This window comes from Oceanobacillus luteolus (assembly GCF_023715655.1).
GTDB classification, from domain to species: domain Bacteria; phylum Bacillota; class Bacilli; order Bacillales; family Amphibacillaceae; genus Oceanobacillus; species Oceanobacillus luteolus.
The window spans coordinates 1-57,671 of sequence record NZ_JAMBON010000013.1; the positions used below are offsets into that span (position 1 = coordinate 1).

Annotated in this window: 47 protein-coding genes and 2 riboswitches (1 of these 49 running past the window's edge); of the genes, 8 read left to right on the plus strand and 39 right to left on the minus strand. The window is 39.6% G+C overall.

The genetic code is table 11. The features are described from left to right. The first annotated feature begins 441 nt into the window (after positions 1–441). The 6 genes from M3210_RS09720 to solA all read left to right on the plus strand — a co-directional run bounded on the left by M3210_RS09720 (position 442) and on the right by solA (position 7,077). On the plus strand, positions 442–1,713 hold the full coding sequence (locus M3210_RS09720; protein ID WP_251513905.1) for an L-lactate MFS transporter: 1,272 nt from the start codon (positions 442–444) through the stop codon (positions 1,711–1,713). 189 nt (positions 1,714–1,902) lie between these two features. Then, positions 1,903–2,008, plus strand: a riboswitch (TPP riboswitch). Between the two features lie 125 nt (positions 2,009–2,133). Continuing rightward, a complete protein-coding gene (locus M3210_RS09725) occupies positions 2,134–2,748 on the plus strand; it encodes a YkoF family thiamine/hydroxymethylpyrimidine-binding protein (protein ID WP_251513907.1) in 615 nt (204 codons plus the stop codon). Continuing rightward, positions 2,741–3,316 carry an ECF transporter S component gene (locus M3210_RS09730; protein WP_251513909.1) on the plus strand — a complete coding sequence of 192 codons (576 nt, stop codon included), beginning with the start codon at positions 2,741–2,743 and terminating at the stop codon, positions 3,314–3,316. Before M3210_RS09725 ends, M3210_RS09730 begins: the two co-directional genes overlap by 8 nt. Then, positions 3,313–4,974, plus strand: a complete 1,662-nt coding sequence (locus M3210_RS09735; RefSeq protein ID WP_251513911.1) for an ABC transporter ATP-binding protein — start codon at positions 3,313–3,315, stop codon at positions 4,972–4,974. The genes M3210_RS09730 and M3210_RS09735 overlap by 4 nt, the downstream gene beginning before the upstream one ends. Further along, positions 4,955–5,707 carry an energy-coupling factor transporter transmembrane component T family protein gene (locus tag M3210_RS09740; RefSeq protein ID WP_251513913.1) on the plus strand — a complete coding sequence of 251 codons (753 nt, stop codon included), beginning with the start codon at positions 4,955–4,957 and terminating at the stop codon, positions 5,705–5,707. Before M3210_RS09735 ends, M3210_RS09740 begins: the two co-directional genes overlap by 20 nt. A gap of 242 nt (positions 5,708–5,949) precedes the next feature. Beyond that, on the plus strand, positions 5,950–7,077 hold the full coding sequence (gene solA / locus M3210_RS09745; RefSeq protein WP_251513915.1) for an N-methyl-L-tryptophan oxidase: 1,128 nt from the start codon (positions 5,950–5,952) through the stop codon (positions 7,075–7,077). Between the two features lie 523 nt (positions 7,078–7,600). Here the strand turns inward: solA and M3210_RS09750 are convergent. The 13 genes from M3210_RS09750 to M3210_RS09810 form a co-directional block, all read right to left on the minus strand. Beyond that, complete coding sequence (locus M3210_RS09750) at positions 7,601–8,413, minus strand: MetQ/NlpA family ABC transporter substrate-binding protein (protein WP_251513917.1); 813 nt, start codon at positions 8,411–8,413, stop codon at positions 7,601–7,603. Between the two features lie 15 nt (positions 8,414–8,428). Next, a complete protein-coding gene (locus tag M3210_RS09755) occupies positions 8,429–9,529 on the minus strand; it encodes an iron-containing alcohol dehydrogenase family protein (protein ID WP_251513918.1) in 1,101 nt (366 codons plus the stop codon). A gap of 59 nt (positions 9,530–9,588) precedes the next feature. After that, positions 9,589–10,815, minus strand: coding sequence for a CaiB/BaiF CoA transferase family protein (locus M3210_RS09760; RefSeq protein ID WP_251513919.1), 1,227 nt, complete (start codon positions 10,813–10,815; stop codon positions 9,589–9,591). A gap of 25 nt (positions 10,816–10,840) precedes the next feature. Further along, entirely contained in the window at positions 10,841–11,983 is a 1,143-nt protein-coding gene (locus M3210_RS09765; RefSeq protein ID WP_251513920.1) for an alpha-hydroxy-acid oxidizing protein, read from the minus strand. Between the two features lie 6 nt (positions 11,984–11,989). Continuing rightward, positions 11,990–12,775, minus strand: coding sequence for an enoyl-CoA hydratase/isomerase family protein (locus M3210_RS09770; RefSeq protein ID WP_251513921.1), 786 nt, complete (start codon positions 12,773–12,775; stop codon positions 11,990–11,992). Between the two features lie 13 nt (positions 12,776–12,788). After that, complete coding sequence (locus M3210_RS09775; protein ID WP_251513922.1) at positions 12,789–13,451, minus strand: methionine ABC transporter permease; 663 nt, start codon at positions 13,449–13,451, stop codon at positions 12,789–12,791. A gap of 1 nt (position 13,452) precedes the next feature. Beyond that, positions 13,453–14,469, minus strand: coding sequence for a methionine ABC transporter ATP-binding protein (locus M3210_RS09780; RefSeq protein ID WP_251513923.1), 1,017 nt, complete (start codon positions 14,467–14,469; stop codon positions 13,453–13,455). Positions 14,470–14,541: 72 nt separating this feature from the next. Further along, positions 14,542–15,363, minus strand: coding sequence for a MetQ/NlpA family ABC transporter substrate-binding protein (locus tag M3210_RS09785; RefSeq protein ID WP_251513924.1), 822 nt, complete (start codon positions 15,361–15,363; stop codon positions 14,542–14,544). 88 nt (positions 15,364–15,451) lie between these two features. Beyond that, positions 15,452–15,564, minus strand: a riboswitch (SAM riboswitch). Between the two features lie 51 nt (positions 15,565–15,615). Next, positions 15,616–16,809 (minus strand): pyridoxal phosphate-dependent aminotransferase, encoded by a 1,194-nt coding sequence (locus M3210_RS09790; RefSeq protein WP_251513925.1) that lies wholly within the window; start codon positions 16,807–16,809, stop codon positions 15,616–15,618. Between the two features lie 33 nt (positions 16,810–16,842). Next, entirely contained in the window at positions 16,843–17,628 is a 786-nt protein-coding gene (locus M3210_RS09795) for a carbon-nitrogen family hydrolase (protein ID WP_251513926.1), read from the minus strand. 353 nt (positions 17,629–17,981) lie between these two features. After that, a complete protein-coding gene (locus M3210_RS09800) occupies positions 17,982–19,811 on the minus strand; it encodes an ABC transporter substrate-binding protein (RefSeq protein WP_251513927.1) in 1,830 nt (609 codons plus the stop codon). Positions 19,812–19,866: 55 nt separating this feature from the next. Beyond that, a complete protein-coding gene (locus M3210_RS09805; RefSeq protein WP_251514006.1) occupies positions 19,867–21,273 on the minus strand; it encodes an ABC transporter permease in 1,407 nt (468 codons plus the stop codon). 98 nt (positions 21,274–21,371) lie between these two features. Next, positions 21,372–22,802, minus strand: a complete 1,431-nt coding sequence (locus M3210_RS09810; protein WP_251513928.1) for an ABC transporter permease — start codon at positions 22,800–22,802, stop codon at positions 21,372–21,374. Positions 22,803–22,931: 129 nt separating this feature from the next. Between M3210_RS09810 and M3210_RS20435 the strand changes: the two genes are divergently transcribed. Continuing rightward, positions 22,932–24,659, plus strand: coding sequence for an ABC transporter ATP-binding protein (locus tag M3210_RS20435; RefSeq protein ID WP_285853696.1), 1,728 nt, complete (start codon positions 22,932–22,934; stop codon positions 24,657–24,659). A gap of 125 nt (positions 24,660–24,784) precedes the next feature. On the opposite strand, the gene M3210_RS09825 is transcribed toward M3210_RS20435, so the two are convergent. From M3210_RS09825 to M3210_RS09930, 22 genes are all read right to left on the minus strand, one after another. After that, positions 24,785–25,549 carry a DUF3891 family protein gene (locus M3210_RS09825; protein ID WP_251513930.1) on the minus strand — a complete coding sequence of 255 codons (765 nt, stop codon included), beginning with the start codon at positions 25,547–25,549 and terminating at the stop codon, positions 24,785–24,787. A 193-nt stretch (positions 25,550–25,742) separates the two neighbouring features. Further along, positions 25,743–26,633 (minus strand): BCCT family transporter, encoded by an 891-nt coding sequence (locus tag M3210_RS09830; protein ID WP_251513931.1) that lies wholly within the window; start codon positions 26,631–26,633, stop codon positions 25,743–25,745. Between the two features lie 3 nt (positions 26,634–26,636). Continuing rightward, entirely contained in the window at positions 26,637–27,638 is a 1,002-nt protein-coding gene (locus M3210_RS09835; RefSeq protein WP_251513932.1) for a LacI family DNA-binding transcriptional regulator, read from the minus strand. 100 nt (positions 27,639–27,738) lie between these two features. Further along, the gene (locus M3210_RS09840) at positions 27,739–29,838 is read right to left on the minus strand and encodes an ADP-ribosylglycohydrolase family protein (protein ID WP_251513933.1); all 2,100 of its coding nucleotides are present in this window, start codon (positions 29,836–29,838) and stop codon (positions 27,739–27,741) included. Between the two features lie 17 nt (positions 29,839–29,855). Further along, the gene (locus tag M3210_RS09845; RefSeq protein WP_251513934.1) at positions 29,856–31,007 is read right to left on the minus strand and encodes an ADP-ribosylglycohydrolase family protein; all 1,152 of its coding nucleotides are present in this window, start codon (positions 31,005–31,007) and stop codon (positions 29,856–29,858) included. 11 nt (positions 31,008–31,018) lie between these two features. After that, entirely contained in the window at positions 31,019–32,473 is a 1,455-nt protein-coding gene (locus M3210_RS09850) for an extracellular solute-binding protein (protein ID WP_251513935.1), read from the minus strand. A 101-nt stretch (positions 32,474–32,574) separates the two neighbouring features. After that, a complete protein-coding gene (locus M3210_RS09855) occupies positions 32,575–33,450 on the minus strand; it encodes a carbohydrate ABC transporter permease (protein WP_251513936.1) in 876 nt (291 codons plus the stop codon). 13 nt (positions 33,451–33,463) lie between these two features. Next, the gene (locus M3210_RS09860; RefSeq protein ID WP_251514008.1) at positions 33,464–34,309 is read right to left on the minus strand and encodes an ABC transporter permease; all 846 of its coding nucleotides are present in this window, start codon (positions 34,307–34,309) and stop codon (positions 33,464–33,466) included. A 37-nt stretch (positions 34,310–34,346) separates the two neighbouring features. After that, positions 34,347–35,255 carry a ribokinase gene (gene rbsK, locus M3210_RS09865; RefSeq protein ID WP_251513937.1) on the minus strand — a complete coding sequence of 303 codons (909 nt, stop codon included), beginning with the start codon at positions 35,253–35,255 and terminating at the stop codon, positions 34,347–34,349. Positions 35,256–35,261: 6 nt separating this feature from the next. Beyond that, on the minus strand, positions 35,262–35,579 hold the full coding sequence (locus tag M3210_RS09870; protein ID WP_251513938.1) for a DUF4387 domain-containing protein: 318 nt from the start codon (positions 35,577–35,579) through the stop codon (positions 35,262–35,264). Further along, on the minus strand, positions 35,572–36,936 hold the full coding sequence (locus M3210_RS09875; protein WP_251513939.1) for an acyclic terpene utilization AtuA family protein: 1,365 nt from the start codon (positions 36,934–36,936) through the stop codon (positions 35,572–35,574). Before M3210_RS09875 ends, M3210_RS09870 begins: the two co-directional genes overlap by 8 nt. A 1,009-nt stretch (positions 36,937–37,945) precedes the next feature. Then, entirely contained in the window at positions 37,946–38,632 is a 687-nt protein-coding gene (locus tag M3210_RS09880) for a copper homeostasis protein CutC (protein ID WP_251513941.1), read from the minus strand. Between the two features lie 91 nt (positions 38,633–38,723). After that, complete coding sequence (locus M3210_RS09885; protein WP_251513943.1) at positions 38,724–40,331, minus strand: FAD-dependent oxidoreductase; 1,608 nt, start codon at positions 40,329–40,331, stop codon at positions 38,724–38,726. 19 nt (positions 40,332–40,350) lie between these two features. Continuing rightward, complete coding sequence (locus M3210_RS09890; RefSeq protein ID WP_251513946.1) at positions 40,351–41,169, minus strand: carbohydrate ABC transporter permease; 819 nt, start codon at positions 41,167–41,169, stop codon at positions 40,351–40,353. Next, a complete protein-coding gene (locus tag M3210_RS09895; protein ID WP_251513948.1) occupies positions 41,159–42,070 on the minus strand; it encodes a carbohydrate ABC transporter permease in 912 nt (303 codons plus the stop codon). The genes M3210_RS09890 and M3210_RS09895 overlap by 11 nt, the downstream gene beginning before the upstream one ends. Before the next feature lie 15 nt (positions 42,071–42,085). Continuing rightward, entirely contained in the window at positions 42,086–42,781 is a 696-nt protein-coding gene (locus M3210_RS09900; protein WP_251513950.1) for a hypothetical protein, read from the minus strand. 63 nt (positions 42,782–42,844) lie between these two features. Beyond that, on the minus strand, positions 42,845–44,137 hold the full coding sequence (locus M3210_RS09905; RefSeq protein WP_251513953.1) for an ABC transporter substrate-binding protein: 1,293 nt from the start codon (positions 44,135–44,137) through the stop codon (positions 42,845–42,847). A 163-nt stretch (positions 44,138–44,300) separates the two neighbouring features. After that, positions 44,301–45,947, minus strand: a complete 1,647-nt coding sequence (locus tag M3210_RS09910) for a DUF4127 family protein (protein ID WP_251513955.1) — start codon at positions 45,945–45,947, stop codon at positions 44,301–44,303. A gap of 112 nt (positions 45,948–46,059) precedes the next feature. Next, positions 46,060–46,770 (minus strand): response regulator transcription factor, encoded by a 711-nt coding sequence (locus M3210_RS09915; RefSeq protein ID WP_251513958.1) that lies wholly within the window; start codon positions 46,768–46,770, stop codon positions 46,060–46,062. Then, positions 46,742–48,499, minus strand: coding sequence for a cache domain-containing sensor histidine kinase (locus tag M3210_RS09920; protein WP_251513960.1), 1,758 nt, complete (start codon positions 48,497–48,499; stop codon positions 46,742–46,744). The genes M3210_RS09915 and M3210_RS09920 overlap by 29 nt, the downstream gene beginning before the upstream one ends. A gap of 251 nt (positions 48,500–48,750) precedes the next feature. Further along, positions 48,751–49,200, minus strand: a complete 450-nt coding sequence (locus M3210_RS09925) for a YehR family lipoprotein (RefSeq protein WP_251513963.1) — start codon at positions 49,198–49,200, stop codon at positions 48,751–48,753. 159 nt (positions 49,201–49,359) lie between these two features. Then, positions 49,360–50,691: a sodium/glutamate symporter gene (locus M3210_RS09930; RefSeq protein WP_251513965.1), complete on the minus strand. Its 1,332-nt coding sequence runs from the start codon at positions 50,689–50,691 to the stop codon at positions 49,360–49,362. 408 nt (positions 50,692–51,099) lie between these two features. On the opposite strand from M3210_RS09930, the gene M3210_RS09935 reads away from it, so the two are divergent. Beyond that, positions 51,100–53,607 carry an NEW3 domain-containing protein gene (locus tag M3210_RS09935; protein ID WP_251513967.1) on the plus strand — a complete coding sequence of 836 codons (2,508 nt, stop codon included), beginning with the start codon at positions 51,100–51,102 and terminating at the stop codon, positions 53,605–53,607. A gap of 112 nt (positions 53,608–53,719) precedes the next feature. Here M3210_RS09935 and M3210_RS09940 read toward each other — a convergent pair whose 3' ends face one another. From M3210_RS09940 to M3210_RS09955, 4 genes are all read right to left on the minus strand, one after another. After that, positions 53,720–54,529 carry a carbohydrate ABC transporter permease gene (locus tag M3210_RS09940; protein WP_251513969.1) on the minus strand — a complete coding sequence of 270 codons (810 nt, stop codon included), beginning with the start codon at positions 54,527–54,529 and terminating at the stop codon, positions 53,720–53,722. A gap of 17 nt (positions 54,530–54,546) precedes the next feature. After that, positions 54,547–55,518 (minus strand): carbohydrate ABC transporter permease, encoded by a 972-nt coding sequence (locus tag M3210_RS09945; RefSeq protein ID WP_251513972.1) that lies wholly within the window; start codon positions 55,516–55,518, stop codon positions 54,547–54,549. Between the two features lie 61 nt (positions 55,519–55,579). Beyond that, positions 55,580–56,911 carry a sugar ABC transporter substrate-binding protein gene (locus M3210_RS09950; RefSeq protein WP_251513974.1) on the minus strand — a complete coding sequence of 444 codons (1,332 nt, stop codon included), beginning with the start codon at positions 56,909–56,911 and terminating at the stop codon, positions 55,580–55,582. Positions 56,912–56,972: 61 nt separating this feature from the next. Continuing rightward, positions 56,973–57,671: the 3' portion of an ROK family transcriptional regulator gene (locus M3210_RS09955; RefSeq protein WP_349774340.1), read on the minus strand. It continues 474 nt past the right edge of the window; only the last 699 of its 1,173 coding nucleotides appear in the window; the start codon falls outside the window, past its right edge; it ends in the stop codon at positions 56,973–56,975.

The window sequence follows — 57,671 nt, forward strand, 5'->3', positions numbered from 1 at the left end:
TAAAAAGCAAACCTTGATATCAAAAGAACTAACATCTAAACCAACAAATAATTTCATAGAATTAACACTCCTTTCGATTTAGAATCATTGGAACCTAACTCTTGGACGCTCTGGGATATCCCTAGTGTGGGCGCCGATCAGCAGCCTCGTGTATGAGTACTCTCCTTGCATCGAAAGCCGCCCTGGAGCTACTATCATCCAGGTTCGAACATCAAGGGGTACAGCCTGCGTGTTTGAAGGTCGAAACGCACACTGGGATTCAGTCTTTGTAATGCGGTTAAGCCCGCAGGAGGAATAAGAATTGTCCCAAATGATCCTAAGACCATTATCTAGGAATATCCCAGAGCGTCCAAGTCATTTGACATATCAACAGGTTGATTAACAAGGGAAATAATAGGCGGAAACTAAGTGCCTAAACATAATATACGAGGAGGTTACCTCATGGAAAAGGTTAAGAACAGATGGTTGATTGCAGCTTCTGCTTTAGGGATTCATCTTTCCATTGGTTCTGCTTATGCATGGAGTGTATTTACAAACCCTATGGTTGATCAGTACGGCTGGGAAACAGCACAGGTATCGACAGCGTTCAGTATTGCCATTTTCTTTTTAGGGATGTCCGCTGCTTTTATGGGGAAGTTTGTAGAGAAGCATGGTCCAAGAAAATCAGGGATGCTTTCTGCTTTGTTTTTTAGCGTTGGGGTTGCTGGTTCAGGCCTTGCAACATTAACCGAATCCTTAATGTTATTATACTTATTTTACGGTGTCATTGGTGGCATCGGGCTCGGAATTGGATATATCGCTCCGGTTTCTACACTTGTGAAGTGGTTTCCGGATCGCAGGGGACTTGCTACTGGACTAGCTATTATGGGATTTGGATTTGCCGCAATGATTTCCGGTCCCCTTGCAGCAGCCTTAATTGAAGCGATTAATATTCCTTCTACCTTTTTCATATTAGGGGCGATTTACTTTACTGTCATGAACCTTTCCTCCCTCTATTTAGCTCCTCCACCTAAGGGATGGTTGCCAAAAGGATTTAAGGAAAATGAAGCTTCTAAGCAAAAGATTAAACCGGATCTATCACAATTGACAGCAAATGAAGCCGTTAAAACACGTCGATTTTGGTTTCTTTGGTTCATGCTGTTCATCAATATTACGTGTGGCATTGCCATTCTTGCCGTCGCCTCACCAATGGCACAGGAAATCACAGGGATGACTGCGATTGCCGCAGCTACGATGGTTGGCATCATGGGTGTGTTTAATGGAGCTGGCAGGTTGGGCTGGGCATCGTTAAGTGATTATATCGGACGGCCAAATGTATACACCGTATTTTTCGTCATCCAAGTTGCCGCATTCTTTATGTTGCCTTTCGCAACGAATCCGATCGTTTTCCAAGTTTTATTGTTTGCTATTCTTTCCTGTTATGGAGGAGGATTCGCTTCGATTCCCGCGTACATTGGAGATTTGTTTGGAACGAAGCAACTGGGCGCTATCCACGGATACATCCTCACCGCCTGGGCAATGGCTGGTCTGGCAGGCCCACTCATCTTATCGCTGATTTATGATTCAACGAAAAGTTATAATCTGACCATGGTCATCTTTAGCTTATTGTTCGTCATTGCTTTAGCACTTTCACTATGGATACGATTAGATATCAAAAGAATTCGGAACGCAAACAAAACAATGCCATTACCTACGGAACAGAGAAGTATATAAAAATATAATCCCTGCCGGTTAAACTTAAGACCGCTCGCTCCAGAGCAGGGTTTTTACAATCATCATAGCGTAATACAAACCACATTCCTATCCACAGACTCCAGATACTTTTACGATTTACATCAACAAGCATATCCCCTTTACATTCTTTTCCAGCCATGGTATGGTACATGTAGAAAACTCAATATGCGTTAGCACTAGGGGAGCCAAAAAGCGGCTGAGAAGAACAAGTGAGTTCTGACCCTTTGCACCCGATCTGGATAATACCAGCGTGGGGAAGTGCGGTCGAAATGTTTTACTGAAACGATGTTTTTTAGTGCAATCTATTAAACTTTGAGTGATACATACATGTAGACTGCATTCCCCCACAGGGAACGCAGTTTTTTTATTGTCAAAAATACTTTCGGGGAGGAATTTTCAATGACAAATCAAAACCAAGCATGTACAAAGAGCGATATCGCAGGAGCAAGCTTTTCCATCCATCCAATGAGTGATTCTTTCATCTCCATCATTAAAGATGCTTTAGAAAAGACAGATACATCAAAGGTCTATGTGAAAACCGACGATGTGACGACGACAGTTAGAGGAAAGCTTGTCCATATTTTCGACGTGACGAAGGCAATCTTTCTCCATGCAGCAAGTACAGGTGAACATGTGGCATTCCAAGCAACCTACTCACTCGGCTGCCCAGGAGATTCACAAGGAGAAGCATATATGGAAACCGATGATGCCCCATTAAATACAGAGTCTATAAAAGATATCGAACAATATGTGGCAGCGAAGTTTTCCCTTTACCCACTTGGGGGCGGGAATTATATGGATGTTATTTATGACCAAATTGAAGCAATGAAGGAATATGTGAACGTCTCTCCCGCCCATTATTCCACTCGATTAGATGGTGATGCCAGTGATATTTTCCGTGGATTGGAGCAAGTGTTCACTGCCACAGTTGAACGCGGATCGAGTCACACCGTGATGACTGTCTCCATCTCAGCGAACAGTCCGTCCCACAAAGGAAACGGTGCAGATGAATAACTGGCGTTTTAAAGAAATCGTGGTGATGGCAGCACTTGCTGTCGTCTTTGGAGTCGTCTATCTTGCCTTTTTACCACTTGGTAGTTTGCTAGTTGGCTTTATGGGACCTATCGGGTATGACTTTATTTTCGGCATTTGGTTCATCGTTTCGATTATTGCAGCCTACATCTTGCAAAAGCCAGGTGCAGCATTTTTATCAGAAACCATTGCCGCTATGATTGAAGTACTTCTTGGCAATGCGGTCGGGCCGATGCTCATTGTTACAGGAATGGTGCAAGGGATTGGAGCCGAAGCTGTTTTTGCCGCTACACGCTGGAAAAATTACTCGACCTGGGTATTGATAGCAGCCGGAATGGGCTCATCCGTAACAAGCTTTATATACGGTTACTTCATGAGTGGATATGCTGCACTTGCCACCGAATACGTCATCGCCATGTTTGTCGTTCGCTTAATCAGTGGAGCACTCATTGCCGGTCTCCTAGGAAAAGCACTCAGTGAAGGGCTTGCAAGGACAGGCGCTCTATCCAGCTTTGCCTTAGGTAAACAACAGAGGAAAGATGCTGCATGAAGCCATTACTGCAGGTCGAGAATCTATCGTTACGCTACGAGATGGAAAAACAGAATGTCCTCTCTTCACTCAACTTCAAGCTGAATCGGGGGGAAAGCGTGCTGCTCTTAGGGCCAAGCGGAAGCGGAAAAAGCACCCTAACCTCCTGCTTGAATGGCCTTTTCCCAAGAGAGCTGGACGGAGAAATGAGTGGAAATGTATTTGTACATGGCGTCGAAAACAGGGAAACGAAACCTGGTGAAAGAAGCCAAGCAGTCGGCGTCGTCTTCCAAGATCCAGAAACACAGTTTTGTATGATGACCGTGGAAGATGAAGTGGCATTCGGTTTGGAAAACATCGGAATAGCCCATCAGGAGATGGAAGAAAAAATTGATTCTGCACTAGCACTCGTGAATATGCTGCCTTATAAAAAAACAGACATAGCCACCCTTTCCGGCGGGCAAAAGCAAAAACTGGCACTTGCTTGTATCCTTGCACTGAAGCCGGAGCTTATCATACTCGACGAACCGACAGCAAATCTGGACCCGATTGCAACTAGGGATTTCATCTCCACCCTTAAAGATTTGAAAAACAATCTGAACTTCGGATTAATCGTCATTGAACATAAGCTCGATGGGTGGACAGAGATTACGGAGCGCGTAATTTTACTTAATCAGCATGGTGAGATTTTTCACGACGGATCGATACGTGAGGTCATTAAGGAAAAAGGGCAGCAATTAAAAGAGGAAGGGATTTGGATTCCAAGGGTAACAGAGCACATATTACGTGAACATCCTTATCTACAGGAGCCTCCTTTAACGGTGGAGGAGTATCGAAGAAATCCTGTTTTGTTGGCAGATAGAGAAATCGATCAGCCTATTAAAACTGAAAGCAATACTGTTCCCCTGCTGGAAGCGAAAGATATCTCATGGACGGTCAACAAGCATGAAATTCTCCATAATATTTCACTTACTTTCCATCAAGGTGAGTTTGTTGCAATCGTAGGAGCCAATGGAAGTGGAAAAACCTCGCTCTCCAGAATGCTTGCGGGACTAAGGCAACCAACCACTGGAAATCTATTGGTTCATGGAAAACCAATCAAACAATGGAAGGAATCCATGCTGCGACAAGAAATTGGCTATGTTTTTCAAAATCCGGAGCACCAATTCATTACAAACACGGTTTATGATGAAGTCGCCTTCAGTCTTCAGTGGAAAGATATGCGACCGAGCCAAGTTCAAGAAAAAGTGGAAGAAATTCTTGATACTTGCGGGCTGCTGAAGTTGAAACATGCACATCCATTTACACTTAGCCAAGGGCAAAAGCGCAGACTGAGCGTTGCCACGATGCTTATTGACAATCAGTCCCTGCTCCTGCTCGATGAGCCGACCTTTGGTCAAGATGCTCACTCTAATCAAGAGCTTATGAAACTATTACACAAAAAGCATCAGACCGGTGCGACACTTATCATGATCACACATGATATGGATCTGATCCATGACTATGCGACTCGAGTCATTATCATGAAGGACGGTAGAGTCGTTGAGGACTGTTCACCAAGTGAATTATGGAAGGGTGATCCAGAAAAATTGGAAGCTTGGCAGCTTACCCTACCAGTTGCCGTCCAATTAAAAAATATATATGAAGAGGAAGTAAACGATGTTCTTACAACGACTTAATCCAAGCTATAAGGCAGTGACGATCATCGTGTTCATTATATTTCTTGCAACGATTTTTGAACCGGTTACACCACTCTTATTCTTAATTTGGACTCTTGCTGTCACATTCCTTTTTGGTGGTGTGAGTTTGAAAAAGTATCTTCTTTATTTTACGCCGTTCATCATCTTTGCGCTTGGCATGCTTTGGACATCAATTGCCTTTGCGGATACACCAAATAATCCGAGCGATACGATTAGCTTATTCGGCACGAGTTTACCAAAGGAATCCGTACTTACAGCGCTCGCACTCTCACTGCGTGTACTGAATGTTGCCGCCCTATCGCTTATGTTTGTGTTCACCACGAACATCGTCCACTTTATCCTTAGCATGATGCAGCAATTAAAGCTGCCACCAAGGATTGCTTACGGCGTTCTTGCTGGCTACCGGTTCTTACCGATGCTGAAGGATGAGTTAATGATCATCCACGATGCCCATCGTATCCGTGGCGTAAATCAAGCAAAGACAATGCGGGAGAAATGGCAAAATTACAAGCGCTACCTGATTCCCCTCCTTGCCAGCGCGATACGCAAAGCGGAGCGAACTGCCATGGCAATGGAATCGAAGGGATTCACTGGGGATAAAAGCCGAAGTTTCTATCGACAATTCTCTATACAAAAACAGGACTTCATCTTTTCGATTATCATGTTGATTGGATTTACGATATCTTATTTGATTTCCTATCAGCTTGGTTAAGTAAATAACGGCATTATCACGCTGCTTTCACTGATTCGTGCCCAATGGAAATAAGAAATGAAATACTGTACAATGGATATAGACAAAGAGAGAAGTGCATCAACACTTCTCTCTGCAACCTCTACCGTCAGGGCAGGGGTTGTCAAAATTTAGTTATTATGTTGAGGACCACCTTTTTGCTTGTGACGGCGTAGGGTGGTTTTCTTTTATCTTTTTAAACTGATGATTGGGAGGTAAAATACATGGACTTTGATGTAGTGATAGTTGGTGCTGGCACTGCTGGAATGGCAGCGGGGTATTTTTTATCGAAAAGAGGAAAGCGGGTTGCCCTCATTGATGCCTATGATCCACCGCACACGGAAGGATCACACCATGGAGAAACTCGGATTATCAGGCATGCATACGGGGAAGGATCGCATTATGTTTCTATGGCTCTGCGTGCGAGTGAATTATGGGGGGAATTAGAACAAGAAGTTGATAGAAAAATTTTCTATAATACCGGTGTGTTAAATATCGGAACAAAAGATTCTGCTTTTTTGAAAAACGTCATCACAACTGCAGATACTTTTAACCTACCAGTGGAAGTTTTGTCAGCTGAAGAAGTAAATAACAGATGGCCCGGATTTAAACTGGAAAAGAATTTAGTAGGCTGTTTTGAAAAGACCTCTGGTGTACTATTAAGTGAAGAAGCCATACGAGCTTATCGAGAACTCTCTTTAAAATATGGCGCAATATTGTTGAGCAACGCGAAAATCGAGAAAATGATTGTGAATGATTCTAAAGTAGAGGTTCGCCTTGATGGAAAGAAAATAAATGGAAATCAATTATTAATTACAGCAGGCAAAGGAACGAATCATGTATTATCACTGTTAGGATTAGAACTCCCATTAACACCGCTTCGAAAGACGTTTTCCTGGTTTCAAACGAATGAAGAAATTTACAACGCTGCAGTTTTTCCTGCATGGACTTTTGACGACGGGAATCAGACATACTACGGCTTTCCAAGTATCGAGAAATCCGGATTTAAAATTGGAAGGCATGATGGCGGAATGCCAGTAGATCCTTTAAAATCTCTGGATAAGTTCGGGCAACATCCTGCAGATCAAAGCGATGTAACTGATTTTGCCGAGAAACACTTTTCATCTTTAGGACCACATAATATAGGCAAGGTATGTACATATAATATGACGCCTGATGGAGATTTCATCATCGATAGACTACCAAACTACAGCAATATCTTCGTAGCAAGTGGATTCTCAGGTCACGGATTCAAATTCGGAAGTGTTATCGGAGAGATTCTGAGTCAGATGATGATAGATAAAGATACTGATTTGGATATAACTCCCTTTGCTTTGAGCAGATTTGTGTGAAGATTTAACTTATAGACCATGTGATTTTCTCGTCCATATTAACTAGATTACCCGCTCCATAATTCAGAGATAAATAAATCATAAGAAAACCTCCTCAATAATTAGATATACTGTTTCATGCAATCTAAATTATTGAGGAGGTTTTACTATTACTTCATCTCTGTTCCAGCGTATGGTGATCCGCAATCCAGTAAAACACAGGTCCCTATATCTTTTGGTCATAAATAAATTCGCACCCCATATGCAGGAATTCGCACCATTCTCGTTCAAATTCGCACGCTACCCCCATAAATACGCACCAACCACGTTCAAATTCACACGCCAACGGCATAAATACGCACCTACCCCGTTCGAATTCACACGCCTCTTGCAAAAAAGCACACCATCTCAGCCGTAATTCACACCATAACCACAGGATTGGTTACCATCCTAGCTTCAAAGCATTACTTTTCTCTTGAAATTCCGCCACCCCTGATAACAAAAAGGCTGGCAACATCATGCCAGCCTCTTTGTATATTCTATCTTACCAACCAGGAACAACAGAACCTGAGAAGCTTTCTTCAACGAATGTTTTCACTTCATCAGATTGGTAGATTTCGATAAATTGTTTTAATGCTTCATCATCTTTATTCTCTTCACGAACAGCGATCAAGTTTACAAATGTAGAATCTTGCTCAATAAAGATGGAGTCATCTTTAGGGCTAAGTCCTGAATCCATTGCAAAGTTCGAGTTGATTGCAGCGATATCCACTTCACCTAATTGACGTGGAATTTGTGCGGAATCCAGTTCAATAAATTCATAGTTGTTTGGGTTCTCTACAATATCATTTACTGTAGCATTAACGCCAAGTCCTTCTTCCAATTTGATTAAACCAGCTTGTTCAAATAATAGTAAAGCACGGCCACTGTTTGTCGGGTCACCTGGCAGTGCAATTTGTGCTCCGTCTTCAAGCTCGGAAAGATCTGTTATTTTCTCTGAATAAATACCCATTGGGAATGTAACGGTATCCGCCACTTTAATTAATCCTAAATCACGTTCTTCATTCATATGGTCGAAAAACGGCTCAGTTTGGAAACTGTTTAAATCAAGCTCTCCTTCAGACAAGCTGACATTCGGCATGACATAGTCACTAAAAGAAACAATCTCAATTTCTAGTCCTTCTTCTTCTGCAAGTTCAGATACTTTTTCTAAGATTTCTTCATGAGGACCTGCTGTCACTCCAACTTTGAGCTTACCATCTTCTAAAAGTCCTTCTTCCGCTTCATCCGACCCGCCACATGCAGCCAATAATGCTACAATACTTGCTAGAATTGCTGTTAATAATAACTTCTTCATGTTTTATCCTTCTTTCTAATTGTTTATTTTATTTTTTGCTTCCACTGAATGAATTGCAGATAAAAGCTTATCCTCGTTAATTTCTTCTTCCATTAAATGAATCGATTCTTGAGGTAACAGTATCTTTTTAATAATCCGCCCTAGAAGTTCTTCATCTTCTGGATCAATCGATAAATGCTTCAATGAAGTGGGAAATTCCCAGTCCTCATAAAATGCAAGCAGCTTATGTAGCTCTTCCTCTTTACCTTCCAAAGCAAGTTGAACTAATACACCATAAGATACAATCTCTCCATGCAATATTCCTTTTACGCCTGGTGCCTCGGTTAAGCCATTATGAATCGAATGTGCACCGGCAATCCTGCCTGCCTTTTCACCAAATCCACCGACCATACCGCCAGCCATAATAATGGTTTCAATTACACGAACGAGTGCATCTGTAACCTCATTATTCGAAACTGCTTCGAGGGCATCCTTTCCATCATCCAGTAAAACATCTCTACACTGCGTTGCCGTAAACTGGGATATCTGCAGCCAGACAGGGTGTTCCTTATCCTGGTAAAAAGCGCGGACTAAAGCATCTGCTTCATAGTACTTTGCCAGCGTATCCCCAATTCCTGCCTTCAAATATTTCAATGGCGCTTGAGCAATGATTTCTGGTTCAATAAGTACAAGCGTATTCGCTACAGGAAATTCCGTATAATGCGAATGGGTGCCATCCACATGATAAAAGACACTTAGCGGAGTCCATGCTGCACAAGTAGCTGCAATAGTTGGAATGAGCACCGACTTGATTCGGGCTTCAACAGCAGTAGCCTTAGCAATATCTAATGCTGTTCCACCACCAATACCAATGACAGCATCTACTGCTTCCACTTCATATTTCTTGGACAGTTCTGCAACCACTTCTAAAGTACAAGGCCCATCGACAAATGTAATATTGGAATGGTTAGAAAGCGTTTCTGATAAATACGGAGAAGCCGCAGCCCATGCTTTCCTACCACTAATAATCGCTATCTTCTTTACATCTAATTCGGAAAGGAGTACATCCAATTCTTTTAAGACGCCTTCCCCAATTCTGTAGTGACCAGGTGCACCTTTAACAATTGCTGTTGTCATTTTGAATTCTCCTTACCGTCTTTTTGAGAAAACTTTACATTCAACATTTCGACAGCAACCTAACGTCCGGTTGCATCCACTAAATCATTTCTACCGTGAAGCACACCCTCATCAACGAACCTTTCCACCTCTTCAACTGCATATCCAAGCTCTGTCAACACTTCTTTATTATGCTGTCCAAGTAGTGGTGCCGGCTTCGTTAGTTTTCCTGGTGTCTCAGAAAACTTAGCAGGGAATCCGAGAGTCTTCATCAAGCCGCCAACGGGATGTTCGTATTCCAAGATCATATCGCGTGATTGAATCTGTTCATTATTCAACGCTTCATCATAGGACAAAATTGGTCCAGACGGAATTCCGTATTGATCTAATAGTTGCAGCCAATAGTCACTGGATTCCTTTGTGAGGACTTGTTCCATTTCAGCTTCCAGTTCTGCGACATTTTCTGCCCGTATGCTGTTTGTCAGGAAACGTTGGTCCTTTATCCATTCCGGTTTCTTTAAGACATAAAGACATAGTTTCTCCCAAAGTTTCTGGTTACCTGCTCCAATCAGGATAAATCCATCTTTCGTTTTAAAACCTTGATATGGTGCTGAAACACGGTGCGCTGTTCCATTTCGCTTCGGAACTTCACCTTTACCGAAGTAAGCAGCAGCTTCCCACACCGTCCAAGCGAGCCCAGCATCAACAAGTGATATGTCAATGTACTGGCCTTCTCCACCTTTAAGGCGGTGGATATAAGCTGAAAGGATGGATTGAATCGCAGTTTGCGCTGCAGCAATGTCATGTATTGCAATTCCGACTTTCGCTGGCTTTCCTTCTTTATCACCCGTCATATCAATCATTCCGGAAAGCCCTTGGGCCATGATGTCAAAGCCACCTTTTTTACTATAGGGACCTGTTTGCCCGTAACCAGAAATGGAACAGTAGATCAAATTCGGGTTGATTTCTTTTAATGTGTCATAATCGATTCCCAGTTTTTTCGTTGTACCAGGACGGTAGTTCTCTACAAAAACATCTGCATCTTTGACCAGATCATATAATACACGTAAACCAGCTTCTTCTTTAAGGTTAAGACAGACGCCTCGTTTATTCCGGTTCACCATCATATACATATAGCTTTCCTCATCGATATAGGGTCCCATAGAACGTGTGTCATCACCAATCGGATATTTCTCCACTTTAATGACATCGGCTCCCATGTCACCTAATACCATGGTGCAATATGGTCCTGCCAATACTTGAGAGAGGTCCACTACTTTCATACCTTCCAGCGCTTGTTTCATCATGATGCATCCACCTTCCCTCTTTCACTTATCGCTTTACAATATATATATCGCGAGCATCCTTCACTTTGATAGCTCCAGATAGCGCTAGAGATACTTTTGTTTCCTGAATGAAGTTTTCAATTACTTTTTCTACACCTTTTTGTCCGTCGATCGCTAGTCCATATACAAAAGGTCTTCCTAGTAATATTGCATCCGCTCCAAGTGCAAGTGCTTTGACAACATCTGATCCACGGCGAATCCCGCTATCAAGTAAGACAGGAATCTTTCCATCCACTACCTCTGTAATGCTCGGAAGGATATCAATACTAGAAACGGCTCCATCCAATTGACGGCCTCCATGGTTGGAGACGACAATACCATCCGCTCCACTTTCAATTGCTCGACGGGCATCTTCCGGATGTAAAATACCTTTTAATAGAATAGGAAGGTCGGTCCATTTCCTCAGTTCAGCAACATGTTTCCAGTTGAGCGTCGGATGGTAAATATTTTTTAGAATTCCTTGAACAACAGACTCTTTGTCGACGTTAGGTAACGTTGCTAAAAATACATCATCTGTTAGATAATTTCCTGTTCCATACCCTTCTCTTAACGGAGAAAAGTGATTTCGCATATCTTCTTCACGCCAACCAAACATAAACGTATCAATCGTTAAAACAATTGCTTGATAGCCTGCTTTTTCCGCACGTTTCACCATACTGTAAGATATGTTTTCATTATTTGACCAGTACAGTTGAAACCATTTTGGACTTGTCCCCGAAGCTTCGGTTACATCCTCGATGGAGTAACTGGAGGTGGTGCTTTGAATAAGTGGAACATGATGTTTGGCAGCAGCTTTCGCAACGGCGATCTCCCCGTCCTCATGGGTGATCTTCAACATTCCGACAGGTGCAAGTAAGAATGGGTGCTGATATTTATGGCCAAACAATTCAATGCTCGTATCCACCTGAGATACATCCTTTAAATACTGCGGAACAATCGAGTAGTTTGCGAAAGAAGCTACGTTGTTTTTTAACGTTTCTTCTCCACCGGCTCCTGAGCGTGTAAAGCCGAAAGCCTCTTTTGACATCTTCTTTTTAGCTTCTGCTTCCAGTTCCTCTGGACCGAATGGGAAGGAAGCACCTGATACAATATTTTCTAAGAATGAATCACTTGGTTTGGTTGTTGTCACGATTAATCACTCTTCCTTCAAAAAAATTGGTTTTCTTTTCTCCATGAAAGCTTGGATCCCTTCCAAATAATCATCCGAACTGTATGATTCTAGTATCATATTGGAAAGGGCTTCGGTTTCTGTATTTTCTCCATCGATAATTGCCTGTATGACTTGTTTAATACCAGAGTTGGCAACTGGAGATTTTGTAAGTATCCGTCTAGCAAACGCATCAACTTCATTCTCAATTTCTTCAGGTTCACAAACATAATCGATTAAACCGATTTTCTGTCCTTCTTCCGCCGAGATGAGTTTTGCCGTATAGAGCATTTCTTTCGTTTTAGACGGTCCAATTAAATTGTATAGTCGTTTCGTACTGGATAAGTTATAAACAATTCCAATGTTCGCAGAAGTAATTCCAACCTTACTGCCTGAAGTTGCGAATCTGAAATCACATGCATTCGCAAGTTCGAGGCCACCGCCAATTGCGAGTGTTTGGATCATCGCAATCGTCGGGCGAGGAAATCGATACAGCTTTTCAATTGCCCCGAGCGCAAAGTCGTTATATGCTTTAGCCTTTTCTGCGTGTAGACGAACTTCCAGAAATTCGGTGATATCTGCTCCCGCTGAGAAAGCTGTTTCGTCGACACCACGAACGATAAGCAGTTTTACCGAATCATCGTTTCTCAGTTCATCGAGCAATTCTTCCAGTCGTTGAAACATTGCGAGCGAGAAACAATTCTTTTTTTCCGGTCGATTGATGATGATGGATGCAATTGCACCATCCCTCTCCACATATAATTTATCTGTCATGTAGATCCTCCTGTTATTCCTTCTTCAATTTCGCTGCAATGCGATTTCCAAGAGATTGTATTCCTTGAACAAGGATAATTAGAATAAATACAGTTGCATACATGACATCCACTTCATATCGTAAATGTCCAAAACGGTAAGCAAGGTCCCCGAGTCCGCCTGCTCCAACTAGACCGGCCATCGCGGTAGCACCAATCAAGCCAATCGTCGCAATCGTCAAACCTAAGATGATTCCTGGTCTTGCTTCACGGAGCATAACATGCCAAATGATCTGCCTTGTTTTAATCCCCATTGCACGGTACGCTTCGATAATGCCTTTGTCTACCTCCAACAACGACGTTTCCATTAAACGAGCAATATAAGGAGCTGTATAGACGACGAGCGGCACGATAACTCCTTTGACTCCTATCGTTGTTCCAACCAACAATTTCGTGAATGGTAAAATAAAGAATAATAGGATGATGAATGGAATCGAACGGACAATATTGATAAGTAGATTCAGTATTTGATAAACTACTTTATTTTCTAACGCTTCACCAGGTCTTGTCAGTACAATTAGTATGCCTAAAGGAATCCCGATTAAAATTGAGAAAAACAACGATATACCTACCATTTGAAATGTTTCTACAACTGCTTGGCCAATAATTGGCAACCATTCTTGGATGAATTCTTCCATTTTATTCTCCCTCCACTTCTTCAGTTCGAACGCCTTGATCATTTAAGAATTGTAAGGAGGCGTTTATTTTATCCTGTTCACCAACGAGATGAACGACTAAGTTTCCAATAATGCCATTTTTTAATTCCATAATATTTGCCGTTAAAATATTCGGTACAACACCAAATTTTTGACTGACTTGGGCAAGCAATGGTTGACCTGTATTTTCACCGATAAATGTAAGTCTTGTTACCGTACCTTCGAGCTTCAATTGTTCAACAAGGGAAGTTGATAATTTACGCTGCGATATCGTATCCAAGAATTTCTTTGTCGTTGGTCGATCTGGATTAGTGAATAGGTCGATACTAGATCCCTGTTCAATGATCTCTCCTTTTTCTAGCACGTATACATAATCACAGATTTTCTGGATGACACTCATCTCATGCGTGATAAGTAAAATGGTAATGCCTAACTCCTTATTGATTTTCAGAAGCAGATCCAAAATCGAGTTAGTCGTTTCAGGGTCCAGCGCACTCGTCGCTTCGTCACTAAGCAGAACGTCTGGCTCTTGTGATAATGCTCTTGCGATTGCGACCCGTTGTTTTTGTCCACCGGATAATTGAGAGGGGTAGCTATGATGTTTGTCGGATAGTTCAACAATTTTCAAGTATTTTTCAACCCGTTTTTCTACTTCTTGCTTATCATATCCAAGAAGTTTTAATGGAATAGCGACATTATCATAAACGGTTGCCGTTTTCATGAGGTTAAAATGTTGGAATATCATCCCAACCTTTTGTCTTGTTTGACGTAGGTTTTCTGGTGACAGGGTAGTTAGATCTGTTCCATTGATGAGCACTTTTCCGCTATCTGGTTTTTCGAGCAGATTGATAAGTCGGATTAAAGTACTTTTCCCCGCTCCGCTGTATCCAATTACACCATGTATTTCTCCTTTTTTAACATGGAGATTTACGTTATTTACAGCAGTTACATTCCCATTTTTTGCGGGAAAGACTTTCTTGACGTTTTCTAATTTAATCATCTTAAGTTCATTCCTTTCTGAAAAAGAATGCTGCTTCCAAGCAACATTCTTTTCCCTATCCTTACTTCTTGATTATTCATCCCAGCTTGGAATGATAGAACCTTGAAATTCTTCTTCAATAAATGTTTTCACTTTATCTGATTGATAGGCTTGTACAAATTTTTCTACGGTCGGGTCGTTCTCATTTTCAGCCCTTACAACGATATAGTTCACATAAGGAGAATTCGTTGACTCGAGTAAAATAGAATCTTCCTTCGGGCTGATACCCGCTTCTAACGCAAAGTTCGTATTAATGGCGGCCGCATCGACTTCACTGAGTTGCTTTGGAATTTGCGCAGCATCCAACTCGATGAATTCGAGGTTTTTTGGATTATCCACCACATCATGGATGGAAGCTGTTTCTGCTTTACCTTCTTCCAATGTGATGACGCCAGCTTCTTCTAAAATGAATAATGCACGACCTCCGTTTGTCGGGTCATTTGGAAGACCAAATTTCGCACCATCCGGCAGGTCCTCGATATTCTCATATGTTTCTGAATAAATCCCCATCGGGTTTAAGATTGTTTTACCAACTGGTACTAAATCTGTGCCATGGTCTTCGTTAAACTGGTCAAGGAAAGGTTCATGCTGATAACTGTTCAGATCCAAATCACCTTCGGAAAGAGCTGTATTCGGTAGGACATAATCGGAGAATACTTTCAATTCCACTTCCAATCCAAATTCTTCCGCAGCAACCTCTGCAGCGACTTCCGCAATCTCTTCCTGAGGACCAGAAGTAACACCAACCACGATATTTTTCTCATCTATCCCAGCATCGCCAGCCTCATCCTCACCACAAGCAACTAGCAAACTAGCAAGTAAAAGTACAATGAATACAGAACCTAACTTTCTCATTTTATTTCCTCCTCTGATTTTCATTTGATGGTATAAAAATAGCCTCTCTTTCAAAGAAAGAAAGAGAGGCTCAATATGTAGAATTCCCCTCTTATCTTCCAAAACATAACGTTTTGCTGGATGTAGCACCTTTTTTATGGTTGCCATAAAAAGGTTGCCGAGCTTCATTGGGCCAGGTCCCTCAGCTTCTCTTGATAAGAGATTTAATTATTAGATTGTATTAATATAATCTACATTATTATTTCGTTTCAGTCAACTATATTTCTGATAATTTTCGTCTTTCGTGAAAATATCTAACTTTTCAATTCGTTGAACGGCTTCTCTCAGGCGCTCTTCATCCACAAGCAGGCCAATACGGACATAGCCCTCTCCAAATGAACCAAAGCCTTTTCCTGCAGCAACCGCTACATCTGCTTTTTCCAATAGAAAATCAGCAAATTCCTCGCTCGTAAAGCCCTCAGGTACAGGAAGCCAAGCAAAGAAGGAGCCTTGCGGAGCTTCAACGTCCCATCCAATCCGTTTACATTCTGCAATCAACGCATTTCTACGCCCTTCATAAAGCTGAACCAATTCCTCGACACAAGTTTGATCTTCGGTGAGAGCCACTGCTGCCGCATGCTGAATAGCTGGGAACATGCTGACAAATAAGTGATCCTGCAGTAGATTGATAGCTTCAATCATTTTAGCGTTGCCGACTGCAAATCCGATACGCCAGCCTGCCATATTATACGTCTTCGATAAAGTATACAGTTCGATTCCTGTATCTTTTGCTCCGTCAGCCTCTAGGAAACTCACCGGCTTCTTCCCATCGAAACCAATTGCTCCATAAGCAAAGTCATGGACAATTCCAATGCCATGTTCCTTGCCCAACTTCACTGTTTCTTCAAAAAATTCCCTTGATGCAGTGGCACCAGTCGGGTTGTTCGGGTAATTCAAATAAAGGAGCTTTGCTTCTTCCAATTGTTCTGGACTAAGCTTATTATAATCTGGTAAAAAGCCATTTTCACGAACTAATGGCATGACATCAAAGCGAACGTCTGCGAGTCCCACACCAGATAAGTAATCCGGATAACCAGGATCAGGCAGCAACATCAACTCCCCTTCATTCATTAACGCAAGCGGCAATTCCACTAATCCGATTTTTGTACCAAACAAAATGGCCACTTCGGTCTCCGGGTCAATATCCACATTGTATTCGCGTTTATAAAAATCCGCCGCAGCTTGTTTAAGTTCAGCTGTTCCGCGGAATGGAGAGTATTTATGTGTTTGTGGATCTGCCGCAGATTGCTGTAAAGCCTTCACAATATGATCAGGTGTCGGCTGATCTGGGTTACCCTGCCCCAATTTGATGACATCTCTTCCTTCAGCTTCTGCTTTGTTCACCTTTTCTACAAGAGTTGCAAAGAATTGGGTAGGCAAACTTTTTAAACGATTTGAAAATTCCATAGTAACAACCTTCTTTTCTTTTTCTGTTTTCTATTAGTATAATTCTGGAACACGACTAGCAAAAACTGGGACATTCTCTCTTACTTCTAGTACTCTATCTGGATTGAGACTTCCCCTTATGGTTTCTTCTTTATTTTCAGAACCTTTCGCGAGGACCTCTCCCCACGGATCAACGATTAACGAAGCTCCTGTATATTCAACACCATCCAACGTACCAACATTATTCGATGATACAACATACATCTGGTTTTCAATCGCCCGAGCAATTTGCAGACTAACCCAGTGATTTGTTCGAGGCTTTGGCCACTCCGCAACAACAAATAAAACCTGTGCCCCATCGAGTGCCAGCTTCCTAGCCAACTCAGGAAAACGGAGGTCATAACAGATGATGACACCCATGCGGACCCCATCCAATTCAAATGTTTCCACCTTTTCTTCCCCGCCCGTTAGATATGCTGGTTCATTCAGCATCGGGACAAGATGGATCTTATTATATTTATAAACAAGTTCACCTTTTCGGTTAAAAATAAGACTCGTATTATAGATATTGCCATTTACTTTATTGGCAATTGAACCGCCAACAATATTAATTTGATGTTTTTTGGCCAAATCACTCAGGAAAGATTGAGTTGGTTCTGATAATTCATCTGCGGTTGCATCAAGCTGTTCAAGTACATACGAGGTGGTCCACATTTCTGGTAAAACAATTATGTCGGGTGCATCCTCTTGCATCTGTGTTTCAACCCAGCGACTAACTTTCTTACGGTTTTTCTCTGGAGAACCTGGAACGAGTTCCATTTGGTAGACTGCGATTTTCATATTGGTCAGCTCCTTTTGTTATGTATGATTATTATGTTGTATTTTGAAATTTATTAAGGTTGAGCCTATTAAATTAAAATAATAACATAATTTTTGATAATTTACTGTATTGTAATCAAAATACCATTCATTAGATATATTTAAGTAGTCAAGTTAACGTTGTTTTTTGTTTAAGTTTAGGGATGGTTTGCTGAATAATATTGGAATTTCAAATACGATGAGAAAGCCAGAAATTAATTATTCAAAAACTGCGTATCAAAAGTAATAATTTTAAAAAAAGCCATGTGTGAAAGAAAAGCTCACCACACATGACTTTTTTTATTATCTATCATCATCCATTTCTCATAATCTACCTAGTTACCATCATACTCACTCAAAAGCTCTTTCACTTTCTCACTATCTGCTTCCAATGATAGCCCTGTATCAACTAATGGTGTTACTGTTGATACTGCATTCATTTTATTCCCTTGATAGAAACTGATGATTTCTTCTTGGTTAACAGAATAAAGTACGGCTTGACGTAATGGCACGCTAGAAGAAACCTCTCGATTATCCATATTAAATGCTAGATAGGAGACTCCGTTACTTTCATTTTGTTGCAATGTAAGTTTGTCGTCCTCTTCCACGATATCATATTTCGTTTCAGGAACTCCGTTTAAAATATGGATTTCTCCGTTTCGTAAAGCTGAAAGTGCACTATCCGGATCTTGGATAAACTTCACGATGACTTCGGAGATCTTCGGTTCTTTTTCTGTACCAGGCATGTAAGCTGGGTTTTTCACAAAATGTGCTTCATAATCGTTTTTATGCGTCATGATGTAAGGACCGCTTGCGTATAGCGTATTATCATAGCTGTTACCCTCGGTTACCGTGCGTTGGTCACCATAGGCAATATCCGTATTCACATCGTAATCTTCTACATCATACGTATTGATGCTTTCCACTTGGTCTTTAGAAACGATTCCTGCTGATTGATGCGCTAAATAATTTAGCACTTGTGGGAATGGATTTTCTGTAGTTACTTTAACAACTTGGTAAACTCCAGATTCATTATCTACTTGCGTCTTATCTGTTACCAATTCAGTAATTTCGTTATCAATACCTTCTTCAAGCTTTTCACGTACTGTTCCACCGTCTGTAGCTGCTGTGTCCAATTCACTTAAATCACTGACAATCGAGATTTCCTTCATACTTTCATGCAAGCTGTATGTGCGGTGATCTGGTACTGAATCTTTATCTTTAGCACGTTCTAATGAAAATACTACATCCTCCGCACCAACACGTTCGCCAGTATCAACTGCTTCCATGTCTTCTACCGCCGCAAAATTAATATCATCACGCAATAAGAAATAATAATCTTCGTTACCTTCTGCAATCGCATGGTTTAAAGATAAGGAACCGTCAGAAACTACTTGGTCATCATCCGTCAGATTCACTAAACGAACATACATATTCGTGTTTAACGTATTGATGGAACCATCATTTCCTTTAATTGGATCAAGTGAAGTCAACGCGCCAATCGCTTGTTGAAGAATTAAAGGTTCTGAATCACGTTTTGATTCATCAACAAAGTCATAATCCTCCCAGACTGCTGCTCTTGATTTCGGTAGACGTACAGTTGATTCATCAATGACTTCATGATTCACGGCCTGCGCTTTATAAGAAACATAAAGCGGCACGATATACGCTTGATCAAAAACGACATGTTGTTCTAATTCTTTATAAGTCTCTGTGTACTCATCTTGTAATTGTGTGCTGGCTTTATTGACTAATTCGTCTGCTTTTTCATCCGCAAACAAGCTGTTATCACCATCAGATGTAAACAAGGAACGAACGGCATAGTCAGGGTTACCTGTTACTGTCGTCCAGCTGTTTAAAGCTAAATCATAGTTGCCCGCTTCTTTTTGGGATGTAAAGCTACCATAATCCGGTTGGATATTCAGTTCTACGTTAAAACCATTTTTAGTGAGTTGGTCACGTAGAATATTCAAATCATCTTCGCTAGTACTCATCCCTAAAATTTCAATTGTAGGAGCAGATGCTGTACCTGTTCCTTTGTCTTCTGCTGTCTCACTAGTTGAATCTGTAGAGGAATCGTCCTCTTTCACATCAGATTCTGTATTTAAACAGCCGGCTAATACTAAAGCAATGAACGCCATTAATAAAACTATTCGTTTTTTCAACTCTGTATACCCCCATTTTATTAACATAGTCTTAGACTAATGTTTATTCTCTTCATCAATCCATTTTTGGATCGAGCGAGTCTCTTAAACCATCCCCAAAGAAGTTAAAAGAAAGCACCAATAATATAATCGCTATACCTGGGAAGATCGCCAAATATGGATGAGTTTCAAGGTACTCGCTTCCAACTCTCAGGACATTCCCCCATTCAGGTACATGCGGTTCCACACCTAACCCCAGGAAACTTAAACTGCTCGTTGCAATAATTGCACCACCGATCGTAAAGGTAGCTTTGACGATCATCGGTGCCAGGGAATTAGGGACCACATGCTGAAAGAGAATTTTCCACTCTGATTCCCCAAGTGCTTTTGCCGCTTCGACATACTCCAAATTGGAGACCATCATCACATTGGCACGCATCGTACGTGCATAGGTTGGTATCGAACCGACACTTAATGCAATGATCAAATTTGTTGTGCTGGAACCAAACGCTGCGATAATCGCAATCGCGAGTAATATACCAGGAATTGCGTAAAGAACATCAAGAATACGCATGATGACATTGTCCAGCGACTTACTAAAGTAGCCGGCTACCGCACCCAATCCTCCACCTATGACGAATGGGATGATAGTGGTTACTACACCGACAATGAGTGAAATGCGTGCCCCGTAAATAATCCGGGAAAACACATCACGTCCAAAGTTATCTGTACCAAAAGGATGCATTAAACTAGGCTCCAAAAGCATCGCTTCATAGTTATTTTCAGAAGCAAAGGAATAGACGAACGTACCGATGCTGGCAACGGAAATAGCGAATGTAAAAATAACAAACAAGAGACCGAGCATGGCTGTAAAGTTTCTTGTAATCTTATTCCAAAGTTTATTCCATTTATCTACAGCTGATGCATCTCGATTCGTGGACTTGACCAACAAACTATATCCTAAGATGAAGCCAAATAGGTTACCAGTGACACCCCTTAGAAATAATGCAATACCAAGCCATTTCAGCTTATTATTCTTTTGATGCACTACATCGTTTCGATTAAAATACAGCACCAGAACGATATCCATAATCAGGAATAAGGTCAGGACCGTCATGGTCATCATGAACTTATCCGATACATAAGGTTTAAATACATTGAATAAAGACACACCGACAATTAGAAACTGTGCAATCAACATGAAATAGCTAAGCGTATATTCAATCGAAGGCTTACGTCGTAACATGCGAAAAGCAAAAGCAGTCGAAAAGACATTTCCAACTAGTATACTTGGCAATTGGATTGCACCAAGGATCCTGGACCGCTTTTGAATCGTTCCTTCTGTCAGTAAATCCCTTTTTATACAATAAGTAATAATACCTTGCAAGACAGATATTAAAAGATAAGCGAGACTAAAAATGCCCCAACCCATACTCCAAGTATCCTCTGAAAAATCATAAACATTGAATAAGAAAATAACCATTAATGCAATTGAAATAACAAAGGTGAATTGAGCCTGCTTATACTCCTCAGACTGTTTTAATGCAAATACTTGTTGTGTCGACACGTGATTCACCTCAATTATACGTTTTTCATTTGTGAACGAATCCTCGGATTTAGTAAAGCATATAAAATATCAACAAGTAAGTTCACCAGGGAGATAACGATGGCAATATAGACAACCCCTCCTAATACAGCAGGGATATCTGGGATAAATTGTTTATCGACGATATAACTCCCTATTCCACTAATATTAAACACTTTCTCCGTCACCGCGGCACCGCCAAGCATTCCGCCAAATTGGAGACCAACCAACGTAATAATGGGAATCATTGCGTTTCGTAACGCATGATTAACAAATATTGGCCCAGGCTTTAACCCTTTAGCTTTAGCTGTGATGATGTAATCTTCATTGATGACTTCGAGAATCGAAGAGCGTGTCATCCGGGCGATCGATGCTGTTAGTCCAGTCCCGAGGACAATGACGGGCATGATGATCGATAGCCAGTTACTTGGCGAATAGGTTGCTGGCAGTATCCCCCAATTGATGGAGAAGTTTAAAATAAAGATAAGCCCTTGCCAAAAGTTCGGAATCGACAAGCCGATTAAAGCAATGAACATGAGCGTATAATCCCAAAACGTATTCATTCTTGCTGCAGAAATCATCCCAATCGGTATAGCAATCACAATTGCCATCAACAGTGACCAAAGAGCGATGATCAATGTAATTGGGAATCTATTCGCAATGCTTGTCATGACATCTTCATTTCCTGTATACGAATATCCTAAATCAAATGATAGGATGCCTTTTACTGCATGCCATAACTGGACATGATATGGTTGATCCAAACCGTATTGGCGGTTGAACTCCTCACGTTGTTCCATTGTTGCTGCTTCCCCGAGGATATTTGCCGCCGGGTCCGTCGGTGAGAAATATAACATCGTGAATACAAAGATCGTCACAGAAACAATTACAAAAATGGTCATTACGATTCGTTCTGCTATGTATCGAATAAAAGGATTGGAATAAATAAGCAAGTAGAGATACATGAATATTCCCGGAATAAAACTCAAAACCAGGAATAACTTGTTTTGTAAGCAATCTTGAAAGAAACGGTGATAATTCATTTCTTCCATATTTTGATTAGCCAATTCAGCCTTTGCTAATTTCAATACCTGCTCATCACTGAGTTGCGTCGCCAACTGCTCCATTTCATCTTCAAGAATTGGTTCGTTGAAATATTCCTTTTTACTGCGGTATTGCTTTCTATACCGTTCCAAAAGTTCCTCATATTTTGGAGAGTGTCGCATCATTTCGATTTGTTTATGAAGTTGCTTTTGGTACGTTGTATGCCGGAAATTAATTTTATAATAAATCCAACTGACGATATGCACAGGTAATCCTAAGATAACCAACCAAATCGTTTGCATAGAACTTTCACTTATATGACGATAGCTTTTCTCCAGCTTTCCTCCAGTTGAGACCATCGATTTCGTTGTCTGGGATGGCAAAATCTCACCTCCACTCCTTAAGTTGATTAATCCTATGAATTTAGTATACTATGTAATAAAACAGTATAGAATCTATTGAGACGGAAGTCAATGAGAAGAAATTAGCATAATAGAAAAAGAGGATTTACAATGGAGAATCTTTTACAAGTAGATAATTTACACGTTTCCTTTATCTCAAATCAGGAAGTATTTGAAGCTGTAAAGGGAGTCAGCTTTGACATAAAAAAAGGCGAAACACTTGGGATTGTTGGCGAGTCCGGTTCAGGTAAAAGTGTAACCGCACGGTCGATTATGCGGTTACTACCATCTCCCCCTGCAATGATGACAGACGGGAGCATAGAATTTTCAGGAAAAATGATTTCCACTTTTAACGATAAACAAATGGAAGCCATTCGCGGGAAAGAGATTAGTATGATCTTCCAAGATCCGATGACTTCCCTGAATCCTACAATCAAAGTCGGGAAGCAAATCGACGAAATGTTGATGAAGCATCAGCAACTCAGTGCTCAAGCAGCGAAAGAGAGAACGATTGAGATGTTGAAACTCGTCGGGATCAACAATGCAGCGGAACGATATAATCAATATCCGCATGAGTTCTCTGGAGGAATGAGGCAACGCGCCATGATTGCAATGGCCGTAGCTTGCCAACCTAAACTGCTCATCGCGGATGAACCGACAACCGCGCTGGATGTAACCATCCAAGCACAAATCCTCCGATTGATGAAAAAAATGCAAAAGCAATTCGGGACATCCATTATTTTAATTACGCATGACTTAGGTGTTGTCGCAGGCATGTGTGACCGCGTAATTGTAATGAAAGAAGGGGAAATCGTCGAGAGGAATACAACCGAAAAAATATTCTCTTCGCCGCAGCATCCATATACGCAAAAGTTATTGAATGCCTTGCCACGACTACATGAAAAGAAACAGCCAAAAAACGAATCCCAACTGCCTGAAGATATCCATCCGGATCAAGCCCTTGTGGAAGTGAGAGATTTAAAGAAAGAATTCCCTCTCAGGAACGGACAGACATTAAAGGCAGTCAACTCGATAAGCTTTTCCATTCAACCGGGTGAAACGTTAGGACTTGTTGGTGAATCCGGATCTGGAAAATCAACGACAGGGAGATTGTTGTTACAACTGCAGAAGGAAACAGATGGAGAAATATTATATAAAGGAATGGCGATCAATCGACTAAAGAAAAAGGAAATAAAACAGATCCGTAAAGAAATCCAGATTATCTTCCAAGACCCCTACGCTTCACTTAATCCCAGAATGAAGGTAATGGATATTATCGGGCATTCATTAGATGTACATAAACTGTATAAAACAAAAGCTGAACGAAAAGCAAGAGTGGAAGAATTATTGGAGTTAGTTGGATTAGATAAAGCCCATGCGATGCGCTATCCGCATGAATTTTCCGGTGGACAGAGGCAACGAATCGGTATTGCTAGAGCGTTGGCTGTCAATCCTAAATTTATTGTTTGTGATGAACCACTATCTGCCCTTGATGTTTCCATCCAAGCACAGGTTGTAGAGCTACTAAAGGACTTACAAGAGAAACTTGGTCTGACTTATTTATTTATCGCTCATGACTTATCCATGGTCAAACATATCAGTGATCGAATCGCGGTAATGAATGCCGGGAAGCTTGTTGAACTTGCTGAGAGTGAGGAACTTTACAGCAATCCGATTCATCCTTATACGAAATCGTTATTATCAGCAGTTCCAATACCTGATCCGGCCATTGAATCGAAGAAATTAAAACAAGAAGCAGTAAAAGTACCAAAGTATGATGTAAACCACGGTGAATTTAAAGAGGTAAAACCAGGACATTGGGTGTTGGTTGAGGAATAATTAAAAGCATACAGACTTCATTAAGCACTGGACTTAATGAAGTCTTTTTTATGAGTATGTTCAATACTGTTAATCAAAAAAGTGAAGTGCAGCTACGTAACCCCTTCCTATTATGACAAACCTTACTAATCCCCTTTCACATACACACTAAAGATCTCTTCTACCGCCTCATTATAACTTTTCCTTATGCCTTTTTTAGCTATTTCAACTTTGGATACTTTTTTAAACGGGATGGAAACAGTGAAAGTTTCTTGGAAAGGAGATTTCTCACTGCCAATTGTATGTTTATCTATCCATTCCAAATGAAGTCTTTTGCCAAATTGCTCCTCCACATGTTTTGGAAACGGAATCCCCTTTTTAAAAAAGTAATGAAAGTCCTCCTGCCCTGCCCCGGGTTCGTTTAAGCAAAGAAATAATGAAAGGTTATCAGCGAATTGGAGCAGTTCAAAGTGGGAAGCTACTAGTTCATGATCCACTCTAAATTCTTCTTGAATTGATTTTTGCCTATTTTCTTCATTTATAACAAACCGGGTGGCTTCTGGAGAGGGATCATGCGCAAGGAAGTTTGCATAATGCTTGCTGCATAACAACCCTGCATAAAGATCTTCTTTTGCTACCTCATCAATTCCATGCTTATATAGAATGGTTTTTATATGGTCGGGATAATCAATAAAACTATAAGGTATTTGTTTTTCATCATTCCATAGAGGTTCAGCATCAAAGTTTCTCCAACCGAAATCATGCATCTTAATCGCATAAAGCACCGAACGTTGCCAATCGTCATCCGGAAGAAATTCCTTCCTCAACTTCATCGTCATTTGTTCTGAAATAATGGCGTGATCATGCTGGCGTATCATTAAAAAGTTATCATCCTGTTCTCGGATAATCATGGAATCCCTCCTCTATTCTTTATCCTTTATCTAATACCAATCATACCCCAAAAGCGAAGAAATACATCGCTTAACAAGGGAGAAGTAACTAATAAAAAAATTCTAAGCAATTGCATAGAATCTCTACAACAATTACTTAGAATTAAATTACGAAGTCCTTAATAAGGGGATATATTGTCTAGCCACACAACACTTAAGAGCTCTTCCTTCTATCCTCCAGCTCTTCTTCTCTCACATGCCCACTCACCAACTTCTCCTTACGCAATGATTTAAAGAATGATATCGCCATCACTACGATAACTATTGAGACTGGTAGTCCTGCAGCGGCAGATACAGTTTGTAGCGGTGTTAATCCACCGGTTAAATGTAAAGCAATTGCCACACCGGCGATAACCATTGCCCATAGAATTTTACTGCGTGTTGATGGGTCTGTGCTTTCTTCGCTATACATACCAAGCACATAAACAGTCGAATCTGCCGAGGTAACGAAAAAGATGATTAATGAAATAAATGTCATTAAAATGAGTATTGGTGATGCTGGGAATAGTTCTAGGAAATAGAAAAGAGCTGTATTCATATTTTCTAAAATTCGATTGACAAGTTCTGAATCTCCGAGGTTAATAATGTTATAGAGGGCAGTTCCTCCGAATGTCCCATACCAAATCATTGTTGCAATCGTTACTTCCCCAAGAACAAATTCCCTAATCGTTCTCCCTTTTGATATCCGAGCGAAAAATAGTCCTACAAATACACCGAAGCTAATTGCCCAACCCCAATAGAAGAAATCCCAGCCTGCTTGCCAGCTATAATCATCAAGAAATGGCTCTAGATGAAAGCTCATAGCCAGAAAATTACTTAGATAGTCTCCAGTTGATGTAAATAGTATTTCTACGATCTTCACGCTTGGACCAAGAATGAATACTGCAACCAAGATCGTTAATGCAATTACAATGTTAGTATTGGATAACCATTTAATCCCTCGTTCAATGCCACTGCTTGCCGATAGGGTAAAGATAAGAGTTAGGATGAGGATTAAGATAATGTTCTTCCACCACGGATAATGCATAAAAAAAAGCGAATACACCCTCTACCTTCGACTCGACTCCCTCACAATCAACTCCACATTCAATTCAACATTACGATTTATTGTTTCATCTGGTTTTTCAATCAATGATATTAATTGAGTCACCGCATTTTCTCCAATTTCTACAACTGGTTGTTTAATTGTACTAATTTCGGGATTCACCATTTCCGTCAACTGTATCCCATCAAAACCAATAATCGCGATTTCTTGAGGAATGGGCACTTGCTGTTTGGCAAAAGTTTTTAATGCGCCGATTGCCATGAGATCATTCGCATAAAATACACCGTCGATATTCTGATTCGAAGCAAGCATTGCCTCAGTAATATTCTTTCCGCTCTCTAGCGAGAAATCACCTTCAAAAATGATTGGTTCAAGATTCAAATCCTCGACAGCGCTTAGATAACCATTCAATCTCTCTTTTGCAGTCAGGACTGTTTTCGGACCACTAATGTGTGCGATTGCCTTACATCCAATGTCTACCAAATGGTTGACTGCCATTTTTGCACCTTCAAAGTTATTTACACTTACCGTATTATTTTCCTTTGCATGCACTGCTCGGTCAATTTTCACAAAAGGAATATTTACCTGACTTAAGTAATCTTGGATTTCACTGGTCAATTCCGATTGTGCTAATAGAAACCCATCAACGTATCTGCTCCTAAGATTATTCCAAAAGTCCTTTTGATTTAATTCCTCTTCTTTTGTATTGATTAGCAGTAAACTATAACCCTTTTTCTTCGCGACATGTTCTATCGACTTAATCATCTCCGGGAAAAAGGGGTTCGTAATATCGGGAGTAATGAATGCAATCGTATTCGATTTCTGCTTCGCTAAACCACGCGCTATTGCATTCGGTGTGTAATTGAATTCATCCAGTACCTTTTGTATTTTTTTCTCTGTCTCTGGACTCGTATAGCTAACTTTATTCAAATAACGTGACACCGTAGCAATAGAAACCCCTGATGCTTTTGCAATCTCTCTTATAGTCACTTTTTTCTTCGTCACAACGTTTCTCCTATAAATCCATATTAACTGAATTATAACATAAATTTCCCCCTCAGTAAGGAAGGTGTTTCACGCAACATTGTTTCATCTCTCTGGACAACTATTCTCGAACCTCTACATGTTCATATTCACATGATCCAGCTTCTGAAAGTGAAAATCCGATCATTCCATGGGTTAATCGCTCATCCAGATGCTCTAATACTAAATCTCCATTAATGAAGAATTGAATTTCCGAACCACGGACCGCTACTTCAAACGTATAATCTTCATTTAAATTCCAGTCATAGTCCACGCTTTTCAATGTTTCTAAACCGAAATCATTAAGTTGAAGTGCTACTTTTCCTTCACCAGCAAAGCCTGCTTGATAATACTTCTGCGTTCCTAACGCACGGAATAAAAGAGCATGGTGATGACCAGCTGTTGGTTTTAATCCCGCTCGAATAACGGCATCCTTCATATAATAATGTCCAGTGAAAGAAGCACAGTCTTCGTTACTGTCAACTACCATCTTCCCACTTTCTAGATCCCAATTTCCTCGATGATGTGCGAATGGTGTAACACTCAGAAACTCAACAACCTGTTTTGAAAAATCAATATCATAGTTTGGCGCACCATAAATATGAAATTCATCCAAGAATATTTTCCCAAAGGCACGATAATCCCTCGGTGATGGACTTTCAATTGCAAAGCCCACTTCTTCAACGAAAGAACCTTCCGTATCTGGAATAATGAACTCTACTGTCTGCCACGTCTTATCTTCCAAAGTAACCGGCTCGAGCTCTACTACTTCTTTTGTAAATGTATCACGAATATATGGTGTCACAATAACTTCTTTTCCACGAAGTTGATCTAGATATAGTTTCATTGACACTGTTTGACCACTGTAAGCTTTCGGTGCAAATGTTGGTTTGTACTTTTCATCATTGAACTGATCTCTACGGTAAAATGTTTGATAATAAACTCTACTCTTTTCCCCTTCAACCATACGATCAATGAATATCTCTAAAGAACCAGGTGTGCGATATCCAAACTCATCATTTGGTTTTAATATCGTTTTGAAAGGTACTTCCGTTTGAAAACCATGTGTGGAACCAGGTAATGTGAAATCGAAAAACACATCTTCTTCCTTAAAGCCATTCACTAACATTTCAGGCGCTTGTTCACCTGACACATGGTACCCTAATAAGGCTAATGATTTTACGAAAGAAGGGATATCCAATATATTTAAATACCCTGAAACACTCGATGTTACTATAAAGTCATTAATCGGTGCGCGATACTTATCTTCAATACCATTAATTCCCACAAGCGTGCCAACAATCGATCCGACATTCCCTGCATTACAGTCTGTATCCCAGCCACATGCAGTCGCAATTTCAATTGTTTTCGATAAATCCCCTTCTCCGTACACGAGGGATAATACACATACTCCGGCGTTCGGAATGATATGGCAGACGCCCGTATATTTGTCATAACCCCATTCTTCCTCTAAATACTGGCGGCATTTCCAAAAATCATCGGGATGTTCTTTTTGAAAATCCAATACGGCATGTACAACTTTTGCATACGTTGAATCAGCCGGGATTTCTTTTAACCCACGGGATATGACTTCATCGATAGTTGAAGCTGAGAAAGCTTCTGCGATACATGCAGCAATGAATCGAGCACCATATAATCCATTAAGGTCATGGGAGACACTGGCTGCTTTCTCTGCATAATCTGCTGCTTTCGTTGGATTGTTCGGGAATATCCAGCCCCATGTATCAATGAAAATCTGACCACCAATCTGTTCCGCCATAATGATTCCATTTGTCTCGGCAGAGCCTGATTCCGGTGCTTCCATCCCTCGAAGTAAATTCAAATATGCCGTATGCTCGGTACTAACACCGTCTCCACCCCACCAGAACATTCCAATCCCTTCTCTGGAATAATTCAGCCATGCTCTAGCTACATCCTGAGCTTCCATCTCACGATCAACTGCATCATCGATTAAAGCACGAAGGAAAAATACTGGCCCATTCGCATCATCATCGGCAGAGAACACATTATAATCTTTTAAATATCCATTTACTTCACCATATACATCCGATATCATTTCCGGTGTCCATTCGGTTGGTTCCACTGGTGCACCTAAACGAATGCCAGCATTCATTCCAATAAAACCAGCGTATACTTTTTCTAAGTAATTATGTGGTATCAATTCATATGCCCCCTATATTATTCTATGATATCTGTAAGTACTGCGATTTTCTCAATGTCGCTCTTTATGATCTGTCTTGCAGTCTCTGCAAATTCCTCTGTAATGCTGTTGAAATCTAGTTGATTAGAAGTTTCAAGTAATGCAACATCTTCAGATTCAACTACTGAGGCACCATACATTGCACCAAGAATTACTCCAATCATCACTCCGATTGAATCGGTATCACGCCCCGAATTTATTCCATCATAAATAGATTTATAGAAAGCACCGTCATTATACAAAATAAAACCTAAAGCAAAAGGCAATTCTTCTATAGATCCTAGTCGACTCGGTGTATAATGATTCGATGGAATTCCAACTTTCTCCAATTTTCTAGATACATCATCTCCCATAGGTGAATATGGCAGAATCGCTTCTTGGAAAGCAGCAACAACTTCGTCCATCGTACAATTACTTGCTTTCAATTCTCGGGCAGCATTTGTAACTGCAATAATTGCCTGCTTTGTGCCGTCTTTAGCAAATTCAATTGACGTCTCAATAATTTCTTCTACTGTAACATCGGATTGAAAAGCTTTTGCGACACATGCAGCTAACACACCAGCAGCTTCCAACCCATAGCTCGTTTGATGTCCCATCGCAAATAGAATCGCTTCATCATACGCAGCCTTTGGATTTCCGGCATTTACAATTCCCACTGGTGCAATATACATTGCTGCACCACAATTAATCATGTTGCCGTAACCACCTTCCCGTGGTTCACAATTCGCTAGCGTATGACGCAGGAATATATGCTTTTCCGGGTAAAAAAGACGTTCGATGATCATATCTTCACGGTCAAATTCTGGGATATATGTTTTGCGAAAAGCAATCTCTTTAACAAATTCATTTGACATGTCGTACGCATCCAAGTGTCTTCTTTCAATGTTGTACACATTACATAAGGCTAATGTCATCAGGGTATCATCTGTCACAATTCCATTTCCGCGTTTTTTACCTTTATGTGCATCGTAACCCATTTCTTCCTTATACCATTTCGTTTTCAAACTTTCCACACGACCGTATCGTTCCTTAATTTCTTGATAGCTTAACTTTTCAACGGGAGCGCCGAGTGCATCACCCAGCGCCGTTGAAATTAGAACACCTTTGACTTTATCTTTAAAATTAGACATTCATATGCTCCTTATTTAATCGTTTCATTTGCTAATTCGGTCAATTCCGTACCACCTGCTGCATACCACTCTTCAACGAAATCTTCAAAAGCATCGAGTGGTAGTTTACCAGTAATTATATCTGCTGAGTATTCTCTATATAAGTTTTCCATTGCATCCCATTGTGAAATAGACTCTTGTGGGAGAATGAAGGTATTGTCTTCTGCAAAGTATTCACTTGCTAATTGTTCAGACTCGAGTCCTGGCTTACTTAGCATTGGTGTTTCTTCACTAATTGGTTTCGTAAATTCTACATCTACTGGCTCCCAATAGCGTGCATACCAATCTGAATAATAAGCATCCGTCAATTCAATGGAATCATCTGTTTCATTATGATGCTCTCCTTCAAATCCAAGACGGTCGAATTGTTGCCCTTCTGGACTAGCTAGATAATCCAAAATTTCGAACACCAAGTCTTTATTTGGAGATACTGCAGAAATCGCTACACCACGTGATTCTTTTGTAACATCAGATGCACCAAAACCTTGATAGATACCTTTTGCCGGTGGGAGCACTGCTAATTCAGCTTCCTCACCATTCACTTCTTTTACTCTAGTATTATAAAAATCTACAACCTTACCATTTGTACCAACTATTACACCGGCTTTGCCATCATAAAAGGCGTCTTCTTTCGTATCCCATTGTTTCGTTAAATATTGATTGTCCAGCAAACCTTCCTCATATAACTCCCTGTAAAAGGCAAGTTTCTCTTTTTCTTGCTCGGATACTTTACTAAATACATAACCATCATCTGTTTCCAACCATGTTTGATTGATGCCGAATGCGTTTTCAAAAATGAAGTCCAACTCTGCTATGTCACCAGCTACGGTCATTGCATAATCAGCATTACCAGTTTCCACTATTTCTTCAAATAGAGATTTGTAGTTTTCAATCGTCGGATCTGCTAATAATGCATCTGCAGTACTTAATTCATTTAAAATATCTTGGCGCACAACAGGCACTTTATAGTCAATTGGTTTTACCCATAATAAATATGGATAGTTATCTAATCTTAGTTCATTATGTGGTTGTAAAATATCCTTTAAATACTCCGACTCTTCAATATAGGGGCGAAGATCGACTAATAAATCCTGGTTGGCAATTTGTTGGTCTCCACCTTGGAAGTAAATCAAATCAGGGATTTCACCACTGTTTAATAACAAACTCAACTTCTCAGAGTAGTCTCCTTGAGCAACTTCTAATAATTCAAATTGCACATCTAAATCCTTATCTTCCTTTAACTTTTCAGCTAAAGTTTCATAGTATTTCACAGCATTTGGATTTGATGGCCCATCATCTTTGAACGCTACTTTGATGATTGTCTTTCCATCCTCTGTTACTTCTGCCTGAGGCTCTTCATCTGAAGAGCAAGCCGCTAATAAACCGATAAATAATAATGCAATCAGCAAAAATTTAATTTTTTTCATCTCTCAAGTACCTCCAATGTTTTTTGTCTTCATTTGTCCTTTGTACATTTCTTTCAACAATATAAATAAAGACATCCCCCTCCTTTAAAGAGACCTAAAAGTTAGTCTTTCACTCCACCATCCATCGTTCCTTTTGTAAAGTATTTTAGAATTAATGGATATAAAAGCAGTAAAGGTATAATCGCAATAACTATCGTACTTGACTGCAGTGAAGCGAAATCCAGACTTGCCAACACTTCTGGAGATAGATTCATGCCTGCCAACATTGTTGTATTATCTTGAGTCACAACAAATTGTCTTAAGACAACTTGTAGTGGCCATTTACCTGGATCGGAAATGTAAATCGTCGCACGGAAATATTCATTCCAATGATAAACTCCGTAAAATAAAGTCAATGTTGCTAACGCCGGTTTGGACAGAGGCAAGACGATTCGGGTGAATATGCGGAAGTGCCCAGCTCCATCAATTCTTGCTGATTCAATTATACTCTCAGGTATTTCCTGGAAGAAGCGCATCAAAATGAATAAATAGTACACATTAATCGCCTTATAGAAAATCAAAGATGCATAGGTGTTTAGTAATCCCAAATCCTTAACCAGCAAATACTCCGTAATCATGGATGGCTCAAATACCATAATCGCAATAAGAAATATTAATACGAAATTCTTACCTACAAAATTCGTACGGGCAAGTACATAAGCTGTAATTGAAGTTAAAGTGAGGTTCAGTACTGTTCCAACAATCGTTATGAATACAGAGTTGCCGATACTTTTTAAAATCATGGGATTGGATAAAATAATTTCATAGTTTATTAGTGAGAACCCCTTAGGAAAAATGCCCAAGCCTGACAATTCATTAACTCGATCTGGTGATGACAGGGACATGGCCAACAAATTCAGAAGGGGAATTAAAACAGCTAAAGAAACGAAAAATAAAATAGTATATATAATGGTCCGGGACCAGCTCATTCTTCTCATTTTAATTCCTCCATTACCATACACCTTTTCCTGTCAGTCGCTTAGACAGGAAATGTGTTCCTAAAATCAAGACCAAGCCAATGGCACCTTTAAATAGGCTGGCAGCAGTAGCATAGGAATACTCCCCGTTCAAAAGACCGATTCGATAAACATACGTATCTAAAATATCAATTTTACTGATTACGGAATCATTCATTAGATTAAACACTTGGTCAAAGCCCGCGTTCATAAAGAAACCAAGGTTTAATATGAATACGGTTACAACAGTGGTGGCAAGAGCTGGTAATGTAATGTGACGCATTTGCTGAAAGGTGCTTGCCCCATCAAGTTGTGCCGCTTCATATAAATGAGGACTGATTTTCATAATTGCTGCGATATAAAGAATACTGTCCCAACCTGCACTCCGCCACATTTCAGAAAACACAAGCACCCATCTGATATGGTCTTTGCTAGTCATAAAATCGAGAGAAGGAAGCTGGAAAAAGTTACGAATAATATTAAATCCCCCATCCGGACTTAAAAAACTGATCCAAATACCTGCGATAACAACCCAAGACAGGAAGTGCGGTAAATAGGATACAGATTGTACATATTTCCTAAAAGGACCTGAACGAACTTCACTGATCAGTAATGATAGAATAATAGGGATTGGGAATATAAAGATGATTTTCATCGTACTTATGATAATCGTATTTTGCAATACATCCATGAAGGCTGGGGAGCTGAACAGTACTTGAAAATGTTTTAGTCCTGCCCACGTATTCTCGCCAATAATCCGATAGTCTTCAAATGCCAATTTCATATTAATAATTGGAATGACGTGGAAAATAATGAAATAAGTAATTCCAGGTAGTAACATTAAATATAAAATCCAGTCGCTGCGAATCCTCTTTAGTTTAGCTTTCAAGCCTTCTCCCCTCCTTCTCCAATAGCTCGTTCATTTCATGTTTACGTGGCATGCCAGACTGTGCTCCTTTTTTCATGACTGCCAAACTTCCAGCATACGTGCCATAAACAATACAATCATGTAGTGGCATTCCTTCTGATAGAGCTACTGCAAATGCCCCGGTGAATGTATCACCTGCACCCGTCGTATCAATTGCTTTAACCCTTCTCGCAGGTACAGTTACAACTTCTTTACCATTATGGTATTTGACACCATACTTCCCACAAGTAACAATCAATTTATTCGGATACTTCGCCAAGAGTCCATCCTTATCACCTATGTCATCCGTAATAATGGAAACTTCATGCTCATTCGGAGTGATATACGTAATCTTCTCTAATATTTCATTCGACAGTAATTGCGCTGGTGCAGGATCAAGAATGATTGTTTTGTTATGGGAATGAAGAATAGGTATTAAGTATTCTAATGCATCTACTGGAACTTCCAACTGAAACACGAACAAATCATAGTTTAATAGATTTTCTAAATGTTGCTCACTATATTTCCGGTTCGTATATTGATTTGCACCAGGAACAATGATGATTCGATTTTCACTTTCACATAATTGAATAAATGCCGCTCCTGTCGAAACATCATTTCTAACATTTAAATAGTTTACATCTACATTTTCTTCTTTAAAATGTTCGAGAAGGATATTTTTTTGATCATCATTTCCTATTGAACCGAACAAAGCAACATCTCCGCCAAGCCTTGCCGCTGCAACTGCTTGGTTGGCACCCTTCCCACCAAAGTTCATGAAGAAATTTTCTCCGGAAACCGTTTCTCCAGCCTTGGGAAGTATTTTACTTTCTACAAAGTAATCGATATTGACACTGCCAAACACAGCAATTTTTTTCATCTTCTTCTACTCCTCATCGATGTCAATATTCATTAGCGGGGCGTGCTGTTGTGCCCCATATACATCACGATCTCCGGCACTGCCAGAAGAAATGTCTCTTGCCATCGTTATCTTAATTCCTAATGCTTGATCAAAGAATACAAAATGATGGATATCACTAACTTCAATATGATAGAGTCTTGCAATGCGTTCTTTCGTCAAAATTCCAGATTGCTTAACATGATCATACTTTTCCTTTTCTTCAAATAAAATATCCAAAGTTACTTCAAATGGACCAGCATTTTTACTGCGCAGTACTTTAGCATACTCATATAACTTAGTCATTACTTCCCACCTCCAACCATTCAATACGAAACGGATTATCAGTCACTTCCAGTAAATGATAGACAGAGAACTGATAAACGGGACCAAAGGTGACATCACTTGGTGCAAAAGGAAAGGCCAAATTACCTGCCGTTGATTTCCTTCCTTCATATCCATAGTGCAAGTAAGTGGAGCGAAGCGTAGCACAGAGCGCGTTTGCCAGTTCTTGAGTTTTTGCCAGCACTTCAAATAAAACGCCCACTTCATGACCTTGGAAAATCTCTGGTTCTTTATCTCCAAGTACCGCATTTTTTCCATAGTAGTAAAAGTTGATTTCATATTCTGTCTCTGGTACTTCAACATAATAATTTTTCACTTGTTTTTTGACTTCCTTTTCGACCTTCTCCAAATTAGCGAGTAATAACGGATCACGAATCCCTGCTATAACGAAGGCTCGATAGGATGTTTTCCGTGCACCCTCGAGTTTAACTAAATGCTTCTCTGTTTCTACATATGTACTGCCTTTGACTTCAACTACTCCTAGAGATTTCTCTGTAAAGCTACAATTTGATAAGTCTAATTGAAAACCTGGACCATTTAAGAGATACGGATGTTCTTTTTCATAAAAGGTATGGGCGGCGACACTGGTCTTTGTACATTTTCTCTCCGGGTTTAACGATTCTACGGTAAATGAATCCGAATAAATTGTTCCTAATATGCTATCTTTTGTCGTTCCGGGTTCCGCACACAATGCACCGCACTCCAGTATCTTTCCTAAGTGATAGGATAAACCTTCGTCCATTCCGTGATAAATGCCAATCGCAGCAAACGGAGAAGGGTCATAAGCCCGGCCGCAAACGATGATGTCTGCCCCTCCTTGAAGTGCCTCCAATATTGGTTCATGCCCCATTTGTGCAACGATTGAAGCAGTTTCCTGAACAGCTTCTTTCGTTAAATCCGGAATATTATTCGATAGGGGGGTAATTCTATTGTCGTCCAATGCATCGATAATATAGTCTTTTTCAAAATCAGCCCAAATGACTGCAATCTTTGCTTCATAGTTCTGTTCATGAATGATTTCTTTCAGAATAGCAAGCGTGTCTTCCACATGCTGTTTTGCTCCCGCTCCACCAGCTGATCCAATAATCGTCGGGATTTTATTTGGAATACCTTGCGCTAACATGATTTCCAAATCTTTTTTCACTGCCCTCTCACTGACAATCGATACTCCTGCACCGAGTTTATGCGGACCTGCATCTGTCGATCCTGCATCAACCACGATCCCGTCTATTTTCTGATCAAAAGCACGATCAAACGACTCTTTTGGAAATCCGTAACCAAGCATCCCGCTTGGTGAAACAATTCTAATCTCTTTCATATGTATCCCCTCACCTTGTTGAAGTTAAATTTTATACATCTGAACCATATATAAATTATTATTTGATCAAATATTTAATTAGGTAACCGGTTACATATAGGTACAAAAAAATATAAATATGTATGTAACCGGTTACCTAAATAATAGATCAGCTTTTCCTTTTAGTCAATTGATTTTTTGCAAAAAGTTTGTGTTATATAAAAATACAATTATTTCCGAATTAGATAAATCTATGAACTGTCAGCTTACATGAGTCAACCTCATAGCTCTCCTGCTAGGATAAGCTATGTTTGGGAGTAACATCCACAGAATCTGAAAGTAAGAGAGTGAGCGTCAAAAAGTCCACACAGCTGGCTCATTTTGTCAGATCAATCAACAACTTTAAAACCTTGTTCTTCCAACATTTCAATTGTTTGTTTCAAGCTAACATGTGAATCTGAATCTCCTTCATACTGTGATCCAGGCAACTTGCTAAGTTCTAAATCTATCACTTGTGTCCTACTTGAAAAAGGTGTTTCCGGTTCATTAAAACCGATATGTCCATTCTCCCCAATTCCCAGTAATTGAAGGTCGATGCCACCCTCAGCTTTAATTTTTGTTTCGTATAACTCACATTCTTCATGTAAATCACTAGCAACTCAATTAGATGCGTTCACATGTGTTAATGAGGTATCCACATGATAAAAAGGCTTTCTCTCATAAAATAGTAATAACTATTAGGGTTGTCGTTATCCAGCTAAGTTAAATGATTTTACACGTTAAAGAAACCTCGTGTTGACGATACTTCTCAATGATCCGCTTATACAAGCCTTCCGGAGTTGATCCTGTAGCAAGCCCTAACACTGGTGTTTTTTACTGATTAATTTTTTCTACAATGATAGAACAGGAGGTATTGCTCATTTCATGATAATCTTTCACCCGAATGACCCTCAGAAACGCATCCCAAATGGATAACAAATTCCAGTTTGTAAGGAAGTTATACTCTGTTCACAGTAGCTAGCCAGAAACTTTATTTTAGAATCCTTTTAATTTCATCCACAGTTTTTTTATTAAATCCTTTTTCAAAAGATTTATTGCTTCTCACTCCGCGGCCAAAGTGGTATTCTTTTGCCTGCACAGCTTCATGAATTTCCGTTATATTATCCACATCTAATCCACTTCCAGGTAGAATCTCAGGACCCTTTGTTTCCCGCTGCAATTGAACTAGCTTGGAGAGATTTATAATCCCTGCGCTACAGTTATCTTCCCCTCCTGAGGTCAGTATTCTTTTAACGTTTCTGCTATATCGTGTTAATGTCTCGTAAGCTTCCATTTGGTCATCCACTTCATCAAATGCACGGTGAAAAGTAACATCTACTTCAGGAAATTTCTTGAATAGTTGATCGAGAAAATCAGTATCTATTTTATGATTATCGCGGAGTGCACCTATCACGATACGATGATGACCTAACTTGTTTAGAAAGGCAATTTCCTCTAACATTACTTCTTTATCATATGTATCATATACAAACCCATAAGGATGGGGTCGAACCATAACTTGAACAGGTATGTGTACACTTTTCAATACAGTTTTAATCGTTCCATGAGATGGTGTTAAACCACCCACCGCTATTGCAGATACTAATTCTAATCTGTTAACCCCGAGTTTTTCAGCATGAATGGCATCTCGTTTATTTTCTACAATACATTCAATCATTCCAGAGTTCCCCCTGTCCAATTACGAGCTTGTACCGAAGCCTGATGCTCTTCCCTCAAAATAAGAGAAAAGCACCACCCTCGGCCTTAAACTATACCCTATTCGTCTCTCTCCCAAATGTTTCCTTCATTCTCTCAATCGGGTTATCTTCTATGGAATCATCCCACTCAAGTACTTGGCCAACTTTCAGGAGTTCTTCTCTTAATTCCTCATAATTTATGTCTTGAACAATCGTCTCATTCTTGATACTTAAACTTGCGGCAACTGCTGCGGATTGTCCTAACATCATAAATACAGGTTCCATTCTAATCGATCCATAAGCAATATGTGAGCTGGACAGACATACAGGTACTAATAAATTTGTACATTCCTCTGCCTTTGGTCTAATCGACTGATAAGAGATTGCAAAAGGAGAAACCGGGATTTGGATATCTCCTTCATTTACTACTCTACCATCTATTACAACCCGTCGGACATGGTGAGAGTCCATTTGATAAGATGCTAGACCAACAGAGTCGGTAACAGTTTGAGTACCAAGACAGTTATGATCGGTCATAACATAATCAGAAATCATTCTTCTTCCTTCACGGATGTATAACTGATGAGGCCAGTGCGCTGTTTCTACAAATTCATCTATCGGTAATCCCCACTGGGAAACTTCTTCACGAATAGTCTTTGGTACACGTTTATCATTGCTAAGGAAATATAGCATTCCTACGTTATATGTCACATGGTCTTGGAAGATTTCTTCGCGGGTTTTATATGAACCATCAGGCCAATCATAATTCATTCCAATGTTATCGGAAGAAAATCCCCCATAGTTATTTAAATCTGTTTTTCCATTTGGAAGCATCGTATGTAGATTCATCGCATCCCAAAATCCAGCATGTATATAACGCAGCAGCAACATATATCGGTCCGCATCATAATTCTTTGGTTTAGGAAAAGGTATTTTATTATCTTCATCACTTGTTAGGCATACTCTGAAATTATATGCCTGGATTCGCTTATCGCCTTGCCCGTTATAGCCGATCAAATTCATATCGGTTTCCGTAATGCCGCTCAGATAGCCACTCTCCTTATCTCCTTCGATTACATATGGATCAATCCACGTCTCAAACTTATGATGCTGACCATTGAATTGGACACCATTATAAATTTCTTTATACGTAGCATTTGATTCACGACCGACAAAATAGGATACATTCGATCTTGCTAACAAATCCCCCTCATATGTAGCATCAATAAATACCTTTCCGATATAGGAATTACCATCTTCCATCATCAGTTCCTTAATTTCGCCGTTCTCCATCACGACTTCTTCCAAGGTTTGATTATAGATAACATCAATCTCATATTCTTCCAGCCAGTTCTTATAAATTTCCATCGCTACTTTTGGTTCAAATTTAAATTGCTTCTCTTCCTTATAGTAAGTAGAAACACGATTATAAAACTCTCTGGATAGACCACCAAGAGCAGCTTCTGCTCCTAAGTCCGTCGCCCCTAAACCACTTGCAGTCATGCCCCCGATATACCTTCCAAACTCAGCAATGACAACAGATAAACCGGATTTCCTTGCTTGAATGGCAGCTGTTATTCCAGCAGAAGTTCCTCCATATATAACCAAATCACGTTCAAATTGCTCCGGATTACTTTTCTTCTCAATCGGTCGATAATAATATAAGTTATCAAAACTCATGAAAATCTCCTCCAATACCCTATTTGATACTTCCTGCCGTCATTCCTTCAATAAACTTCTTCTGAGCAAAGAAGAAAATAATTAATAACGGAATTGTAGCCAATGTGGTAGCACTCATCAGATGCTCCCAAGCAGTACCAGTTTCATCTGTAAATAAGGACAATCCAACCGGTAGTGTCATTAAATCCCTATCATTAATGAAAATTAATGGATATAAAAATTCATCCCAGTTTGTCAGGAATGTAAAGATTGTCAATGTTGATAAAGCAGGAACTGAAAGTGGTAAGAATATTTTCCAATAGATTTTAAAACGAGAGCATCCATCCATAACCGCAGCCTCTTCTAATTCTTTTGGAATGGCAATAAAAAATTGTCTCATTAGAAAAACCCCAAAAGCACCAGGTGCACCAAAAATCGGTAAGATGATCAAAGGTATATGAGTATTAATGATATCTAAATCTCTCATGAATAAAAACAATGGAATAATCGTTACCTCTGGTGGAATCATCATGACACTCAAAAGTAAGATAAAAATAATGTTCTTACCAGGAAAATTCAGTCTGGCAAATGCATACCCTGCCATCGATGCAAATAGTAAAACCGAGATAGTGACTAATAAGGCGATATAAATACTATTCCAATATTGTGTTAAAAACGTGCCATTCTGTAATACATCCAAGTAATTTTCCCATCTAATTGGATTAGGGAAGAACTGGGTGAAGATACGCGATCTTTCTTTTAATGATGTAGCGATCATCCATATCAATGGGCCGATCATAATCAGTGTAATAATAGATAAGGATATATATTTTAATGTTAATCGTCGTTTAGTCTTCATAGAATATCCACCTTTTACGAACAACCCAAGATATAACGGTAAATACTAGTAGGATAAAGAACAATACAAATGCCAATGCTGACGCATATCCCATATCAAATAGCTTAAAGGCTGTTTCCCAAATATAGTAAACGAGCACCTTCGTACTTTCACCTGGACCGCCATTCGTCATAACATACACTTGACCGAATATCTTCATCGCACCGATTGTTGTAATAATTATCGTTAAAAATACGGTCGGTGTGATCAATGGAAACGTGACATTACGGAATTTAACATAGTTAGAAGCCCCGTCCAACTCCGCTGCTTCATATAACTCTTTTGGTACCTGTTGCATCGCCGTAAGAAATAGAATCATATTTAATCCAACATTCTTTAGAACGCTTACAACAATAACCGCTGGGAGAGCGGTATTTGGATTCAATAGCCAACTCGGACCAGTAATGCCAAACCAACCGAGCATTTGATTAATAAATCCTAACTCCGGAGCTAGAAGATACTTCCATACAATAGCCCAAACAACGAGTGATGTCATAACCGGCACAAAAATTGCCGTTCTAAAGATACCAATTCCCCAAAACTTCTCTTTTAAAAGATTCGCCAAAAACAGTGCTAGAATAATATTTAGTGGTACAAGTCCTAGACTAAATAACAATGTGACCTTCAATGAATTCGTAAACGAAGCATCACTCATCAAGTTCCGGTAATTCTCTAGTCCGATAAATGCCTGTTCACCTAATAACGGCCAATCATGCAAACTCATAAAAAATGCATAGACTAAAGGACCGAACATAAAGATGGTAAATCCTATAACCATAGGGGAGATGAACAACCAACCAGCAATTGCTTCCCCCCGTTTTGCACTAAATGTTTTTTTTGTTTTTGCTTTGTTGTTCAGCATATGATCATCCTTGCATTAGTTAAGATTAGCTAAAAAAGCTTTGAATTCTGAAATTGATTGATGAATAGATTCTTTCGTTGCTCCAATCGTAACTGCACCCAACATAACTGCGTTGATACCGATATCCCGTAAAACCTTCAAATCCGTTGGTACTAATTTTTTCTGTGATGGTACGATAAGAGGTAAATCTGTATTTTTTCGGTAGTTGATGTATGAAACAATATCTTCCAAATGAAGGGGAGTTCCATAATTTTCACCCTTAACAACCGAAATCTCTAACGCTTTTACATCTAACACTTCTAAAGCTTTTGCATGTGTAGGATCAAACTCATTATCTACTGCAACGGTTTGCGCTAATTGGTCTTGCACTAACAGTTTAGATGAAATATGTTTCGCATACAGTGAGTAATAATCAAATCCAACCTCTTTCAAGGAATGAAGATCTGTTTCATTCACTGTTTCTATATCATCTCCGATAACAATGCCAATTGGTCCAGCGAATTTTTCCCTCACAGTTGTGAACACATCTCTATATTCCTCCAACCCAAGAAATCTATTGCCACTCGCTCGATGATCCACTTGAATATGAAACTTTAAAGCGTCTGCTCCTGCTTCTATTGCAGCTTCAGCCAACTCTAACTTGTTTTCTGGAAGGCTAACGATAATTGGTAAATTAGGATTAGATAATAGTTCGTTTAATCGATTCGTCATTTTATCACCTCTTATGTTATTTGAACACCTATGGAAAGAGAACGGCGGGAACCGTTCTCTCATTTACTTTTGTAGTATTGGATTTATCTTTTCTTCCATTTCCGCTAAAATTTCTTCAGGAGTAGCCATTTGGGCAAACAATTTATCGAATCCACCAACAATTTCACTTTCAATCTTTGCCCAATCATCATGAAGTGGATAAATAAATCCATTATCCATTTCATTAATTAACGCTAATTCAATCGATTCTCTTGGCGGGTTATTTTCTACATTGATAAACTCATCTGATTCCAATACACTCTTCCGGGCTGGTACGAAGAACTGGGATGAAGCTTGGATGCCAGTTTTCGAACCAAGGAATTGGAGTAACTTTAATGCCTCTTCTGGATGGTCACTTCCCTCGAATGCTGCAAGTCCTGCTTGACCAAGTAATGGAACTCGCCCTTCTGGACCTTCAGGTAATGGTGCAATATCCCATTCAAAGTCAGTGATTCCTCTTACATTAGCAATGTAACTGTACATAAAAGTAAACATTCCTACATTTCCACTTTCAAAGTTAACATTTTCACCTGGTGGTACATGGGACTTATCTTCAAACATCATGCGGTTAAGAAGTTCGAAAGTAGCAACCCCTTCATCTGAATTCCATTCGAAAGAACTCATATCCTCAGAGAACATCTCTCCACCATAGGAAAATGTATGAGAAGGCATCGTCGCGAAGTTCGTCCATTCATTGAACAACCTTGCACCATATTTCCGATTTACACCTTCACCTGATGATATTGCTTTAGCTGTTTCTTCGAATTGCTCCCAAGTCCATTCACCTTTAGCAGCCAATTCATTCGGTGTTTCAACACCCGCATCTTCAAACATCGTCTTGTTATAATAAATAATCATTGGAGGTGTAGAGAACGGTAAACCGTATAAACCTCCATCATGTTGCCATAGTTCCAAAGTGGATGGAATATAGTCGTCAAAATCAAATTCCTCATCCGTTGTAATCTCTGTAATCTCACGAAGAATATTGTTGTCTGTAAATTGAGGCACCATTCTTTCCGCTACCCAGCCTACATCAGGCAATTCATTTCCTGCAGCTAAGACAGAAAGCTTTTGCTGATAATCGGCATGAGGGATACTCTCAATTTTCACCTTGATATTCGGATTCTCCTCGTAAAATTCTTCGAGAAGTTCCTCATACATAGCAATATGACCTTCACTACCCCATGTGGTAAACGTTAGTTCTACGACATCTCCATCTTCACTTTTCTCATCATTCGTAGTGCTTTCGTTATCGTCCCCACAAGCGGCCAATATCGTTAATAAAAAGACAAAACCAATCAATAATAGCTTTTTCATAATTTTCCCCCTTCCGTATAAGTCAATGATATCAATATTGTAAACGCTTTAAAATACATATATCTTAAGATTTGGTTTGCATTCTTAAGATATATGCTTCCATCAAAAAATGCTGTTGAACCCCAAATTGGTATGGATCAACAGCATTTCTGTATGCATATATCTATTTTAAAATTAATTTTGGTTCTAGTTCAGCTTCAAAAGTTCTTGGCCATGGAAGTTCAATATGAACGGATTCCAAAGCATCTATGGTACTATAAAAATCTTTATTCCCTCTAGAACCTATATAAACCTTTTTACCATCAAAGTGGCTATACCAATTTAGAGTCTCTTCTGTCAGTTGCTCCTGAACGAATTGGTTTACCACATCATAATGCTGAACGAGATTCCATTGGTCACCACCGATTTCCCTAATGAAATTATTAGCACCCGGCTGTACAACGTTTTTATAGCCTTGATCCTTGGCAAAACGGTGTAGTAAAAATTCATAATGCGCTTTAGCGGTTTCTTTATATACAGGTACGCCAAAACCTGATTTCTGTTTTAAAAATACATCTCTAGCTGTCGCATGACCCACGGTTACACCGAGCGCATTACCTGCTGTATTCCAACTACTATAGGATAATACTTTAGTTAAATCTACCGTATTGGATAGTAATGTAACGAAGTCTTCGTCTGCTTTATTGACAATGAGTACATCACCAATAACAACCTTCTTATCAGCATCTATTAATGCGCTTATTCGATTAACCATATTTTCTATATCCGACGATCGTTCCCTTCCCGCTTCAGTCGGGGTATTTAAAATAAGGTGGATGTCGGCAGCTTCTTCGTCTGTTGTTATTTCCGCTCCAGCAGAACGTATATGTTTTTCTACATTTTCTTCAAATGTCGTATCTTCGAATGGTGCAATCCAATCTTTTCCATGCATCCCACCATACTCAACATAATACGTTGGCGACTCATTAAAAAATTCTGTTGCAAATCTGGAAACTAAAACAACATCAACTTCATCTGCTCCTGGGAAGATAGATACTTTATCATTGATATCTAGTTCATTTACTCTTTCAACTAATAGTTCTCTCTCCGCTCGATGTAATCCATGTGGAGCTGCATCATCCTGAGCTAAAATCAAATAATCAATATAGCCGTCAGCCGACCAATCAATTAACTGTTTATTCACTTCATGATTTCTTGCTCGAGCCCGTAGATAATCATCCAGTACTTCTTCCGGAATCAATGCTTCCAGTTCCTCTAATCTCTCTCTATCTTCTTCAAAACCTAAATTGTGTACTCGATCATATAAAATTGCCCATTCTCTAATCTGATCATAGTAAATTAAAGATTCCTCACTTAACGCGGAAATTGCTAAGCGCTGTATCGTATCATACACGTAGATTGGTTTATCTGGATATCTTTCCCGCAATTCTTTAATTACTTCAATACCCTCTAATGCTTCATCAAGTGGTTTTTCACCAGTCCTGGAAGCAATTAATCCCCCATAAGCTAACATACTGCTGGATAAAACAAACCCATCCGCTTCATTGGCATTATCCATTACCCACTCAACTATTTCTTCCGTATTTCCAGGTGTGTTAAAATATCCGATGATTTCTTTTGGTGGAGTAATAACATTCATGCCTGCAGTTTTACCAACTTGTTGAGGGAAGTATAAATTTGCAGGACGATCATCTAAAGGCACTAATAATAATTCAGCAAGTCCTCCCTTTTCTGCCGCATTCGCAATTGGAATGTTTGTAAATAATAATACAAGTACTAGAACCACAGATAACTTCTTAAATGCTCTCAATACCATTCCACCCTTTCTTTATAATTTTTATTAAATGTAATGATAACTAAATTGTAAGCGCTTAACAATACAGAAGTCTTAAGATTTGGTGTAATATATTAAGATATTTGTTTTAGAGTACTTCATTTTTAAATTGTTGAGGAGTTTTACCAAAGTATTTCTTAAATACAGATGAGAAATGTTTCGCATTTGAATATCCGGAGAGATAGGCGACATCATATATTTTTAAGTTTGTCTGTGAAAGCAACCTATTTGCCTTCTCCATTCTTCTCGAAACAATATAGTCCGATAAATTGACTTTCGTATAATCTTTAAACGTTTGACTAATATAGTTAGGATGCAAGTTTAGTGTGTTGGAAATAAATTTCAAGGATAAATCCTCTTCCAAATGTTGCTCAATCAGTTCTTTGATTTGACGAATAACGGGTGGGTCTTCTCTGAAGGCATATGTTATGTCTTCTTTTTCGATTTTCTTAAGCACACTAGCAAGTTCGCTTCTTTTAATTGGCTTTAATAGATAGTCTTTTACCCCAAGCTTAAACGCCTCACGTACATAGGCAAAGTCATCATACCCACTAATTACAATAACAGGAACTTCGGGTAGTTTATCTTGTAAGTAAGATAAAAATTTAAGACCGTCCATCTTGGGCATTCGAATGTCTGAAAGAATGATATCAGGGACATCTACATGAATGATCTCGAGTGCCCTTTCTCCATTTTCAGCTTCCCAAGCTACTTGATACCCGGTGAACACTTCTTCAAGCAGGAATTTAATCCCCTGTCTGATCACTTTCTCATCTTCCACGATCATCACTTTCTTCATGAGATTCCCCCCTTTGTACAGGAATTTTCGCCTTGATAGTAGTGTTTAAAAACGGTATGGAATGAACATGTAAGTGATATTCTGAACCATAGATGAGCATTAACCTTTTTGATATATTGACTAAAGCCAGCCCATTTCCACGTTCAGATTTCAAAGCATGATTACTGACATCTTGGTTGGATAGATGGTTCTGAAGCTCCGATAGTTTTTCTTGTGGAATGCCTTCGCCATCATCCCTAACTGATATTTCCAGTACATCACCTTCCGTCTTTACATGAATGGAAATGGAAATAGGTCTGTCCAGGAAACCATGTTTAATTGAATTCTCGATTAACGGTTGGATGAGATACTTTGGAATTAAAAAGGACGAGACTCCAGGAGCGATATCCCAATGTACATTCAGATTTTCTCCCAGTCGATATTCCATTAAAGCTATATACGACTTTGTAAAATTCATCTCTGCTTGCAACGGTATAAACGTATCTTCGTTATTTAATCGATATCGGATTAAACTACCTAAGTCGGAAACCATATCCGATACATCAAACTGTTTATTTGAAAGGGCTGTCATATTGATCGTTTCTAACGTGTTAAAAATAAAATGTGGATCCATCTTAGCTTGCAATGATTTATATTCTGACTCTGCATTTTTCGTATTTAACTCATACACTTCTTTCACTAGTTGATTAATCTCAGACAACATATTATTGTATGTACCACTGATTTCCGCAAATTCCCCTCTAAAATTATCATCAATTTTATTCATTCTATTATTTTGAAAATCTCTAATTCTATCCTTTAGGAGATCAAATGGTTTTAACAACAATTTAGAAACATAGAAAGATAATAATAATGTGCCAATCAAACTCAATATGATGACGAGAACTAAGGATTGACGAAATTCTTTAATCTCATGATAGATAAATTCTTTAGGAATGACATTACTAACTTGGATGCCAGTAGATGGAGATGTATGTGTAAGACATAAGAATTCCTCATTCCCATCGTTAACCCATGTACGGTTACTTGTACATTTATCTAAAAGTTGATAGCTGGACTTATTGAATAAGGCTCGTCCTTCACTAAATATTTGCCAATCTTCACCTGGCATTTGTTGGGTTAACTTCTCAAAGTAATCTGGATTAAAATCCACTTTTATTATCCCAATTCCATGGAGGTCTACAGGGTCTTTTAGTAACCGGACAAAACTTACATAATTATTACTATCGTTGATGTAGTACGGTTGATGAAACTCCGGATATAATATCCAACTCCCATCTGCTCCCATCACCGTCTGATACCAAGGCTGTTCTTTTAAATGAATCGTATCACTTATTGAACCCCGGTCGAGATGACTAAATGTATGACCTTGGTTTGAAAATACATGTACACCACGGAAAGTCTCTCGATTATACATAATCCCAGATAAGAAAAGTGAGAACAGGTTCTTGTCCTCGTTACTGATATAACTCCCGGGTGAGTCATTACTATATGAGGTTAAAGTATTTATCAACTGATTATTATAGAGTAAGGATAACGTCGATCTTGCTGCATCATCGATCATTAAGTCCAAACTATTATTTAATTGTACGATTGTATTTTCCGTACTCTTCGTTACGTCCTCCAACTTAGATGACGAAAATATCCCATGAACAACAATGGCAATAATAATTAGAGGAACCAAGACTAAAGCTGTAAACATAATAAACACTTTGTTTCTTAACTTCAATAGCTCTGCACATCCTTAAACTTCAAAAGAAGAATTAGAAACATTATATTTCGACTAAAAGTTTTTCAACATTATTGCACTTACCTAATTTTATCACATTTCAAATAATTCTCCGTACTTTTTTCTTAGTTGAGGAAAATTTAAGGAATGCCTTCGATTTTTATGTCGAATCTGTGCGGAAGGTAATCTAATTGAGGCTTATAAAAAAGCACCCCAAATTGGAGTGCTCACAAATTCTCTATTCTTATAAGTTATTCTACAATTTCAAACCCTTGTTCTTCCAACATTTCAATCGTTCGTTCCAAACTGATTTCATCACCTGATTCAGCTTCATACTGGGATCCAGCTAATTGACTTACTTCATCAATATCAGCCTTCTCATAGTCGACCGTTAACGATTCGACTACTTTATCCTCTTGATATTCGATGTTATGGGTAACCCCTTCTGTTTCATCAAAGCCTTCTACAAAACCCGCGAAGAATTCCTCTGCCTCTTCAGCAGTGCTTACACCTAATGCATCATACATAATTTCATTATCAGCAGTTTGCTCCGTTACTCTGTCTCCCTCTGCTTTAAGCGTAACTACCATCGTGACACCGGCTTGTTCCATTGAAAGTGTAGTTGTAGTTTCTTCAGAACCACAAGCAATAAGTGTAAAACTAATAAGTAATGTTAAACCAAACATGAACCATTTTTTCATCCCATTTTTCCCCCTCAAAATGTTAAAATTCCCAGTCACTTTAAACAATACTATAGAAGGGACAGGCTCTCTTCAATAGGGAAAAAGGTTTGTTTTACCAAAAACACCGGATCATCCAAATCCGGTGTTTTCATATATTCTAATCCCCTCAAACATCTATTAAGATCGAAATCTAATCCACTTCCGCTGATACGAAAATAATACAATCAACAGGGAAATCCCTACTGTTATTACAACAAATAGCCAGTGCTGGCCATTCAAGATAAACATCGGGGAAAACGTAATGAGCATGATTTCTACAGGTGCGATTGGTATATAGGCTAGCCCATACTCATCCAATGTTTTACTTTCCATTTTCGGGTCGACAATCCGAAGCAAGGCGATTGCCATTGCTACAGCTCCAGTTATCCAGCCCCAAGTGAAGATACCCTTTTCAAACCAGTTTTCTCTAAAGTAATACTTCGATACCACTTTATAGAAGAAGTATGCAAAAAGAATCCCGAATATAATGAGGATCGCAAAGGGAACAATGTTTTCCGCCACGACCGTCAGATTAATGGATGCAATACCAAAAGCTACTAGTATATCGGTAGCGCTTCCACTTATTTTAGAAACAACATTTTTATCAATATAATGCTCTACTTTTGCCCGTTGGATGAATAGACTAAAAACAAGCCCGACTAAGAAAGCTAATGAAAATGCTGGAATGGATAGTTCTGGGTATAGCCATTCACCAAATTGGCTCAAATAGTAACCACCAGTTGCAATCAGTAATACGAGAGCCAAGTGAAATACGAGTGGGTCAATGGAAATGCTTGAGACTGTATCTTGTCCCATCGACGTTCTCTTCTCTTTTGGTAAGAGTCCTGTTCGATATTCTTCAGGCAACTCTTCAAAGCGGCTAATATAATTGGCTTGCCCATGATTAGCAGCAGACCGAATTAATAATAACCCTATTCCAATGGCAACAATCGCACCAATTGTAGCTGAAGTCATCGCTAGAGATGTAGCTTCTTCCCAGCCTTGCTGTGCGAAAGCATCTCCAATCGCTGCGGCAGTACCATGGCCTCCAACAAATCCTGCTGCCAATAATAATCCAAATCCATAATGGACATCAAATGTCGGCACGAGGAAAATCAAAGCAAACAGCAAGCCTACCCCCCACATCAATAGCATAATGATTTGGGAATAAGACCAGAAGCCTCCCACCTTGTCCATGACATTACGCCATTTGAATTTCTCCGAAGACAAAGGGATCGATGCAAAAACGACCGCAATAAGAATACTAGGATAAGTTCCGATAAAATCAGAAAACGGAATAATTCCAAACCCATTTGGACCGAGAATCAAACCTAAAATTCCGGCTATAATACTTGCTGGCATAAAAGAGCGTTGCAGTAAAGTAATCCTCGCCCTTAAAACAACTCCTAATAAAAGTAGAAGTGACAACAAACCTAAATCTGTAAGTACATCCCATAAAGTAAATTCCATATTGTAACTCCTTTCTCTACGTTGGATGATCACAAGATGAATGGAAGGATCTAACCAAATGAATGGTTACAAACAGGGGAAAAGATGAAGAAATATTTCTTTGAAAAAATCTCACTCGGTCATTATAACATAAGTTTTTTAAGCAAGTGACCTCTGGAGATGTAGTTAAAACAGTTGGAATTAACCAAAAATAGGCAGATTCACAGGACATAGAACCCGTCCCCTTCCCCACATCCCTTATAAAATAAGGCTTTCGTTATATGTACGGCTGCATGTCTAAATGATATACTTAAATACAACTATAAAATTCTGAATAGTTGGTAAGTTTAGTTTACTAACCAACCAGAATAAAAAGGAGGATAGGTTGATTCTTTTATTAATTAAATAATGGAAGGAGCTTATTAATCTATGTTGAAGAAAAAGACATTGTATCTATTTATAGCCTTACTTCTTCTCTTATCGACTTTACCACTAAGTGCCCTGGCGAAAGATCAGGAAGAACCAGATGTGGAACTTTGGAATGTCATTAAGCCGTTGAGTACAACTGTCACCTTCTTAAACACCGGGGCACATCCAGATGATGAGCGAAGTGATTTTCTAGCCTATTTATCCCGCGGGCTTGGTGTCAAAACAGCAAGTTTAATAGCCAATCGTGGTGAAGGTGGACAAAATGAAATCGGAACGGAACTAGGTAATGGCCTAGGGATTATCCGCTCGAATGAAATGATTGAAGCTGCCAAAATAACTGGAGTAAAAGCTTATCATTTAAGTGAAACTACTTCAGATGCGATTTATGATTTCGGATTTTCTAAGTCACCAGAGGAAACGTTAGAATTCTGGGATGAAGAAGTTACTTACGAACGTTTTATCCGCTTCCTTAGAACCTATCAGCCAGATATCGTGATGCCTTCATTCCGTGATGTAGACAGTCAGCACGGCCACCATAGAGCGATTTCGATTTTGTCAGAAAGAGCATTTGAAGATGCAGCAGACCCTTCTGTGTTCCCGGAACACTTAGAGGAAGGTTTATCTGTCTGGCAAATCAAGAAACTATACCTTCCAGCTGAGTCTCCGGCATCAGCAACCCTTTCCATAGAAATTGGCGATTATGATCCAATCTACGGGATGAGCTATCCGCAAATTGGAGAGGAATCTCGCTACATGCATAAAAGCCAAGGAATGGGTAGAGATATTCCTGTTGAACCGAGACAAACCCACCTAGAATTAATCAATCAAATCAACCCAAGTGAAGAAACGGATGAACTATTTGCGGGAGTTCCTTATGATTTTAATGAATGGGCAGAAATCATTCCTGCAAGAAATGTACAAGTTCATCTTGGAAAATTACAAGAGAAATTAGATGAGATCATCGACTTATATCCAAATAGAGAAGCCATTCTACCTGTATCTCAACAGGCCTTGAAGGACTTAGAAAAATTAAACAAGATGGTCGGCAAGGCTAAAATCGATGAGCAATTAAAAAATGACTTGCTCCATAAACTCCAAATCAAGGAAGAACAATTACAGGAAGTGAGTTTCGTCACCTCTAGTCTAACAGTCGAAACGGACCTTGACTCGTATGTGTTAACGCAAGGTCAGAAAGAGACAGTGACAATGAAGGTTGCGAACGAAGGCAATGAAACAATCAAACACGTTAAAGCTTCCCTTGCATTACCAGAAGATTGGAAGCAAGTTAATGTACAACAAATCGGCCACTTGAAGCCGAATCAGTCAAAAACCGTAACCTTTGAAATCACCGCTCCTCGCAATGCTGAATATTTTGAGCCATACGGTGAGCCATTAGTGCAAGGTGTCATTGAGTTCAAAGAAAAAGGAAGAACTGTAAATAAATTGATCGATTTGGATAATACAGTTGCAGTATTGCCGGAATTGAGTGTAGCACCAAATCCGAAAAACGTTACAATCAACACCGCTCATGTACAATCCAATATTCCAATCACGGTTCAAGTGAAAAACTATGTAAAAGGTGAAAATGCAGGCGTTGTATCTCTAGATTTGCCTGAAGGATGGACAAGCAGTCCGGAACAAGCTGAAGTTTCATTTACACATCAATTCGAAGAAGCTGAGGTGACATTTGAAGTCACTCCTCCATCAGATATCGAAGATGGTGACTTCTCATTCGATGCGATCGTCGAATCAAATGGCAAACTCTATAATACAACAGTACAGGAAATCAGTTACGACCATATTAAAGATTCTTACTATCTGTATCCGTCGACCGTAAATACCATTGCATTTGAATTATTAACCGAGGATAATCTGAAGATTGGTTATATCGAAAGTGGTTTTGATCAAGTAGCAGATTATTTGACCAATGCTGGTTTAGATATCGATAAGCTTACAGCGGAGGACCTCTCATCCGGCGACCTCACCCAGTACGATACAATCGTTACAGGAATCAGAGCTTATCTATCCCGCCCGGATCTAGTGGCAAATAATGATAGACTGCTTGAATATGTGGAAAATGGTGGTCATTATGTCGTGCAGTACCATAAACCTGGCGATAATTGGGATACAAATTCAACTGCACCATATTCATTAAAAATCGGAACTCCATCCATCCGCTGGCGTGTAACGGATGAAACTGCTGATGTAACGTTATTACAGCCGGAACATAAGCTGTTCAACTACCCGAATGTTATTACAGACAGCGACTGGGATAACTGGGTACAAGAAAGAGGACTCTATTTCCCAATGGAATGGGATGACCGTTATGAAACATTTGTAAGCATGGCCGATCCGAATGAAGATCCATTTACAAGTGGTATCCTACTCGCTGAGTACGGTGAAGGAACGTACATGTATACAAATTTAGTATTCTATCGTCAAATGGATAGTCAAGTTCCTGGAGCATATCGTATATTCACGAACCTGATCAGCTATAGTAACGATTAAGAAACGATCTTAAAGGTCTCAGCCTTATAAATGGGTTGAGGCCCTTTTCTTTTTACAACACACTAAAAAAGCTCCCCCTAAAAATAAGAGAAGCTCCTTTTAATGTATGGCATCACTTCATACCAGTCAACGTAATTCCTTTAATAATATGTCGTTGCAGCAGAATGAATACCAGTATGATTGGTACTACTGAAATGGTTGCCCCTGTCATGATTAAATGCCATTGTGATTCCGCTTCACCTGATGAGAAGAAGGATAGACCTACAGGAAGTGTCCGCAGCTCCGGTGATTCTATGGCGATTAATGGCCATAAAAATGCGTTCCAGTTACTTAAAAAGGTGAAAATTCCTAAGGCAGAGATGGCTGGCCAAACTTGGGGCACCGCAATTTTAAAGAAAATCGCGAATTCATTCATGCCGTCAATTCGGGCAGCATTTAAAAGATCATCAGGAATTTGTTCCATAAACTGACGCATTAAAAATACTCCGAAACCTGTCATCAACCCTGGGAATAAGATTGCCCAATACGTATCCGTCCAACCTAATTCCGAACTCATCATAAACCATGGGATAATCAACATTTCCGTCGGAACCATTAATGTACTCAATATCAGGAAAAAGATGAATGTACGGCCGATAAACCGGAATTTAGCAATAATATAGCCTACTAACGTATCAAAAAACAAGACACTGATGGTTGTAATGACCGCAACGATCAGACTATTTATGAACCATCGGAGGAACAGGCTTTCCTCTAAGATTTTAAGATAGTTATCCAACGTCGGGTTAGAAGGAATGATGTCCAAACTAAATATATCAATCGGTGCTTTTAAAGAGGTGGAAACCATCCAAACAAACGGAAAGAGCATAATGACAGAACCAAGCAATAAGAGTAAGTATGGCAAGAGTTTTCTGATTTTCACTGTTTCAACCTCCTTCACTAGTAATCAAATTTCTTCGTGAGGACTTTCATTTGGAATATGGTTAAGCCCAGGATAAATAGGAATAGGATAACCGTAGCTGCTGAAGCAAGTCCCATATCAAACTGACGGAAAGCAAGCTGATAAATGTAAACCACAACGGAGATTGTAGAATTTAACGGCCCACCACTTCCGTCCATACTCATGTTGACGACTTGGGTAAACGAAACTTGAATAAATGTAATCGTTCCAATAACGGCTGAAAACACAATCGTCGGGTTCAACAATGGAAAGGTTACTCTCCAGAACTTTTGCCATGGACTCGCACCATCAATATCGGCTGCTTCATACAACGAATCCGGTATATTTTCTAGACCGGCTAAAAATAAAATCATTTGAAAACCGATGGATTGCCAAATCATCGCACCGATGATGACGTAGATTGCTTGATCCGGTGAATTCAAGAAAGGTTGTGCCGGCAATCCTAGTTTGACTAACACATCGTTGATTATCCCGTTACCCATCAATATCCATTGAAAGACCCAGCTAATCGCCACAATGCTCGTTACATAAGGAATAAAATAAATTACCCTGAAGAATCCGACAAACCGATTGATCTTATGCAGCAATAATGCGACAACCATTCCGAACACCAATTGGCCCGTCACTCCTAAGACGATATAAATCAACGTATTAACTATCGATTTAATAAAAACTTCATCTTTAAAAAGAGTGACATAGTTATCAAATCCTACAAATGGCTGGGCTTCCGTTGATAGAAGGTTCCATTCCCTAAACCCTACATTAAATGTAAATAATGTTGGTAAAATACGAATACCTAGATAGAAAATAAGTGGAAGTAATAAACAGACGTACACAAATAAGTATTTTTGAAAGTTGAGCTTTTTCCAGAACTTTTGTTTTACTGGTTTCTTTTGAATCGGGGGTGTCTTTTTACCTTGGTTTTCTTGTGAGACAGAATGTTGTTCCATCTTGCACCTCCTCTAATGGATAGGGACCAAGGTAGACTACCCTTGATCCCCTATAAACGTATTATTTATCTCCCCAATATTCGTCGTAAAGTGCTTGTGTCGATTCAACCAACTCATTAAATGCATCTTCCGGGTCGGCACCTTCCATCAACACTTTATTTGCAGCATTGATGACAAGTTCACGTTCTTTCGTCTCATCCACAAAGAAATGCGCGTTCGCATAAGGTAGAGATTCAATGAAAGGACCATAAATCTCGTCATTCACATATTTATCCTGCATTGCTACCGCTTCTTTCGCCGGCAGTTCACCGATTTCATCCAACCATCTCTCCATCACTTCGTCACTGGTCAAGAACTGTAAGAATTTCACAGCTGCATCGAGTTTTTCACCCTCAACTTTTGCTGTAATTCCATTCGTCCAGAAAGAAGCATTCGTTGATTGCTCTACATTTCCTGGAAGAGGAGCGACTGCATAATTCAAATCAGGCGCATCATTTTGCAATGTACCAATACGGAAAGAACCGTCAACGTTCATCGCAGCTTTTTCAGTAACAAAAGCAGTTACGTCATCTGTGTAGAATCCTTGTTCAGATGTGCCAAGATCCGTAGGGAAACTTAGCCAATACTTAAATGCTTCCAATCCTGCAGGGTCATCACCCCAAATCACTTCTTTACGGTCTTCACTTAGAACTTCGCCACCTGCCTGTCTCGTCAAACCATCCCGCAGCCATTGGTGACCTTGTTGCGCCGGCTCCCAAGCCATACCTGATTGCTCCAACCGACCATTGCTATCCGCTTTCGTTAGTTTCACTGCATATTCTTCTAACTCTTCCCACGTAGTTGGTGGTGAATCCGGATCCAATCCAGCTTCTTCAAATAAATCTTTATTATAGAATAATGCAAGTGTTCTTACCGCAGTTGGGATGGTCCAATACTCTCCATCCATTTTTGTCGCTTCAACTAATGGGAAAAATTCACTTTCAATCTCTTCATGCGGGAAAGCATCCTGTGGTAACGGCTGTAAATAGCCCGCATCTACGTAAGTAGGTACCCAACCATAGAACAAGTTGATCACATCAGGCCCTCTTCCTGCCGGTACTTGTACCGCTACCTGTTCATTGTATTGATCATAAGGGAAATTCGTTTGTTTCACTTTAATACCTGGGTTCGCTTCCTCAAATTCCTGAATCAATTCATCCATCAAGTTCACTTTTGAATCAAAAGAGTACTGCCAATATTCTAGTGTGATTTCACCATCTTCACCTTCTGTTACCTCATCTGATGTACCTTCTGCACCGTCAGTTTCTGAACTGCCATCATCGTCATCCCCAGAACAGGCTGCAAGTAACAATAGAAGTAAAATCCCCAACAAACCAAGATACCATTTTTTCATTCTCCATTACCCCCAATATTTTTATTTTAAAGGACCGAAGTCACTCTAATACATATGGAGACTACACTTTTAAAATTGAATCATGCTCTTTCAACAATAAGTAACCTGCACCTATTAAAGAAACATCTTCCACCTTCGTGACTGATATGTTGGTATGTATTGGCAAGTGCTTTTGGATTGTTTCAATTATATGTGGTAAAAAATGATCCAATGATCTGGATACTCCCCCACCTAGAATAACTTGTTGCGGGTTGAGTATCGTAATCACATTAATCAAGCCATAAGAAAGGTGAGACAGAAAGTCTTCAATGACTTTCTTCGCCGTTGCATCCCCATCCATTGCCATTTCAAAAATTTTCTCAGCTGACCAATCCTCTGACTTCTGCTCCGCTTCACCTAAGTGACGAAGCATTCTTTTTGTAATCGAGGGGCCACCAACATGACTATCCAAAAAGCCGTATCCAGGAAATGTTTGATCATATTCTTTTTCTGCTGCGTTTTTGTCGGTCACCATATACCCTATCTCTCCAGCAGCATAAGTTGCACCACGGTATAAATCACCATTAATAATGAGCCCGCATCCGACACCACTGCCTAACGTAATCATTAAGAAGTTATCATCGGTTTTTCCGGCACCCTTCCACCACTCTCCTAATGCCGCTACGTTTACATCATTATCGACATATACTGGACAGTGAAGTAGCTTCTCCATCTCTGCTTGTAAAGGTACATCGCGCCAATTCACTGTTGGTGCATCTAG

Excerpts from the sequence above, each read along its gene's own strand:
- M3210_RS09720 (WP_251513905.1), top strand. The coding sequence starts at position 442 with ATGGAAAAGGTTAAGAACAGATGGTTGATTGCAGCTTCTGCTTTAGGG.
- M3210_RS09725 (WP_251513907.1), top strand. The coding sequence starts at position 2,134 with ATGACAAATCAAAACCAAGCATGTACAAAGAGCGATATCGCAGGAGCA.
- M3210_RS09730 (WP_251513909.1), top strand. The coding sequence starts at position 2,741 with ATGAATAACTGGCGTTTTAAAGAAATCGTGGTGATGGCAGCACTTGCT.
- M3210_RS09735 (WP_251513911.1), top strand. The coding sequence starts at position 3,313 with ATGAAGCCATTACTGCAGGTCGAGAATCTATCGTTACGCTACGAGATG.
- M3210_RS09740 (WP_251513913.1), top strand. The coding sequence starts at position 4,955 with ATGTTCTTACAACGACTTAATCCAAGCTATAAGGCAGTGACGATCATC.
- solA (WP_251513915.1), top strand. The coding sequence starts at position 5,950 with ATGGACTTTGATGTAGTGATAGTTGGTGCTGGCACTGCTGGAATGGCA.
- M3210_RS09750 (WP_251513917.1), bottom strand. The coding sequence starts at position 8,413 with ATGAAGAAGTTATTATTAACAGCAATTCTAGCAAGTATTGTAGCATTA.
- M3210_RS09755 (WP_251513918.1), bottom strand. The coding sequence starts at position 9,529 with ATGACAACAGCAATTGTTAAAGGTGCACCTGGTCACTACAGAATTGGG.
- M3210_RS09760 (WP_251513919.1), bottom strand. The coding sequence starts at position 10,815 with ATGATGAAACAAGCGCTGGAAGGTATGAAAGTAGTGGACCTCTCTCAA.
- M3210_RS09770 (WP_251513921.1), bottom strand. The coding sequence starts at position 12,775 with ATGACAGATAAATTATATGTGGAGAGGGATGGTGCAATTGCATCCATC.
- M3210_RS09775 (WP_251513922.1), bottom strand. The coding sequence starts at position 13,451 with ATGGAAGAATTCATCCAAGAATGGTTGCCAATTATTGGCCAAGCAGTT.
- M3210_RS09780 (WP_251513923.1), bottom strand. The coding sequence starts at position 14,469 with ATGATTAAATTAGAAAACGTCAAGAAAGTCTTTCCCGCAAAAAATGGG.
- M3210_RS09785 (WP_251513924.1), bottom strand. The coding sequence starts at position 15,363 with ATGAGAAAGTTAGGTTCTGTATTCATTGTACTTTTACTTGCTAGTTTG.
- M3210_RS09790 (WP_251513925.1), bottom strand. The coding sequence starts at position 16,809 with ATGGAATTTTCAAATCGTTTAAAAAGTTTGCCTACCCAATTCTTTGCA.
- M3210_RS09795 (WP_251513926.1), bottom strand. The coding sequence starts at position 17,628 with ATGAAAATCGCAGTCTACCAAATGGAACTCGTTCCAGGTTCTCCAGAG.
- M3210_RS09805 (WP_251514006.1), bottom strand. The coding sequence starts at position 21,273 with ATGGTTATTTTCTTATTCAATGTTTATGATTTTTCAGAGGATACTTGG.
- M3210_RS20435 (WP_285853696.1), top strand. The coding sequence starts at position 22,932 with ATGGAGAATCTTTTACAAGTAGATAATTTACACGTTTCCTTTATCTCA.
- M3210_RS09825 (WP_251513930.1), bottom strand. The coding sequence starts at position 25,549 with ATGATTATCCGAGAACAGGATGATAACTTTTTAATGATACGCCAGCAT.
- M3210_RS09845 (WP_251513934.1), bottom strand. The coding sequence starts at position 31,007 with ATGTCTAATTTTAAAGATAAAGTCAAAGGTGTTCTAATTTCAACGGCG.
- M3210_RS09850 (WP_251513935.1), bottom strand. The coding sequence starts at position 32,473 with ATGAAAAAAATTAAATTTTTGCTGATTGCATTATTATTTATCGGTTTA.
- M3210_RS09855 (WP_251513936.1), bottom strand. The coding sequence starts at position 33,450 with ATGAGAAGAATGAGCTGGTCCCGGACCATTATATATACTATTTTATTT.
- M3210_RS09860 (WP_251514008.1), bottom strand. The coding sequence starts at position 34,309 with ATGTTACTACCTGGAATTACTTATTTCATTATTTTCCACGTCATTCCA.
- rbsK (WP_251513937.1), bottom strand. The coding sequence starts at position 35,255 with ATGAAAAAAATTGCTGTGTTTGGCAGTGTCAATATCGATTACTTTGTA.
- M3210_RS09870 (WP_251513938.1), bottom strand. The coding sequence starts at position 35,579 with ATGACTAAGTTATATGAGTATGCTAAAGTACTGCGCAGTAAAAATGCT.
- M3210_RS09875 (WP_251513939.1), bottom strand. The coding sequence starts at position 36,936 with ATGAAAGAGATTAGAATTGTTTCACCAAGCGGGATGCTTGGTTACGGA.
- M3210_RS09880 (WP_251513941.1), bottom strand. The coding sequence starts at position 38,632 with ATGATTGAATGTATTGTAGAAAATAAACGAGATGCCATTCATGCTGAA.
- M3210_RS09885 (WP_251513943.1), bottom strand. The coding sequence starts at position 40,331 with ATGAGTTTTGATAACTTATATTATTATCGACCGATTGAGAAGAAAAGT.
- M3210_RS09890 (WP_251513946.1), bottom strand. The coding sequence starts at position 41,169 with ATGAAGACTAAACGACGATTAACATTAAAATATATATCCTTATCTATT.
- M3210_RS09895 (WP_251513948.1), bottom strand. The coding sequence starts at position 42,070 with ATGCTGAACAACAAAGCAAAAACAAAAAAAACATTTAGTGCAAAACGG.
- M3210_RS09900 (WP_251513950.1), bottom strand. The coding sequence starts at position 42,781 with ATGACGAATCGATTAAACGAACTATTATCTAATCCTAATTTACCAATT.
- M3210_RS09905 (WP_251513953.1), bottom strand. The coding sequence starts at position 44,137 with ATGAAAAAGCTATTATTGATTGGTTTTGTCTTTTTATTAACGATATTG.
- M3210_RS09915 (WP_251513958.1), bottom strand. The coding sequence starts at position 46,770 with ATGAAGAAAGTGATGATCGTGGAAGATGAGAAAGTGATCAGACAGGGG.
- M3210_RS09925 (WP_251513963.1), bottom strand. The coding sequence starts at position 49,200 with ATGAAAAAATGGTTCATGTTTGGTTTAACATTACTTATTAGTTTTACA.
- M3210_RS09930 (WP_251513965.1), bottom strand. The coding sequence starts at position 50,691 with ATGGAATTTACTTTATGGGATGTACTTACAGATTTAGGTTTGTTGTCA.
- M3210_RS09935 (WP_251513967.1), top strand. The coding sequence starts at position 51,100 with ATGTTGAAGAAAAAGACATTGTATCTATTTATAGCCTTACTTCTTCTC.
- M3210_RS09945 (WP_251513972.1), bottom strand. The coding sequence starts at position 55,518 with ATGGAACAACATTCTGTCTCACAAGAAAACCAAGGTAAAAAGACACCC.
- M3210_RS09950 (WP_251513974.1), bottom strand. The coding sequence starts at position 56,911 with ATGAAAAAATGGTATCTTGGTTTGTTGGGGATTTTACTTCTATTGTTA.